General features: G+C 51.3%; 45 protein-coding genes and 1 tRNA gene (1 of these 46 running past the window's edge). 18 read left to right on the top strand and 28 right to left on the bottom strand.

Annotated elements, in window-relative coordinates; translation table 11 throughout:
* Positions 1-1,257, bottom strand: the 5' portion of a protein-coding gene (locus tag AB1656_06485) for an Ig-like domain-containing protein (protein MEW6235015.1). 1,356 nt of this gene lie to the left of the window's left edge; 1,257 of the gene's 2,613 nt are visible here — the first part of the coding sequence; the start codon lies at positions 1,255-1,257; the stop codon falls past the left edge of the window.
* Positions 1,258-1,689: 432 nt separating this feature from the next.
* Between AB1656_06485 and AB1656_06480 the strand changes: the two genes are divergently transcribed.
* Positions 1,690-2,175 (top strand): hypothetical protein, encoded by a 486-nt coding sequence (locus AB1656_06480; protein ID MEW6235014.1) that lies wholly within the window; start codon positions 1,690-1,692, stop codon positions 2,173-2,175.
* A gap of 26 nt (positions 2,176-2,201) precedes the next feature.
* Here the strand turns inward: AB1656_06480 and AB1656_06475 are convergent, their stop codons facing one another.
* The 4 genes from AB1656_06475 to AB1656_06460 form a co-directional block, all read right to left on the bottom strand.
* Positions 2,202-2,744 (bottom strand): tetratricopeptide repeat protein, encoded by a 543-nt coding sequence (locus tag AB1656_06475; protein ID MEW6235013.1) that lies wholly within the window; start codon positions 2,742-2,744, stop codon positions 2,202-2,204.
* Between the two features lie 162 nt (positions 2,745-2,906).
* Complete coding sequence (locus AB1656_06470; protein ID MEW6235012.1) at positions 2,907-3,890, bottom strand: D-glycerate dehydrogenase; 984 nt, start codon at positions 3,888-3,890, stop codon at positions 2,907-2,909.
* Between the two features lie 81 nt (positions 3,891-3,971).
* Entirely contained in the window at positions 3,972-4,982 is a 1,011-nt protein-coding gene (locus tag AB1656_06465) for a diguanylate cyclase (GenBank protein ID MEW6235011.1), read from the bottom strand.
* A gap of 155 nt (positions 4,983-5,137) precedes the next feature.
* Positions 5,138-8,311 carry a flippase activity-associated protein Agl23 gene (locus AB1656_06460; GenBank protein MEW6235010.1) on the bottom strand — a complete coding sequence of 1,058 codons (3,174 nt, stop codon included), beginning with the start codon at positions 8,309-8,311 and terminating at the stop codon, positions 5,138-5,140.
* 486 nt (positions 8,312-8,797) lie between these two features.
* Between AB1656_06460 and AB1656_06455 the strand changes: the two genes are divergently transcribed.
* Entirely contained in the window at positions 8,798-10,102 is a 1,305-nt protein-coding gene (locus tag AB1656_06455; GenBank protein MEW6235009.1) for a hypothetical protein, read from the top strand.
* Between the two features lie 120 nt (positions 10,103-10,222).
* On the opposite strand, the gene AB1656_06450 is transcribed toward AB1656_06455, so the two are convergent.
* The 7 genes from AB1656_06450 to AB1656_06420 all read right to left on the bottom strand — a co-directional run bounded on the left by AB1656_06450 (position 10,223) and on the right by AB1656_06420 (position 17,242).
* Positions 10,223-10,639: a hypothetical protein gene (locus tag AB1656_06450; protein MEW6235008.1), complete on the bottom strand. Its 417-nt coding sequence runs from the start codon at positions 10,637-10,639 to the stop codon at positions 10,223-10,225.
* Positions 10,640-10,851: 212 nt separating this feature from the next.
* Positions 10,852-11,235 carry a ribosome silencing factor gene (gene rsfS, locus AB1656_06445; protein MEW6235007.1) on the bottom strand — a complete coding sequence of 128 codons (384 nt, stop codon included), beginning with the start codon at positions 11,233-11,235 and terminating at the stop codon, positions 10,852-10,854.
* A gap of 150 nt (positions 11,236-11,385) precedes the next feature.
* The gene (locus AB1656_06440; GenBank protein MEW6235006.1) at positions 11,386-12,963 is read right to left on the bottom strand and encodes a hypothetical protein; all 1,578 of its coding nucleotides are present in this window, start codon (positions 12,961-12,963) and stop codon (positions 11,386-11,388) included.
* The gene (locus AB1656_06435; protein ID MEW6235005.1) at positions 12,960-13,745 is read right to left on the bottom strand and encodes an ABC transporter permease subunit; all 786 of its coding nucleotides are present in this window, start codon (positions 13,743-13,745) and stop codon (positions 12,960-12,962) included. The genes AB1656_06440 and AB1656_06435 overlap by 4 nt, the downstream gene beginning before the upstream one ends.
* Positions 13,738-14,664, bottom strand: coding sequence for an ABC transporter ATP-binding protein (locus AB1656_06430; GenBank protein ID MEW6235004.1), 927 nt, complete (start codon positions 14,662-14,664; stop codon positions 13,738-13,740). The genes AB1656_06435 and AB1656_06430 overlap by 8 nt, the downstream gene beginning before the upstream one ends.
* Positions 14,665-14,911: 247 nt before the next feature.
* On the bottom strand, positions 14,912-15,955 hold the full coding sequence (locus AB1656_06425; protein MEW6235003.1) for a hypothetical protein: 1,044 nt from the start codon (positions 15,953-15,955) through the stop codon (positions 14,912-14,914).
* Between the two features lie 270 nt (positions 15,956-16,225).
* Positions 16,226-17,242: a nucleoside hydrolase gene (locus AB1656_06420; protein ID MEW6235002.1), complete on the bottom strand. Its 1,017-nt coding sequence runs from the start codon at positions 17,240-17,242 to the stop codon at positions 16,226-16,228.
* Positions 17,243-17,376: 134 nt separating this feature from the next.
* Here AB1656_06420 and AB1656_06415 point away from each other — a divergent pair, with 134 nt between their 5' ends.
* The 9 genes from AB1656_06415 (at position 17,377) to AB1656_06375 (ending at position 29,032) form a co-directional block, all read left to right on the top strand.
* Entirely contained in the window at positions 17,377-17,853 is a 477-nt protein-coding gene (locus AB1656_06415) for an NAD(P)H-dependent oxidoreductase subunit E (protein MEW6235001.1), read from the top strand.
* 194 nt (positions 17,854-18,047) lie between these two features.
* Positions 18,048-19,346 (top strand): NADH-quinone oxidoreductase subunit NuoF, encoded by a 1,299-nt coding sequence (nuoF, locus tag AB1656_06410; GenBank protein ID MEW6235000.1) that lies wholly within the window; start codon positions 18,048-18,050, stop codon positions 19,344-19,346.
* Positions 19,343-21,856, top strand: coding sequence for an NADH-quinone oxidoreductase subunit NuoG (gene nuoG / locus AB1656_06405; GenBank protein ID MEW6234999.1), 2,514 nt, complete (start codon positions 19,343-19,345; stop codon positions 21,854-21,856). The genes nuoF and nuoG overlap by 4 nt, the downstream gene beginning before the upstream one ends.
* Complete coding sequence (gene nuoH, locus AB1656_06400) at positions 21,835-22,896, top strand: NADH-quinone oxidoreductase subunit NuoH (protein MEW6234998.1); 1,062 nt, start codon at positions 21,835-21,837, stop codon at positions 22,894-22,896. The genes nuoG and nuoH overlap by 22 nt, the downstream gene beginning before the upstream one ends.
* A gap of 28 nt (positions 22,897-22,924) precedes the next feature.
* The gene (locus AB1656_06395) at positions 22,925-23,455 is read left to right on the top strand and encodes an NADH-quinone oxidoreductase subunit J (GenBank protein ID MEW6234997.1); all 531 of its coding nucleotides are present in this window, start codon (positions 22,925-22,927) and stop codon (positions 23,453-23,455) included.
* Entirely contained in the window at positions 23,452-23,793 is a 342-nt protein-coding gene (nuoK, locus tag AB1656_06390; GenBank protein MEW6234996.1) for an NADH-quinone oxidoreductase subunit NuoK, read from the top strand. Before AB1656_06395 ends, nuoK begins: the two co-directional genes overlap by 4 nt.
* A gap of 18 nt (positions 23,794-23,811) precedes the next feature.
* The gene (locus AB1656_06385; GenBank protein MEW6234995.1) at positions 23,812-25,266 is read left to right on the top strand and encodes an NADH-quinone oxidoreductase subunit N; all 1,455 of its coding nucleotides are present in this window, start codon (positions 23,812-23,814) and stop codon (positions 25,264-25,266) included.
* 311 nt (positions 25,267-25,577) lie between these two features.
* On the top strand, positions 25,578-27,497 hold the full coding sequence (nuoL, locus tag AB1656_06380; GenBank protein ID MEW6234994.1) for an NADH-quinone oxidoreductase subunit L: 1,920 nt from the start codon (positions 25,578-25,580) through the stop codon (positions 27,495-27,497).
* A complete protein-coding gene (locus AB1656_06375) occupies positions 27,488-29,032 on the top strand; it encodes an NADH-quinone oxidoreductase subunit M (protein MEW6234993.1) in 1,545 nt (514 codons plus the stop codon). Before nuoL ends, AB1656_06375 begins: the two co-directional genes overlap by 10 nt.
* A 64-nt stretch (positions 29,033-29,096) precedes the next feature.
* Here AB1656_06375 and efp read toward each other — a convergent pair whose 3' ends face one another.
* A complete protein-coding gene (gene efp / locus AB1656_06370) occupies positions 29,097-29,660 on the bottom strand; it encodes an elongation factor P (protein ID MEW6234992.1) in 564 nt (187 codons plus the stop codon).
* A gap of 149 nt (positions 29,661-29,809) precedes the next feature.
* On the opposite strand from efp, the gene AB1656_06365 reads away from it, so the two are divergent.
* Together AB1656_06365 and AB1656_06360 are read left to right on the top strand one after the other, a co-directional pair.
* Entirely contained in the window at positions 29,810-30,886 is a 1,077-nt protein-coding gene (locus tag AB1656_06365; protein MEW6234991.1) for a Xaa-Pro peptidase family protein, read from the top strand.
* A gap of 261 nt (positions 30,887-31,147) precedes the next feature.
* Entirely contained in the window at positions 31,148-31,741 is a 594-nt protein-coding gene (locus tag AB1656_06360) for a prepilin-type N-terminal cleavage/methylation domain-containing protein (protein ID MEW6234990.1), read from the top strand.
* A gap of 95 nt (positions 31,742-31,836) precedes the next feature.
* Here the strand turns inward: AB1656_06360 and AB1656_06355 are convergent, their stop codons facing one another.
* Positions 31,837-33,462 (bottom strand): hypothetical protein, encoded by a 1,626-nt coding sequence (locus tag AB1656_06355; protein ID MEW6234989.1) that lies wholly within the window; start codon positions 33,460-33,462, stop codon positions 31,837-31,839.
* 306 nt (positions 33,463-33,768) lie between these two features.
* Here AB1656_06355 and AB1656_06350 point away from each other — a divergent pair, with 306 nt between their 5' ends.
* A complete protein-coding gene (locus AB1656_06350; GenBank protein ID MEW6234988.1) occupies positions 33,769-34,353 on the top strand; it encodes a prepilin-type N-terminal cleavage/methylation domain-containing protein in 585 nt (194 codons plus the stop codon).
* Between the two features lie 98 nt (positions 34,354-34,451).
* On the opposite strand, the gene AB1656_06345 is transcribed toward AB1656_06350, so the two are convergent.
* Entirely contained in the window at positions 34,452-35,327 is an 876-nt protein-coding gene (locus tag AB1656_06345) for a sugar phosphate isomerase/epimerase (GenBank protein MEW6234987.1), read from the bottom strand.
* Positions 35,328-35,517: 190 nt separating this feature from the next.
* A complete protein-coding gene (locus tag AB1656_06340) occupies positions 35,518-36,939 on the bottom strand; it encodes a sigma-54 dependent transcriptional regulator (GenBank protein MEW6234986.1) in 1,422 nt (473 codons plus the stop codon).
* A gap of 110 nt (positions 36,940-37,049) precedes the next feature.
* Between AB1656_06340 and AB1656_06335 the strand changes: the two genes are divergently transcribed.
* A complete protein-coding gene (locus AB1656_06335; GenBank protein MEW6234985.1) occupies positions 37,050-37,499 on the top strand; it encodes a polymer-forming cytoskeletal protein in 450 nt (149 codons plus the stop codon).
* Between the two features lie 296 nt (positions 37,500-37,795).
* Here the strand turns inward: AB1656_06335 and AB1656_06330 are convergent, their stop codons facing one another.
* The 12 genes from AB1656_06330 to AB1656_06275 all read right to left on the bottom strand — a co-directional run bounded on the left by AB1656_06330 (position 37,796) and on the right by AB1656_06275 (position 56,439).
* Entirely contained in the window at positions 37,796-40,987 is a 3,192-nt protein-coding gene (locus AB1656_06330) for a secretin and TonB N-terminal domain-containing protein (protein MEW6234984.1), read from the bottom strand.
* 464 nt (positions 40,988-41,451) lie between these two features.
* Positions 41,452-43,008 (bottom strand): hypothetical protein, encoded by a 1,557-nt coding sequence (locus AB1656_06325; protein ID MEW6234983.1) that lies wholly within the window; start codon positions 43,006-43,008, stop codon positions 41,452-41,454.
* Between the two features lie 78 nt (positions 43,009-43,086).
* Positions 43,087-45,231: a type IV pilus assembly protein PilM gene (gene pilM / locus AB1656_06320; protein ID MEW6234982.1), complete on the bottom strand. Its 2,145-nt coding sequence runs from the start codon at positions 45,229-45,231 to the stop codon at positions 43,087-43,089.
* Between the two features lie 93 nt (positions 45,232-45,324).
* Positions 45,325-47,226: a cohesin domain-containing protein gene (locus tag AB1656_06315; GenBank protein MEW6234981.1), complete on the bottom strand. Its 1,902-nt coding sequence runs from the start codon at positions 47,224-47,226 to the stop codon at positions 45,325-45,327.
* A gap of 245 nt (positions 47,227-47,471) precedes the next feature.
* Positions 47,472-48,488, bottom strand: coding sequence for a sigma-54 dependent transcriptional regulator (locus AB1656_06310; GenBank protein MEW6234980.1), 1,017 nt, complete (start codon positions 48,486-48,488; stop codon positions 47,472-47,474).
* Between the two features lie 331 nt (positions 48,489-48,819).
* Positions 48,820-49,407, bottom strand: coding sequence for a MarR family transcriptional regulator (locus AB1656_06305; protein ID MEW6234979.1), 588 nt, complete (start codon positions 49,405-49,407; stop codon positions 48,820-48,822).
* 91 nt (positions 49,408-49,498) lie between these two features.
* Positions 49,499-49,822 carry an iron-sulfur cluster assembly accessory protein gene (locus AB1656_06300; protein MEW6234978.1) on the bottom strand — a complete coding sequence of 108 codons (324 nt, stop codon included), beginning with the start codon at positions 49,820-49,822 and terminating at the stop codon, positions 49,499-49,501.
* A gap of 422 nt (positions 49,823-50,244) precedes the next feature.
* Complete coding sequence (gene tsaD / locus AB1656_06295) at positions 50,245-51,234, bottom strand: tRNA (adenosine(37)-N6)-threonylcarbamoyltransferase complex transferase subunit TsaD (protein MEW6234977.1); 990 nt, start codon at positions 51,232-51,234, stop codon at positions 50,245-50,247.
* A 188-nt stretch (positions 51,235-51,422) separates the two neighbouring features.
* On the bottom strand, positions 51,423-52,781 hold the full coding sequence (locus tag AB1656_06290; GenBank protein MEW6234976.1) for a S41 family peptidase: 1,359 nt from the start codon (positions 52,779-52,781) through the stop codon (positions 51,423-51,425).
* Between the two features lie 314 nt (positions 52,782-53,095).
* The gene (locus tag AB1656_06285; protein MEW6234975.1) at positions 53,096-54,394 is read right to left on the bottom strand and encodes a peptidoglycan DD-metalloendopeptidase family protein; all 1,299 of its coding nucleotides are present in this window, start codon (positions 54,392-54,394) and stop codon (positions 53,096-53,098) included.
* Positions 54,395-54,402: 8 nt separating this feature from the next.
* Positions 54,403-55,281, bottom strand: a complete 879-nt coding sequence (locus AB1656_06280) for a hypothetical protein (GenBank protein MEW6234974.1) — start codon at positions 55,279-55,281, stop codon at positions 54,403-54,405.
* A gap of 171 nt (positions 55,282-55,452) precedes the next feature.
* Positions 55,453-56,439 (bottom strand): glycosyltransferase family 9 protein, encoded by a 987-nt coding sequence (locus tag AB1656_06275; protein ID MEW6234973.1) that lies wholly within the window; start codon positions 56,437-56,439, stop codon positions 55,453-55,455.
* 244 nt (positions 56,440-56,683) lie between these two features.
* Here AB1656_06275 and AB1656_06270 point away from each other — a divergent pair, with 244 nt between their 5' ends.
* The 3 genes from AB1656_06270 to AB1656_06260 all read left to right on the top strand — a co-directional run.
* Positions 56,684-57,307 (top strand): hypothetical protein, encoded by a 624-nt coding sequence (locus tag AB1656_06270; GenBank protein MEW6234972.1) that lies wholly within the window; start codon positions 56,684-56,686, stop codon positions 57,305-57,307.
* A gap of 133 nt (positions 57,308-57,440) precedes the next feature.
* A tRNA-Thr gene (locus AB1656_06265) sits at positions 57,441-57,513 on the top strand.
* 31 nt (positions 57,514-57,544) lie between these two features.
* A partial coding sequence (locus AB1656_06260) for a GTP-binding protein (GenBank protein MEW6234971.1) occupies positions 57,545-57,671 on the top strand: 127 nt, incomplete at its 3' end.

Genomic DNA, 57,671 nt, shown 5'->3' with positions numbered 1-57,671 from the left:
CACCATCAAGCCGAATTTCGACCAATCGTTGGCGCCCGTATCGTTGTAGCCGAAAACCGTGGCTTCGAGACTGAAAGCGCCGGAGAGTTTCTTGTAGACGAAGTGGAACTCGTCGGCTGTATCCCAAATATCCGCGCCGCTGCCGGTAACGACATAGCGTTTATCCGCCGCCTGGTATTCGGCGGCGCCCGCCGCGCCCACGGCTCCGACATCCAGATGGTTGTCGAAAATCTCAATAGGGCTGGGAGCAGTCAGCGTGCTGGTTCCCACAATATTCACCGTCCCAATTTTTCCGCTGAAGACAGCTTCCTCCGTGGAACCCGCAGGCGCCGTCGCCACGTAGGTAACGTTTTTCGCCGCGCTGAGATTCCAAGTAATAACTCCGTCTGCGAAAGTTCCGCCATCGGAAATATTGGAGATACTCCATCCTGCTGGAGGCGTTTCTTCCACTTTAATCGCGCCCGAACCGCCGCCGATCGTAAGCGTCACCGTAATTGGATCGCCCGCGACGTATACGGGATCCGTTATCGAAACAGAACGGAATCCCACTGCCGGCGCGGTATTCTCCAGTTTCACATCGCTGAATTGCGCTTCCGCCAGCAACTCGTTGTCCAAATGGTTGGTGATAACCAAGCCATAAGCAACGGAGTCGGGGAACGTCATCAATTGCGCATGGCCGAATACCCAATTGGTTCCATCGTAGGAGTATTCGCTCAACACGGCGCCGATCGAAGCAATGTGGGAGACGCGCAGCCATACGCCATCGCCTTTATCGTTCACAGCCTGATTGTCGGGAGTGCGAACTTCCACATTGCCTGATCCCGCATCGGCGGTTGTACGCCATTGAGCGTCCGTGCGATCGCCTGCCATCCCCGCGCCAGCGCGCAGTTCAATCCAATAATGGCGCGATCCGGCCACAGCGCCTTGTTCGCGAAGCATGACGCCCGCTTTCGCCCAATCGCTATCTCCGCCTTGGTTAATCCATTTGACCTTGCCGCTCAACGACCAGCTGCCGGATTTTTCCGTATAAGCGAAGAAGCCTTCATCGTTGCTTTCCCAAATATCGTCGCCGTTTCCTTTCAGGTCGTAAACGCCGTTGGAAAACTCGACGCTGCCCGCCGCTTTGTAGGTTCCTCGCATTGGCGGACTGTTCGTGTCGCCCCAATCCGCCTTTTTGTCGAAAATCCCTTGCGAAAACGCAGAGAGACTGAGAAGACAAAAGGCGGTCATCCATACGCTCCGTTTCACAACTCTCATTTTAATACTTTTCCTCCTTAATACATTAGATTTAGGTATATCTCAGCCTAAAGGTAGAGATTGAACTTATTATTATTTATCATAAATTGAAAGTAACGTCAATACATTGATAATAAATAATTAATGATCTATAAATTAATATTGATTCGATAATATATTACATATAATTAATCGAATGAACGTATTACAATTCATTCATATTATCGATTGTACGGTTGATCCATCGATGGATAAGCAACAAAGATGAAATCAAAGAACTACCAGGAAAGTCAGCCTCGTTTGCGATGATTACAGTAAAGAACATCAGCAAAAAAACGACTTTTTGTTGACAAAATAGTGGGATTTGACTATAATTACTTACAAAGGTAAGGAATAATAGACAAATTAATAGGGTTGGTTCTATCGGAGTTTCATAGGATAGAGGTTGAAATCATGGAAGCGCTAAAAAAGAAAAAAATGACGAAATCGCAAGCTAATGCAGAATCGAAAGCCGTCAAAATCCTTGAACGCGCTAAGAGATTACTTAAAGATGACGACGGCAATGTAGAGGAAGCGCAGCGCTTGCGTTTTGAAGTTACGCATAACTTATTGCCCTCGCACAAGATGTATATCATGCGAAAAGATCCGAAAAGTCTGCTGCTCGATGTGGATAAAAGAATTCATCAGGCGCGCTTTCGCCTTTTCCGCAATGGTGGGGAGGAGAAAGCGCCGGAAATCACCTCGTCCGGCTATGAAAATGCGAAACAATATTATTCCGCGCGCTATGGAAAAATGACGCAAAGCCTGCGCCGCCGATCTTACTATACGATGGGATGGCTGCTATTTGTTTTTCTCTCGGCGGCTATCCTTCTCGCTGTTATGCAGAAATACGAAAGTTCAAATGAATTCATTAGCGCTTTCAACTGGATTCGCCGCTAACGAATATCGCAGCGCGGGGAGGAGAATCAGATCGTTAGAATGCCAAATGAGTAAAGAAGGAAAAATAATAGGGCGGCGATCATGGCGACAACGATGAGGATGATGAAAACCAGGAGCAAGGGAGAAGTTTTGTTCTTATCTTCCATCAACGCGGAGGCGGGAAACGCTTTTTCCCATTTGTCCTCCGTGATTTTGATGTTATGGAGAGTTATGCGATTTTCGTCGAATTCCGGCTCTGCAGTTGCTTCATTTTGCTCTTCCGCCTGTTCTTTGCGCGCTTTGGCGGCGGCGGCTCGAGTCAAACGCCGTTCGGGCGGTTTTTCGGGAGATTCATTCTTGATTCCCTCCCAAACCAATTTGGTTTTCGGATGGTTGGGATTGAAAACGAGCGCCAGTTCGTAATGATAACGAGCGTATCCGAATTGTTGCAGCGAGCTGTAGCATAATCCGAGATAAAAATGGATATCCGCATTCTCTTTATCGTTTTCCCATGCCAGGATAAGGCTATCTAAAGCCTCTTCGAATTTCCCCTGTTGCGCCAGTTTTTTGCCTTTTTCCAATAGATCCATCGCACGATTCCTGTTTTCGGCTAAGGCGGCGCTGCAAAACCGCCGATAAGAAAGCATGAGAGAAACGGCGTTCCGCCGCCGCATGGGTCATGTCTTTAAAACATGAAACGCTCCGTTCTTTGTTCTATAAGTAATATAATGAAAAAGTCTGTCGGCGTCCGGCTATTTTTTCCAGATTTCGCTATTGACCAGGTTCGGAGGCCTTTTTCCCGAAAAGAAAGCGATCAGATTCTCTACAGCCATCAATCCCATTCGCGTGCGGGTTCGGAAGGTGGCGCTGCCGATGTGGGGGCAGAGCACGGCGTTGGACAATCCTATCAATCCAGGATGGACTTTCGGCTCTTGTTCGTAAACGTCGAGAGCCGCCGCCCAAATCCATTTTTCTTCCAACGCCTTGACCAGCGCCCCTTCGTCGACGATCGGTCCGCGGGCGGTATTGACGAGAATGGCGTGAGGCTGCATCAGCCTCAATTCTCTCTCCCCGATGAGATGCGTCGTTTCCGGAGAGAGAGGAACATGCAGGCTGACGAAATCGCTTCTCCGTAACAATTCGTCCAGTTCCACGCGGCGGGCGCTGGGCGCGTAAGCCGCCTCGAACTCCGGTTCGGGTTTGCGCGAAACGTAAAGGATTTTCATTTGGAAAGCGGCGGCGCGGGCGGCGAAGGCTTTTCCAATGCGCCCCATGCCCACGACGCCCAAAACGGCGCCGGTTACGTCTTGACCCAAAAAGCGCATCGGCCCCCAGCCGTCGAATTTTCCTTGGCGAAGATCGGCGTCCGATTCCACGATTCGCCTCGCCGCCGCGAAGAGCAAGGCCCAGGCCAGATCTGTAGTGGCGTCCGTCAAAACGCCGGGCGTATTGGTGACGGCGATTCCGCGCCGCGTGGCTTCGCCGATGTCGATATTGTTATAGCCAACGGCGTAGTTGGCGAAAATGCGGATTTTATTCGCTTGCTCGAAGACGTCGCGGTCAATGGCATCCGTCAGAATGCAAAGCGCGCCGTCGCGGTTTTTAATCTTCTCCAGGAGAACCTCGCGGGGGATGGCTCGGTCTTCGGGATAGACCTCGAATTGAAAACCGGCCTCTTTCATCCTGTCCAACGCCGGTTGGGGGAGCATCCTCGTAACATAAACCTGCGGCCCCATGAAAACCTCCAAAACCATAGATGAATTATGGAAAAGTTAGTGTAGCATTTTTGGTCGATCTGTCAGGGGACAAGAAAAATTTCAGGAGGTCCGTTTATCGACGCGGTAAGTGCTTTTAGGATCTTTTTTGCTTTTGCTGATGGATTTGGAGTATTCCTTCATCTCGGCGGCCAGTTCCGTCATGATGAGGTAATTGTCGATCTCGCGCATTTCATTGGTCACGACGCCGATGGAGACGGTCATAATGGGGAATTTTTGCGGGCGGCCCAGCCGGTTGACGGATTCGATATATCCCCGTTCCATGTCGATTTCATCGTATTGAAAAGGAATCAGCGCGTCGAAGCATTGAGTGACGTACCCGCAGACATCATCAATGCGAAGGAAATCGATAATCATCACGAAATCGTCCCCGCCGATATGCCCCACAAAATCGCCTTTTTTTCCGTAGATGCTTACGCCTTCGTTGAGGATCGTGGCCAGAATGCGGATAACGTTGTCTCCCCGCGAATAACCGTATTTATCGTTAAACGCCTTAAAATGGTCCAAGTCCGCATAACACATGGCGAGGGGATTTTTATTTTGCATGCGCTTGGACGTTTGTTCTTCGACGTAGATAGCTCCAGGGAGACCCGTAAGGGGATTGGAAATCTGCAAACGGATATTGCGGCGAATGCTGGTATGGATTCGCGCCGCCAGCAAGGGGGGGTGGAAAGGTTTTACGACGTAATCCTCGGCGCCCGCTTCCAGCGCCGCGATCTCTTTTTCAAGATCGCGTTTGCCCACTACGACGATAATCGGCATCGTATAGGTGAGCGGATTTTCTTTCATGTTTTGGGCTACTTGTATGGCTAGATCGCCCAATCCATCGATATCCAGAAGCAATACGTCGGGAATATTGGCGAGAATGGAGTCATAGATGCCCTTCGCCCCATCTTGTTTTTCTACGACGTAGCCGATGCGGCGCAAGTAATCGATATAACATTCATCTCCGTCAACAACTCCAACCGCCAGTAAAGTACGCGGTTTTTCCAGCAACTGAGTTATTTGAGAAAATGAATTACTGGATGATAATCCCGCCAATTCATTGACCATATAAATCCTAAGGTTCCAACGGCATTTTCAATCAAAAATACATAACAAAAAAAATCCATTCGAATGTAATAGAATAATACGACAAACATCAACTCCTTTCAATGGACTCCATTCCGATAATCAATTATTTTCTCCACCCTATTATTATACTTATTTCATCCCGGAAAACGCGCTTTGACGATGCGGTGATTCATGCTGTCCGCAATATAGAGAAAACCCTTCGAATCGATAGCGATGCCTTTAGGGCCTCGCAACTGTCCCGAACCGCTTCCTTCGCCGCCGCCCTGCATGACGTTTTGTCCGGTAGGATCGAATCGATGAATCGTATTCGTTGTAGAATCGGTAACGTAAACGAAACCTCTCGCATCCACGGCGACATAGGGTTCGATCCATTCGACGTTCGGCGAATTCCAGCCGAAAATCTGCCATTGCCTTACGAATTGTCCCGCGGAATTAAAGGCCGCCACTCGCTTGCCCGCCACGTCGCAAACATAGATCAATCCTTGAGGACTGACGGCAACGCCGACGGGTTCGTTCAAATCGGATTTCACGATGACTCCGCCGAATCCTCCGGCTGGATTGAATTTGACGATCCGCTTATTGCCGGTATCCGCTACGTAAAGCGATCCATCCTGCGGGGAAACGGCCAGCCCGCGAGGGGAGTAAAAATTCTCGCCGGGGGGAAGAAGAATCGCTTTGGCGGATTGGCCTTCGGCATTGTAATGGTTGATGCGCCCGAAATCGTTCTGCCACGTATCCGTAGCATAGACGGAACCATCCGGTCCCACGCCCATACCGCCATTGGGACCGTCGAATTTGTTGATTTCAAAGGCGCCCGGCTGCGATCCCGGGCCGCCGAAATAGCCGATGAACTGCAATGTTTCCGCGTTGAAGACTTGGATTCGTCCGTTGCGGGAATCCAGAACGTAGAGTTTTGTCTCGTCCGGCGAAAGAGCGACGCCGCGCGGTTCGTTGAATTGGCCGTTTTCCGAGCCGCGGACGCCTCCAACCATTTGGACGACCTGCAAGGGGCGAGGCGGCAGTTTGTAGGCGTCGGGAACTTGAGGAGCGGCTTCCGGCGCGATTAAGGGCGTTTTGGCGTAGAAGAGAACGTCCGTCGATCCCGGCGTACTCCACACTTGCCGATAGATTATATACTTCCAAAACGCCTTCCAGGCCTCGCTCTGGGAATTGATGAAGCCCATCCGCCCATAATCGAAGGGAAATACTTGCTGAAGAGACAGACGTTCCTTAGTTTCGTAAGGCCACCATACGCGGTGCTTCAGTTTTCTTTTCGCATATTTCCCTTCCCCCCAAATTTTCATCCTCTGATCGTAATTTTCGTCGATGAGAATATAGGGGTAATCGTTGCTCTTATCTGGAATTCCTCCAGCCGGCATCACGCGGTAATGGCGCAAGTACCAATAATACGGCCACTGCGCATGGCCTTGCAAAGCGGCGAGAAATTTAACCGGATTGGGCGGCAGATACTCGGCGCCCAGCGTATGAGCGCCTCGGATCATCTCTTCGGCTACCAATTTGACAATATGATCGGATTGGGTATAGACGATGATTTCGCGGGGATCGTCGTTTTGATAAAGATTCAGTTTGATATCGATTCGCGCTTCGTAAATGACGAATAAACCCGCTAGGCAAGCAAATACGCTGCGCAAAACGCCAGGATTGAGCCTATCCCAAACATCGCCAATGAACGTCCCGGCAAGAAGGACTAGAGGCAAAGCTTGATGCGTCAACAACCATGGCACCTTCTCTTCCAACATGGCGTAAATCAGCAGAGAAAGTACGCTCCAATAAATCAAGAAAAATCGGAAACCATCCGCGCTCAATCCTGGTTTTTCTTCTTTTGGGATATGGTCCTGGGTTTCAAGACCTTTTTCCTCAACAAGTTCGGGAGGCGCAAAAGAGAAGATTTTGACGATATTTTTGAAGAGAAAAATGGCGATGGCGATGCATGCGGAAAATAAAAGAACGTAATAAGTGGCAAAATTCTTGGGGGAAGCGTCTCCTAAAACGACTATGCCGTACGTATAAACGACTCCGAAAAATGCGGCGAGAAAAGCGGAAAAATTGATCCATCCCAAACCGCCGAGCAAATAAAAGATGAAAGCCAATACGGCGAAGAAAACAGATGCGGCCTCATAGACTAACAAGCGGGGAATGTAATAATCCGGCGGACCGGCGATGCGCGGATTGAATTGTTGACCCATCCAGTACAAAAGATAATCCACCGTTCCCGCTTTCATGCCGGAGGGATTGGTTCCCATCGTCGTAAAGAGGAAAGAATAGACGAAGAGAATCAGCAGAACGCAGGAGAGAACCAAAAGATAACGCCGGGAGAGCCGCGAAATCAACGATCCCGTTTCCGGCGCCGTGCGGAATTTTCGATACAGCCAAGCGAACAGGACGAACAAGACGATGACGCCGACGATGGAGGCGACAGTCCAAAAGGGGACAACTTTCCAATGTCCGCCGACGTATTCGTTCCAGGTTGTGCGCAAAACGCCGATGCCGAAGGATTCCTCACCGCCCTGAATCCGCAGTTGATTGGAGCGCAGTTTGAATTGCTCTTTATGCGTTACATAAAAAACCAACGAGAAGGCGGCGAAAGAAAACAGCGCATAGAGAGAAAGGATGTGAACAAACGGCGCTCGATCCGTAAAAATGTCCGATAAGGCCGTTTTTTTCTCTTCCTTGGGAGTTTTCCATAAATAATAAATCCCATAAAAAACGATATATGAACCGAATGTAAATCCATACATAAGGGAATTTTCCTTGCAGCAATACATTAAAACAAGAAAGAAACTCATCCAAGCCAAATCCCCGGCGCGGCGCGAACGCAGGTATTCCAGCGCGAAAAGGACGATGCCCAAGGCCATCGTCCCCATGTAAATATCGTTGCGGGCGAAGCGGGAAAAATAGGTCAATACTGGCGAGGCGGCCGCCAAGATCAGGCACGCCGTCATGCCGGAGGTTCCAATCCACGGCCGCAAGCGCCAGATGAAATAAAGCATCAGGATGCCGAAACTGACGAACGGCAGCCGCGCCGTGAAATCGTTATCGCCGAACAAGAGAAAATAAAAGGCGCCGAAATGATAAAGAAACGGGCCGTGATACGTCGGATCGTACCAGCAGGGTGAAGCATTCCCTTCATATAAGTTATAACTGTGAAGAGCGTGAATCGATTCGTCGTGGTGAAACGCCATTCGATCCAAGGCGCAGACGCGGACAAAAACGCCAAAGGCGATAATGGCGGCAATCGTCAAACCGAATTTTGTCAGCGTAATCGTATTTTTTGCAGGTTGAGGCATTTAAATACTCCTGGAATAGGAAGGTACTTGCAATATTCCTTTATTCCTCCCCCAAGCTTGGGGGGAGAATTTTAAAGCTTACTTTATCAATATTGCAAGCGCCTCTAATATAACGCGATTCGAACGCCCCCAAAGAAAACGGCCCGCGCGGCCAGGGAAAGCGCAACAACTCGATCGATCGTACTTATATGAGATGGAATGCGCAATTCAAGATTGTTGTGTGGTTTTATACGTTTGTCTAGCCCGATTTCTTACGCATACAACATTCGTTATTACGATTACGGATTACCTAACAGCGCCGTTATCATTTATTTCATGAAGTAGGATGGGTCATGTTGTTCGACCCATCATTGTTCCATCTCGATTACCGATGGATCAAAAAATACAATCCATCCTTTTTCTGATCGCTGTTTTAGATTAACAAATCCTTTTTGCCGTTTTCTCCTCTATAGATAGAGTCTTCACTACTTCGCATTGGAGGAGACCATGCTGCATACGCTCCGCAAATGGTTTGGCAAAGAGCAAGCCCCTGGCGACAAGGAACGAAAAGCCGCTGTCTGGCTGCCCAAGACGGAAATTCCCACATCGCCGAAATCCCGCCCCTTCTCGATCGAATCCTTCTCGTTATGGGACGAAACGTCCGATTACCTGACGCCGCCCGGCCTTGATCCCCGAACGTTGTTTCCTTTATTTCGCGCTTTGAGGGATTACATCCCCGACGTATCGGCGGGCGTTTGGGCTTGGGCGCGGTTATGCTCGACTCCCCAATCTTACACGCTATCGGGAGGATCGGACAACGATCAGGAATGGGCGCGCCATTTGTTGACGGAGTTGGATCGGAGAATCTACGGGCTTAAAACCGAACGGACTTGGGGCGTGGAAGCCTTAACCAATCATTTTTTCCTATCCATCTTCACTTTCGGAAGTTTTTGCGGGGAAGTAGTGTTGGACCATCGAAGGACGCAAATCGAGCGCTTCATCGTCATCGATCCCGCCACGATCCGCTTTAAATTGAACCTTGAGGACCGTTCGCATCTTCCCTTTCAAATTCAAACGGACGGTTCGCTCGTTCCCCTGCAACCGGCATCCTTTTTCTATTACGGCTTGGACTCGGACGGCCTCAATCCTTATGGGCGTTCGCCGTTGACCGCCCTGCCTCTGGCCGTAAAGATACAACAACAAATGATCCGGGACATGGCGAAAACCCAGCATAACGCCGGCTACCCCACGATCCATTTCCGCATCGCCCCTTCTCCGCGAGACCGGGGCGAATCCCTCAGCGCCTACCACGAACGGCTCGAACGAGAAATGCGCGGCATCCGGGAAGAACTCCGCTCCAAACAGGCGGACAGCAACCTAATAACCCACGACAATATCGAAGTTCATTACGTCGGTCCCGACGGACGCAGCCAGCAATGGTCGGAAAGCATGCAAGCCATTAGCGAGCAAGTCATCTCCGCCTTGCACTTGGCGCCATTTATGTTGGGAAGAAATTGGGGTACGACGGAATCGTGGGGCGCGGCGCAATACCAACTGATCACCAATAACGCACGCTCGGTGCAATCCGGCGCCAAACGATTGGCGGAATGGCTGCGCAACCTGGAATTGATCCTTCATGGCTGCCCCGTTTCCGCTACTCATCATTTTGCGCCTCATCACAATTTAGACGCCACCAACCGGGCGCAGGCGTTCAAGACGACGGCGGAAACGCTGATTGCTTTGGCGGAAAAAGGAATCATTGAATTAGCCGATGCGAAAAACCGCGTCGATTCTCTGCTTCGCTTGCTGTAATCGACCCATTCCCAACCGGGGCGCATGAAAAAGCGGGAAGCGATTCGTCCATCATCGCTTCCCGCCATCCATCTTTTACAGGCTTTGGGCGCCGTTTGCTAAATCCAATCTGCACAAACGTTATTTCTTTTTAAAGTGCATACCCCGGCTGATATTCTTAATCGATTCTTCCGGTGAGGATTCTTTGTTTTCTCCCGGCGCCGCCGGTTTCGGTTTCGTTAGTTTTTTCAGTTGGCAAGTTCGGCAAATGGTCCCGCCTCCCTTGACTTCTCTGCCGCATTCGACGCACAGGCGCTTGCCTTGTTCCTGTTCGGGATCGATAATATTCACCCGATTTTCCTTGATCCATTTTTCCAACATCAGCGGTTCGAGTTCCAATTCCATCAATACTTCGACTTTGGAAGCATTCCGGTTCTGCCGCAGATAATCCTGCGTCTTGCGCAGTAGCTCGTCTTCCGCTTCCAGGCATTTTTTGCAGACATCGGAAGTGATTTTGTTGAATAACTGGCCGCAGCGGGAGCAATTCGAGAGGGGCAATTTCCTATCTCCTTTATCCACAATATCCGATGCTTTTCTTCTCGGATTCAAATCAGTACAATGAATGTATTTTAAGCGATAAGGAAAGCATTTGGCTAGAGCGATTCTTATAATTCACAAATATCGAAAGATTAAAACCATATCGGGATAGTATGAAAAAAAGGGAAACAACTCAATTCAAATCAATTTTAAAATTCCTTCTACTTACTATTTTATCTTTTCGAATCCATATTTAAATCCATCGGCCATAAAATCGATCGAGCGTCTCCCCAAAATTGCTCCAGGGAATAATATTCGCGCGCCTGTTTGGAGAAGATATGGACAATCAACGATCCAAAATCCATTAAAATCCACGATCGGCTTTCCCTTCCTTCCGAACGGCCGATTTTTTTTAAGCCCTCCTGAGCCATCTTATCCCGCACCCGGTCCGCCATCGCCAACATTTGAACATGGCTTTCCGCCGTGGCGATGACAAAGAAATCCGCAAAAGCGGAAACCTCGGACAATTCGAGGATAACGATATCTTTCCCCTTCACTTCCGCCAGCGTATCCGCAGCGGCGCGGGCTAATTCTTCCGTTCGTTTATCCGTTCCCAATAATTCTTCTTATCCATTCCTTTTAAATCGATCGAACGGCCAATTCTTATGACCGCCGGTCAAGAAATCCATCATCCTGGGCTAGGCGTACTATACTCTAAAAGACGGTTTTTCTCAATAACATTCAGCGATCCGCCAAGCAAGAATCGTTCAATATTTTGGATGGCGCGCCTCCACTTTACCCGTTAGAGGATCCATAAAAAACTCGCCGCCCAGTGGATCTTCAAATACTTCCGCGGCGCTGGAAAACCAGGATTCGCGAGATAGATCGGACAATTGTTGGGGGAAACTCCCATGTTCGTCTTTATATTTGTTCACCGCTTTTTGCAGCGTCTCCAGTTTGAGAAATTGCTCGTTCATCAATTCCGTCCGCGGAACGATCATCCAATCTTCGTTGCCATCGGCGTTTTTCGTTGCGATGAGCAAATGAGGCTGGGGATTTTGCAAATCGAAGGTCGTGAGTATTTCTCCAATGTTTTTCGTGCGAGCGGTTAGAACGGCCATGACGTCGGCGTCGAAGTTGGAATCCTCGGCGTTCTTTTTTTTCAGCACCTGTTGAAGGTATCCCATCTCGAACAGCTCGCGCATATGCGTAGACGGAAGAACGCCTTCTTTCTCTTTGTAGAGTTTTACGGCTTCTTCCAGCAATTCGATGCACTTGGCGGAATAAATTGCGGTCAATTTCTCCCAGGCGAGATCAGCGCTGACCATATCGCCTTTTTTCCGCGCCTCGTCCCAATAGCGGTAATACTGCTCGAAAGAGGCGCGGAACCGGCCGGCGTTGCGATCCATTTCGATCGCCATTCGTTCGACGTACGTGGGGACTTCTTTATTGGGCGGACCGTAAACCTCGATTTCGGAAACGGAAATCAGTCCGTCGGGAGCCGTTGTTTGAAACGGACCGTAGAGAAGGGATTGCGCCGTTATAGGGGGATCGAGATCGTAGAATCCGGGCGTCGTGATGGAAGGAATCGCTTGGGAAGCGGCGCTTTGGATATCCACCGCATAACTCAACTGGAATGAAAGTTCCTCGGCGGAGCGCGTCTGAAGGTTGACGCGGCCGATGGCTTTGGAACGGTCGAAGGCGAGAGAAACCGAAGCGGAAGAGGCCTCCATTTTCGCTTCGGAGTAAGGATCGCCGTCTACGATGGAATCGGCGAAGAATCCTTCCTTCAAGCCCTCCGCCTTCACTTGGGCTTCATGAGCGAGGTTGTCTCCATAAATCGTTTGCATAAAAAGTTGTTTGGCGACCGCGAAATCCTTCAGTTGATAAAAAGCGATGAATCCGGCGTCGAACCGCAGACGCCAAGCTAAAGGATTGGAAACGTTTTTATCCGCGCCGTCCAGCAGAAATTCCATGGCGAGGTTTTTATCTCTCATGGCTTCGTTGAAGACGAATCCTCCAAATTTGTAGGCTTCGATAAATTGGGAATCGAGGCCGACCATGTTGCGGAAGAGGTTGACCATGCCCGGCTTTTTCTCCGGTTTGTCCAGGGTGCTGAAGTTGCCTCCAAAATATTGAATGGCTCGGATCCACAGCAGATCGGAAAGAGCGCCGCGGAAGCCGAGGGAGAGCATCCGGGTGATCTTAGGCCGGTTGGAGAGCATCAGAATTTTTTCTTCCACGCGGAAATCGGCGCGTTTTCGCAGGATCAGGGCTTGAAGTCCTCCAAATGCCGCGCAGAGAACGATGACGAGAAAAAGGGAAATGGCTTTCTTGTTTCTCATTTGAAATCCCGTCCGGAAAAGGAAACTGTCGCGATCCATAAAAGAATGGCGGCGTAAACGACGCCGGCCAGGGGATAGATAAACGTTACGTATCCTAAAGAGCCGATATCTTCATGGTGAACCACCTGGTTCTGGACATTGTAAATCGCCAAGTTGGGAAGAACGAAATAAAGCCCCCGCAAAAGATAGGCTGCGCCTTTGGCGCCCTGCTCGATAAGGCGGATGCTCCATTCCCATAAATCTTCCGACATCCGGCCAATGATCCAACACATGAAGGTCAGCACGGCGGACAATACCGGCGTGGAAAAAGAAGAGAACAAAACCACCAGCGCCGTTACGATCATCATTTCGAAAAGCATAAGAAAAATCGCCATGATTAAAGATGGACTAGGGCTGGCATCCTTCCATACCCACAACAAAAGGCACAATAAAACGCCCATGATGACGATGTTCGCTACCACGGTGATGAATAAGCCGAGAAATTTGCCCAAAATGAATTGGGTGCGGGTTACGCCGGAGGCGATGATGGTATAAATCGTCCGCTTGTCCAATTCCTCGTAAACGACGTTGACGCCGACGAACATCGACAACATCAAACCGAAAATGTTGATAGCCATCAGGCCGATATGCTTAATGATCTGATCGTCCTGCCCCAAGGCGAGAGATGCTAATATTAACGAGACTCCCAGCAAAATCAGGGCGAAGAGCAAGATCAAATAAAAGACCTTGTTGCGAACGGCTTCTTTATAAGTGTTCAACGCGATGGCGAAGATTTTATTCACGATTGCCTACCTCCCGCACGAAGTAATCTTCCAAAGTCCCGTGCTCCGGCCCTATTTCCAAGATTCTGGCTCCTTGCGACAGGGCGATTTCCGCCGCTTTTTGCGCTTGTTCCTGATTCTCCGTCGTCAGGTGGACGATGCCGCCGAATTCGCCGCACTTCACGGCCAGCTGGGCGAAGCGTTCGACGATCTGCGGGGAAACGCCGTCCAATGAAATTTTATAGGAGGATTTTCCCGCCGCTAATATCTCCCGCACCGTTCCCAGTTTGACCAGCTCGCCGCGATTCAAGATGGCGATGCGGTCGCAGAGCATTTCTACGTCCGCCAAAATATGGGAGCAGAAAAAGATGGTTTTTTTCTGCTCTTTCAATTCCATAATCAGATCGCGCATTTCCATGCGCCCGATCGGATCGAGGCCGGACATCGGCTCGTCGAGCAGCAGAAGGGTCGGTTCGGTGATGAGTGCCTGGGCCAATCCCACGCGAGTAACCATGCCTTTGGAATAATCGGAGATTCTAACCTTGGACGCCTGTTTTAAGCCGACGACATCTAAAAGGCGCGCCGCTTTCTTGCGGGCGTCTTCATGAGACATTCCCGCCAGACGGGCGTAAAACAACAGGAATTCTATCCCATTAAGAAACCGGTAGAAATAAGGATTTTCCGGCATATAGCCGATTTTGTGTACTTCGGGCGCTTCCCCCAATTCCTTATCCAAAAGCCAGGCGGTTCCCGAAGTGGGAAATATGATACGCAGAAGGATTTTGATCGTCGTGGTTTTTCCGGCGCCGTTGGGGCCAAGAAAACCGAAGATTTCGCCTGCTTCTACCTCGAGATTCAGGTTAGAGAGCGCGCGCGTTCTCCTCCCCCAAAAACCGGTTGCGTATTCCTTAGACAGGTTCTGAATGCGAAGGATCGACATGGATTTCTTCTCTCGCTAATTGGCGTTGCATCAATGCCTGAACTTTTAAAATCTTAGATAGAGCGCCCCTGTTGTCAAGCGACTTTCTATCGAACTGACAACTTCTTACATTAGAAGAGATTGCGGCGATAATAAAGAGTTGCAGATAAAAAGAAACGCCCGGCTTTTGCCGGGCGTAGGCATCGTATAGTAAAAAAAACTGTTCCGCCGTTATCGCCCTTCCGGCGATCGACGGCGCAAATTCTTTTTAGTTCATGTGCATCAACGCTTCGGCGACGTCGCTGCCGCTGGCGGTTCCGAAGATCAGGTCGCCGAAGGGACGAGAAACGAATCCGCCCGTCGCGCCGACCCAGTTCGTGTATTGGGGAGTGGAATCCTTCGAATAACGGCAGAATTGGATTTTCCACACCAAACCGGGCTTGGGCATACCCGTAACCGCGCCGGTTCCAATGGGAAATACTGTATCCGCCGCATCGAGATTGAACGCCTTTATCAATCCATAAACTCCATTGTATACGTCCGTGGCGTCCAAACCGATATCGGATACGCCGCTCAATGGCTCGTTTGCCCAATTGCGCCAATAGCCGTCAAAATCCGTCCAGACGAATTTCCATTCCACTACAAAACCATTGGAGGTTTTGCCGTCGAGGATTTTGGAATCTTTCAGTTCCCAGCTGATTCCATTGGCCCAATACTGAGTTTTGCCATCGGCCGTCTTTACTGGAGGATTGAAGAGACGCTTGAATCCGCCCCAACGGCCAGCTTCCGTATACGTATAGCTGTTTCCGAACGCATCGACTTCGTTTTTGGCGGCTTTCGACGGTTCCATCTGAATGCTGTAACTATAATCGTCGGCGCCGGGGCTTGCATTGTCGTAGTTCGTCGGATCGATGTATACGGCTAAATAATCCGTATCTCCGCCGAAGGTGAAAGGCTGCCCGATGGGTTGATTGAATCCCACAGCGTTCGCGGGACCGCTGGCGAGGAATTCGGAGTTGACGGCGCCCGATTGAACGTTGGTATCGGTGCATTGAAAGAGGATATACAACGCATCGACGCTGTAACATACCTTCACGACGGTTGGTTCCGCCGCGTCGGCGGGCGTAGCGCTGCTGTGTTCGTTCCAGGCGCCTTCCACCGTCGCCGCCCCGTCCCATTCGCCGGCGGATACGACGCCGTCGATCGCGGGAGCCTTCGCAACAAAGGGCGCTGTTACCGTTTGGGCCATAATCAACCCCGGCAGAGCGCAAAACCCAATGAGCGCGAGAGAGACTGCCAAACTTCTTTTCATGTTTTCTTCTCCTCTTCCATTTTTAATATTTTGATGCGCCAATCGCATCTAAGAGGTTTTATTCTATATAAGTCATAGAGAAAAGTAAATGGAGAATATTTGACTTTAAATCATTCTTTCGAAAGAAATTCTTTGGATTATTGACTCTTGTTCTTCTCCCAGCCTTGAAAGTCTGGGCTATTGTCAAATGCCCCTTTAAAGGGGCAAACGGTAATAGCCCGCCGTTTTAACGGCGGGTTTAGGCTAATTTCCCGTGGCGCGCAACATGAATTACTGAAAAGCTTTTTCCGGTTTGCTGAACGGATAGGCGACGCCTTTTTTCAGGCGTTGGACCACCAAGTCTTCAAACTTGCCGAGATCTTTCCATTTAACGGCGGCGCGAACCTTTTTCGCTTTGGGATCCACGACGGTATATCCTTTATTCTCAACTTTCAGATTCAAGTCGTCCACGACGCATAGTTCTTCCGAGAAAGCCATATAAGCGGCGACCACGTCGAATAGAGTAGAACTGCGCACGCTGGGATCGATCTGATGCTTGCCTTGCTTAACCCATTCGCGGTAATTCATCATAAGGGTCTCGATCACCGGATTGGGATCGTGGAAGAGTTGCAGATATTTTTCTCCCCGTATGGCAACCAGCCCGGCGGTATCCAAGGGAGCGATAGCGATATCCCATCCTGCGCCGTACATCGCTTGGGAGGCGGGTACATTGTCGCGGACATTGTATTCGGCGTCGGGCGACAATACGCCGCCATATCCGATCTTGACGCTGCCGCTCATGGCGCAAACTCTGACTTTATCGATAATGGCCGGCTCGCGTTTGATGGCTTCCTGGATATTGGGACATGGACCGATGACGATCAGCGTAATCTTCTCCTTGGAACTCATAATCAGATCGATCATCGCCTGCACGCCATCTTGATGGATGGTGCTGTAATATTTCGTAAGTTCATATTCTTCCGCCCATTTCGCTTGAGGGCCGATGTTGTCGTCCTGTTTGCTTCCGATCCCAATGGGAATGTCGTCTCGGCTTACGCTTTCGAGAAACTTGGCGACGATTTTGGCTCTGGCGGCAGTGTTATGGCTGTCGGTTACCACCATTTTCAAGTCCAGTTCCGGCGAACATAAAATGAACGATAACGCCCAGGTATCGTCTATATCGTCTCCGATGTCGGTATCGAGAATAACGGGAATCGGGGCGGCGTGAACGGAACTCATAAATGCCATCGTTACAATCAGAAGAAGAAGCGTTCTACGATAAAGCAATAATGCGTTGTTCGAAATCATTGTATTTCTCCTTATCAGGGATTCTCCCTCCATTTTAAAGACGATAGAAATAGACAATGCGGCCCATCCAATTGAAACCCGTCCGCGAGTAGGTAAAATAATGGATTAATTTATAAATATCAACAGGAATGAATATGCCTAGCCTCCGCGAGACTTGTCCAGCCAAGGTCGAAGAGATACTCCGCCGCTTTCCCCAAAAGCCATCCGCCGCCATTCCATTGCTTTATCTGGCATGGGAAACCTACGGCTATATAAGCGAAGAAGCGATGATCGAGACGGCGGACATTTTGGGAACGACTCCCGCAACCATCCAGGGAATAGCCACTTTTTATACTATGTTCCCGATGAATAAGCGAGGAAAATATCATATCGAAATCTGCCAGAATATTTCCTGCCATCTGGTTGGCGCTCAGGATTTAACGAAGCGGATCGAAAACAAGCTGGGCATACGTTGCGGCGAATGCACCGGCGATGGCCGTTTTTCCTTGGCGAAGGCGGAATGCCTGGCGGGTTGTTCCTGGGGGCCGTGCCTGCATATCAACGGCAAGGAATACCTTCAACTAACGCCGGAAAAAGCGGCGGAAATCCTGGATTCGCTTTTGAGACTTTGAGACTTTGAGACTTGGGGGGTGGCAAGGGCGGGGTGGCAAGGGCAAGGTTTTTTCTGCCCTTGATCGATCGCTTCGGTTTGGGGGCCTAGTTAAACAAGAAGCGGCGCAAACTTTACCTTGTCCAGCGAATCGTGCAGGATAAAATCAAAAACGCTGGTTGGATTTTTCGCCATTTTTAAGAATAATAAATAACCATGGGAACAGAAACTCGCGTTTTGCTTGAGCATCTTGGAGCGCCGAACCTGCTGCGGGCGGCGGGTTACCGCGCCAAAGGCGGCTACTCGGCGTTGGAAAAGGCGTTGCAGTCGATGACGCCCGCCGCTGTAACGGATGAGGTCAAGAAATCGCAACTGAAAGGACGAGGAGGCGCGGGATTTCCTACGGGGATGAAATGGGACTTTCTCGATCGAGAATCGGGCAAGCCGATCTATCTTTGCTGCAACGCCGACGAAAGCGAACCAGGCGCCTGCAAAGACCGGATTATCATTCATGAAAATCCTCATTTGCTATTGGAAGGCATTCTTATCGCCTGTTACGCCATCGGATCGCGCAACGCCTTCATCTATATCCGGGGCGAGTTCCACCGGGGGGCGGAGATTCTGCTGTCCGCCATCGAAGACGCCCGGAATAACGGATGGATCGGCGAAAACATTCTTAATTCCGGCTTCTCCTGCTATATCCAGGTCTATCGCGGCGCGGGAGCGTACGTCTGCGGCGAAGAGACGGGGCTGTTGACCTCGCTGGAGGGCAAGCGCGGCTATCCCAAAAACAAGCCGCCGTTTCCCGCCATCGCCGGTTTGTACGGTTGTCCCACGATCATCAATAACGTCGAAACCCTGTCGGCGATTCCTGCCATCGTCAACCAGGGCGGCGAATGGTACGCCTCGATGGGAACGGAAAAAAGCGCAGGAACGCGGCTGTTGTGCCTCAGCGGCCATGTCAATAAACCGGGTGTTTATGAAGTTGTATTGGGAACCATGACGCTGCGGGAATTCATCGAGGATTTCGGCGGCGGCGTTCCCGGCGGGAGAAGCATAAAAGGCGTGATTCCCGGCGGCTCTTCCATGCCCGTACTGCGGGAAGAGCAATTGGACGTGCGCCTGTCGTTCGAGGATATACAGGCCATCGGCTCCTCGCTCGGCGCCGGCGCGATTATCGTGATGGACGAAACAGTGGATATGGTGGAGATATGCCTGCTGCTGGCCAAATTTTACGAACACGAGTCCTGCGGCCAATGCACTCCCTGCCGCGAGGGAACGCGATGGTTCGCGCAAATTCTCGAAGGCATTCTTCAAGGAGAAGGCCGGGAAGAAGACCTGGAATTGATGCTCGACATCTGCCGCTCGGAATATACCTCCATATGCCCCTTATGGTCAGCGGCCGTATGGCCGGTTCGCGCTTTTATTAAGCAGTTTCGGGAAGAATTCATCCAGAAAATCAAAGAAGCGAAGCCCAGCGCGAAGAACGTTAGGGAGTTGGCGAAAGCGCAATGAGTTCAGCGGCGAACGGAAAAATCCACCTTACGATCGACGGTCGCAAAGTCTCCGCCGAACCCGGCGTCATGCTCATCGAAGCAGCGCGGCAAGCGGGGATCGATATTCCCTATTATTGCTACGATCCCGATTTGACCATTGTCGCCAGCTGCCGCTTATGCCTGGTAGAGATCGAAAAAGTTCCCAAACTCGTCCCTTCCTGCTCCACGCCCGTAGACGAAGGGCAAGTCGTCTATACACAAAGCGAAAAAGTTCTCGATGCGCGCAAGATGCAGATGGAGTTTCTGCTGGTGCAGCATCCATTGGACTGTCCCGTCTGCGATCAGGGCGGCGAGTGTAAACTGCAAGACTACAGCCGCAAGTATGGGACGGACGACAGCCGCTTCCGCTTCCCCAAACGCACGTTTCCCAAGCCGGATTTGGGGCCGTTCATCGACATCGAGCGCAACCGCTGCATTCTATGCAGCCGCTGCGTACGCTTTATGGACGAGATCGCCGGGAACGCCGAACTGGCCATCGTCGAACGAGGCAATCGCGCTTATATCTCCACGTTCCTTGATAAACCGTTGGTAAACGAATTTGCGGGCAACACCATCGACTTGTGCCCTGTCGGCGCCTTGACCAGCAAAGTTACGCGCTTTCGCGGGCGGGTGTGGGAATTTGCAAGCACGCCCTCTATCGCTTCGCTGAGTTCGTGCGGAAGCAATCTCTATTTGCAGCGGCGGGAACGCACCCATGAGATCATGCGCATCCTGCCGAGAGAGAACGGCGAGGTCAATCATCGCTGGATATCGGATATCGAGCGTTTCGGTTTCGACCGCTTCAATAGCCCGCATCGGCAGCGTTCACCGAAAGTTAAAAACGAAAAAGACGAATGGGAAGAAATTTCGTGGGGCAAGGCGGTCAGCCGAATCGTCGCTACTCTTAAAGAAACCATTCAATCTCATGGAAACGGCGCCGTTGCGGGGATTATCGCGCCCCGGCAAAGCAACGAAACGCTCTTCCTATTTCAACAATTTCTGCGCGAATTGGCGGGAACGAACCATATCGATCATCGCACGGAACATGAATTATCGGAAAATGACGACGGCTTCCTTACATCGTTCGCTTTGGGAGCGGCCAATCAGCCATTTCAGGAAATCCAAGAAGCAGAAACTATCCTTCTCGTTGGTTCCGATCTGCCCAACGAGAATCCCATCCTGCATCTGCGGGCGCGTACGCAAACCAAGCGCGGAGCAACGCTCTATTCCGCGCATAGCCGGACAACGCGGTTGGATAAGGATTGCGCCCGGACGTTGTTATACCGTCCAGGATCGGACTCTTACTTCCTTTGGGGCTTGCTTACCGCCGTCAGACAAGCGAAAGAGATCGATTCCACGGCGGATTTCGCCGTCATTACTCAAGAGACCGGCATAGCGGAAAACGATTATCGCACTTTAGCGAAGGTTTTATGCGAATCGAAAAGAGCTGCGATTTTGCTGGGAGAAACCGCCTTCGCCCTCGCCGGGGGAAGCGAAACCGTCCGCATCGCCGCTGAGTTGGCAAAATTATTGCAAACGGAAAATCAAAACATTCTGCCGATGAGCCTGCTTTTACCGCATTTCAACTCGCGGGGAGCGGCGGATATGGGTTGCTATCCCCATCGTGGTCCCGGCTATGCGCCCATTCCCTCGCCGGGGAAAAATACGACGCAGATTCTCGAAGCCTGCGCCGAGGGCTCCATTAAAGCGCTGCTGTTGTTCAATACGGACATCCTTAACGAGTACCCCAACCGGCGCTTGGTCCAAAAAGCCTTGGACGCCGTTCCGTTTCTCTTAGCCGCCGACGCTTTCCATTATCAAACCGCCGATTGCGCCGATATTTTTCTTCCCCTGTCGGTTTATACGGAGGAGGATGGAACCTATACCAATCTAGCGGGAAGGGTGCAGCGGGCGCAATTAGCCCTGCCCCAATTGGAAGGAACGTTATCGGGGATGCAAGTTCTATTGGCTCTGGGCGAAAAGTGGGGATCGGGTTGGAAACAGGTCCGCGCTCCAAAAATTTTCGAGATGGCGGCCAAGGCGGCTTCTCCTTATCAAGGGTTGACATGGGATGGATTGGGAGAACAAGGGAAAATCGCTAAACCAACGGTTCCCGCGATGTTCAAGGATTCGTCGGCTGTCCAACTCGGCGTTCCTTCCGCCAAAGCCCATCCGCCGCAAGAATATCCCCTGCGCTGGATGCGAGGCCGTTTTCTCTTCGATACGGACGGCGATAAACGCTTCGCGCCGCCATTGGTAAAACGCGCCGAGCCATGCGCCGCCAACCTTCATCCCGCCGACGCGCAGAGATTGGGAATCGCTGAAGGGGACAAGATTAAAATCATCGGCGAGATCGGCGAGATCGAACTGCCGGCGCGAATCTCGACGGCGGCGCTTCCCGGCGCCATATCCGTTTTGGGGCGCTACGACGGTTTGGCGCTGAATGGAATCGCTTCGGAAAAATCGCCGTGGGTCAAGGTGCGAATATGACGCTAGGGGAAATCGTTCTCTATTCGATCGTCAAGATCGCGGTGATTGTTCCCATTCTGTTGGGCGCCGTCGCCTATCTGGTATGGGCGGAACGAAAACTGCTCGGCCATTTCCAACAGCGGCTAGGTCCTTATCGCGTAGGTCCGTTCGGCCTGTTGCAGCCGATCGCGGATGGATTGAAATTATTTTTGAAAGAAGACGTCATCCCCGAAAACGCCGACCGGGCGTTATTCGTCGCCGCGCCGCTTCTTTCTATGGCGGCGGCGTTCATGGCCATAGCCGTTATTCCTTTTGGACCGAGTTTTCATTTGTTCGGATTTGATTTGGGGAAGATCCAAATCGCCGACGTTAACGCAGGACTGCTCTATATCTTCGGCATCGCTGGACTGGGCGTCTACGGCGTCTTTCTGGCGGGGTGGAGTTCGGGCAATAAATTCTCGCTGCTCGGCGCCTTGCGCTCGTCCGCCCAGATTTTCAGTTACGAACTAACGCTCGGACTTTCCGTCGTAACCGTGTTGATGGGCGCGGGAACGCTGCAACTGAGCGGCATTGTCGAGAGCCAGGCAGGTGGATTTTGGAATTGGTGGATTTTTAGCGTCCATTGGCTGTTCTTTCCCGGCATTTTGGGATTTTTACTCTACCTGATTTCCGCTTTCGCCGAAACCAACCGCATCCCCTTCGATCTGCCAGAAGCGGAAACGGAACTAGTCGCCGGATATCATATTGAATACAGCAGCATGAAATTCGCCATGTTCTTCATGGCGGAATATCTCAACATGATCGTCGTCTCCTCCATCGCCGTTACGCTCTTTCTGGGCGGATGGCATCCGCCTCTGCCCCTCGCGGCGCTTAAGGCGATTCCAGGCGTCGTTTGGTTTGGCCTCAAGGCGGCTGGCATATTGTTTTTATTCGTCTGGATTCGGGCGACGCTGCCGCGTTTCCGCTACGACCAACTGATGAATTTCGGTTGGAAGGCATTGCTGCCGCTAGCGATGGCGAACGTACTATTCGCGGCGATTGGCTTATTGATTGTTGGATAGATGGGCGCAAAAAGGAAACGATAGATTTATGGTCTCGGCTCTTTTCTTTTGGATCTTCGCGTTGGCGGCCTGCCTGTTCGGCGCGGGCGTGATCGTGGCGCGCAATCCCATGCATAGCGCCTTAAGCCTGGCCGCCGTCTTCGTCTGCGCCGCCGGGATTTTTCTGCAGCTTCACGCGGAGTTTCTCGCCTGGATTCTCATCATCGTTTACACCGGCGCCGTCATGACGCTGATGATCTTCGTCATCTCTCTTTTGAACCTTCAGAGCGACAAGCCGATCTCTCTTTCCGCCTCCCGGCGTTGGGGAATCGCATTAATCGTTCTCTTCGTTTTCGCATTCCTGATCTATCTATTCCGGGCCGATGCAGCAGGATTTTTTATCGGTGCGAAGCCGCCGGTTCCCGACGAATGGGGTTCCGCCCAGGAAATCGCGTCGCATCTCTTTACGCGCTATCTATTGCCTTTCGAACTGGCTTCCATTCTCTTGACCGCCGCCGTCGCGGGGGCTATCGCTCTCGCTATGAAACCGGACTTGAACGAAGAGGAGAAGGCGGAATGATTAGTTTGCATCATTTTCTCCTATTGAGCGTTTTTATTTTCTCGTTGGGCGTTTTGGGCGTTCTCTTGCGGCGGAATATTTTGATTATATTGATGTCGATCGAATTAATGCTGCTGGCGGCCAATATCGCCATCGTCGCCTTTCTCCGTTACCCGCCGCAAATCCACGGCGCCGCTGCAGAGCCGGATTTCATCGCCGCCGGAAATGGAATGGTCTTCGTTTTTCTGGTTATGACTGTCTCCGCCGCCGAGGTGGGAGCGGGATTGGCCGTACTCCTCAATCTTCATCGCCAAAGAGGAACCGTCAACGCCGAATCGCTTAACTTGATGAAAGGATAATCGCAGACGACCGCTGGTATGGAACCGATTCGCATCCCCCTTCTGCATATCTCCGCCTTCGCGCCGCAAATCGCCGTGATCCTGACGGCGGCGGTTGTCCTGCTCGTCGATCTTTTCAAAAAGGACGTGGAGCGGATCAACATCACTTTGCTGGCGCTATTGGGTCTCGCCGCCGCCTATCTCGCCGCGCTGCGTCTCGATCCAACGATCCAACCCGCTTTTACGGGGATGGTTATCCGCGACGGCGTCAGTTTGTATTTGGATAAACTTTTTCTTATCGGAACGGCTCTTATTGTTTTGATGAGCCATCCGTTATCGCAGCGTCTTACCCGATCCTATGCGGAATATATTTTTCTCTTACTGACCGCTAGTTTGGGGATGATGTGCATCTCCGTCAGCGCCGATTTGATGCTGCTTTTCCTGGGCATCGAGATTGTTTCCCTGTGTTTGTATTTATTGACCGGCTTCGACAAAAAAAGCCTGCTTTCGGGCGAGGCTTCGATGAAATATCTGCTGCTGGGATCGTTTGCCAGCGGTTTTCTCATTTACGGAATTGCGTTCGTTTTCGGCGTTTGCCGCACGACGAATATGCTCGCCATTGGCGCCGCCGCGCCAGGCGCTCAGGGGACGCCGCTGCTGGTTCTCGGCTTCGCGCTAATGCTGGCGGGGTTGGGATTCAAAATCTCGCTTGTTCCCTTTCACGCTTGGGCGCCGGATGTTTACCAAGGCGCGCCGACGCCGATTACCGCCTGGATCGCCACGGGGTCGAAAGTGGCCGGATTCGCTGCGCTGGTCCGCGTCTTCTCGCTGCCTGAAATGTCGTTCGCGCCGCTGGGCGGCTTGTGGACCAACGCCGTCTGGATTCTATCGCTGTTGACCATGATCGTCGGCAACGCGGGCGCGTTGGCGCAGGCGGACATCAAACGGATGCTGGCTTATTCCTCCATCGCCCATGGCGGTTATCTCAGCATGGCGTTCGTCGCGCATAATGAAGTGGGCTTGCAGGCGCTGCTTTTCTATCTGGCGGCGTATCTATTCATGACCGCCGGAGCCTTCGCCTGCGTCAACGCCGCCACAAAGAAAGGCGAGGAATGCAAAACGATATCCAGCTTCACCAGCCTGGCGCGCCAACAACCTTGGCTGGCGGGGATATTTACGCTCTTTCTATTGTCGCTGGCGGGAATGCCGCCGACGGCGGGCTTCTTTGGAAAAGTATGGCTCTTCGGCGCCGCCATTCAAAGCGGCTATTACGCGCTGGCAGTCATCGGCGTACTGACGACGATGCTTTCCTTTTATTACTACCTGCGCATAGCCGTCGTTATGTGGATGAAAGAAGACGGCGAAGAAGAATTCGATCCCGCGCCTTTGTCCCATGCGCTAGCGATTTCCATTGCGGCCTTCGCTGTTTTATTGTTAGGATTTTTCCCTAATCTGATTGTTAAAGTGATAAATTCTGGATTAGCAGGCTTATGAATTACTATCTCATATTATGCAACCTGTATAGTCGCGCCATCGGAAAAATCGTTCAAGATAGACGTTGAGGTTTACAAAATGATGTCTCTTTCGACGCGTAAAAAAGTCGAATGCCGCGAAATTTCATCTCCCAGCCTTGAAAGGCTGGGCTATTGCCAAATGCCCCTTTAAAGGGGCAAACGATAATAGCCCGCCGTTTCAACGGCGGGTTGAGGAAGGGATTCCTTTTTTGTGTTTTTCTTTTCATTTCGCGTTTTCGTGATTCAATCGAGGAGGGAAATAGATTCCTCTATTTTCCCATTGCGCATAACATGAAATACTACCTATGGCTCGTTCCCATATCTCCCGCTTTGGCGGTCATAATAAACGGACTGGCGGGAGAGCGCCGTTTGCGAGACAAGGCCGGTCATATCGCCGCCGCTGCGATGGGACTTTCCCTGGTTTTATCTTTGAATTGCCTATGGCAAATGCTTTTTCACGGCGGTGAATTCCGCGCAATGGAAATAGACTATTTCACCTGGCTGGCGGCGGGAAAACTCTTGATTCCTTTCGGCTTTTACATCGATCCCCTGACGGCGGTTATGATGATGGTGGTTTCGTTGGTAGGAACCATCATCTTCGTTTACGCCATCGGCTATATGCAGGGCGATCCCGGCTATACTCGCTTTTTTACTTATATGCCGCTCTTCACCTTTTTCATGTTTTTATTGATTATGGGCGATTCGCTGCCGCTGCTCTTCGTGGGCTGGGAAGGCGTTGGCTTATGCTCTTATCTTCTCATTGGATATTACTATGACCGGGATTACGCGGCGGATGCGGGGCGAAAAGCGTTCATCGTCAATCGCATCGGCGATTTCGGTTTTCTCATAGGGATGCTGTTGCTCTTTTGGAATGTGGGATCGTTGCAATTTTCCCAACTCTTTCTCGCCGCCGAAAATGGCCAATTCGCGATGGGCGGCGTTTCCATCACCCTAATCACGCTTTTATTATTCATTGGCGCTACGGGAAAATCGGCGCAGATTCCTCTCTTCGTCTGGCTTCCCGACGCCATGGCGGGGCCGACGCCGGTCAGCGCCCTGATCCACGCCGCCACGATGGTCACCGCGGGCATTTATATGGTGGCGCGGCTGCATCCGCTTTTTAACTTGGCTCCGGCGACGCTGTTGGTTATCGGCGCCGTAGGCGGATTGACGGCGATCATGGCGGCCAGCATCGCCCTCGTCCAGCGGGACGCCAAAAAGATACTCGCTTATTCCACCATCAGCCAATTGGGCTATATGTTCCTGGCTTGCGGCGCCGGAGCCTACGCCGCTGCCATCTTCCACCTGATGACGCACGCTTTTTTCAAGGCCTGCCTCTTTCTAGGCGCGGGATCTGTGCTGCATGCTTTTCACCGCACTACGGACGTAGACGTTTTCGAGGCGGGAGGATTGCGCCGCGTCATGCCCTACACGCGCTGGACGTTTCTCATCGCCACCCTGGCCATATCGGGCGTACCTCCATTGGCGGGATTCTTCTCCAAAGATGAAATTCTATGGCAAGCCTTCGCTTCCGGCAGGATGTTTTTATGGGTGCTAGGTTTGGCGGCGGCGTTCTGCACGGCTTTTTATATGTTTCGGCTTTACAGCTTATTGTTCTCCGGCGAGTTCCGGGGAACGGAGGAACAGCGGGCGCATCTCCATGAATCCCCCATCCTGATGTGGGCGCCGCTGGCGGCGTTGGCGTTCTTCGCCGTCTGCACGGGCTGGCTGAATATGCCGCTCTTCGGCTATAACGGATTTCACGATTTTCTCGCCATCGAACATCCTCCGGCGGCGAAAGAATCGTTCGGACCCTTTTCCGCTCATGCGATGGAAACGGCGTTGGCGATAGTTTCTATCCTCACCGCATTGGCGGGGATTTTTTTCGCTCGAATGATCTACGTCTGGGCGCCTTCGATGCCGGATAATTTACGGCAGGCGTTTCAGTCGGCTTTTGACATCTTATGGAACAAATACAACGTGGACGAAGCCTACGATTCCGCTTTCATCCAGAATTACTATCGCGTTTGCCGAGGAATCCAATGGTTTGACGACAACATCATTATCGCGGGCTTGAACCGCCTGGCCCGATTCGCCGTCCAAGGCGCCGACGGTTTGCGCCGAATTCAGACCGGCGTTCTGCCGCATTACGCGCTGGCGGCGGCGCTGGGCATGGTCTTTCTCGCCATTTGGCTATTGATATGCTACTGACGCTGATTACGTTCATACCCCTGATCGGAGCGGTGCTAGTGCTCCTCACTCCGCGAATGCTGGAGGGAGTCCACAAGCGTTTGGCGCTGTTCTTCTCGCTGGCGTCGCTGGGACTTTGCCTGCCGCTGGCCGCCTATTATCCCTATGGCCGATCCGGCTTCCATTATACGGCCCTGGTTCCTTGGATTCCCACGCTAGGCGTGGATTATCGCGTAGGGCTTGATGGATTGAGCTTAATGCTTGTCGTCTTAACCGCCCTGCTGTCGGCGCTCTCGATTTATTCTTCTTTCGAAAGCATCAAAAAGCGGGAAAAAGAATTTTACTTTTTCATGCTTCTGCTCGAATGCGGAGCGCTCGGAACCTTCGTCGCTCTCGATCTCTTTCTCTTCTTCTTTTTCTGGGAATTGATGCTGACGCCGATGGTTTTCATCATCGGGATATGGGGCGGCCAAGAGCGCATTTATTCCAGCGTCAAGTTCTTCTTGTATACGGCTTTCGGTTCCGCGTTGATGCTGCTGGTGATTTTTTATCTTTACTTCGAGGCGGGAAGACAACTAGGCGGCAGTCCTTCGTTCAATTACGAAAACTTCGCGGCGCTGCAACTCGATTCCAGCGTGCAAATAGGGTTGTTCATCGCCTTCGCCCTCGCTTTCTTCATTAAGATGCCGCTCTTTCCCTTCCATACCTGGCTGCCCTTCGCGCATACGGAAGCGCCGACGGCGGGATCGGTTCTGCTCGCAGGAATCTTATTGAAAACCGGCGTCTATGGCTTTTTGCGCTTCGCCGTCTCCATCTTCCCCCAAGCCTGCGTGATCTTGACGCCATATATACTAGGGCTGGCCATCGCTGGAGTCATCTACGGAGCATTAATCGCGATGATCCAGCGCGACGTCAAGCGGCTGGTGGCTTATTCTTCCGTCAGCCACATGGGAATGCTGATGGCGGGCGTTTTGGCGTGGAACGTCCAGGGCGTGGAAGGCGGCATCCTTCAGGCGATAAATCACGGCCTTTCCACCGGCGCGCTGTTTTTGATCGTAGGCATGATCTACGAACGCAGGCATACGCGGGAGATATCCGAATTCGGCGGCTTGGCGAAAACCATGCCCATCTTCGCCGTATTTTTTATGATCTTCACTCTCTCTTCCATCGGGCTTCCGGGATTGAACGGCTTCGTAGGCGAGTTTCTGATTTTAGTAGGATTGATGGGGCGTTCGATCGTTTGGACGCTGCTGGCGGCGACGGGCGTGGTTCTCGGCGCGGCGTATATGTTGAAATTGTATCAGCGCATGATGTTCGGCCCCATTACCGTCGAGGCCAATAAGGAATTGCAAGATTTAAATCAGCGGGAGTTTCGCATTCTTCTCCCGCTGGCGATATTCTGCTTTTTGATCGGCTTATATCCTTATCCTTTCCAAAAAGCGATCGAGCCAACAGCCAAGCAAATCGTCGAATACGTCCAACCCTATTTGCCCGCATCCCAATGGAACGCCTCTTCCAATGGCTCCAGCGAGGCGCAGGCCGATGAAAAACCTTAGAGGCGCCCATCTACCTGAATTGCTCAAACCACTCGTAACTTGTCACTCGTCACTGCTTCTAGGATCATCCACGTCCCAAATACGTCCCCGCTTCCGTATCGATCTTGATCTTATCCCCCGCATTGACGAATAAAGGGACTTGAATGACGGCGCCGTTTTCCAGCGTAGCCGGTTTAGTGGCTCCTGTCACCGTATCCCCTTTATAGCCGGGATTCGTTTCCGCTACTTCGAAGATCAAATGCGTGGGCATATCCACGTCCACCGGCTCGCCGTTGTGGAAGCGCAGCGTCAGTTCCATATTTTCCTTCAGCCATTTATCCTTGCCCAGGAACGATTCGGGCGGGAGAGAGAACTGTTCGAAGGAATTGATATCCATGAAGTGCAATTCGTCGTCCCGATAAAGAAATTGCGCCTGGCGCGGCTCCAAGACGGCGCGCTCGATGCCTTCGCCCGATTTGACGGTCTTGTCGAGAACGCGTCCGCTTTTGAGATGCTTGAATTTCAAGCGGCAAACCGCCTGCCCCTTGCCGGGAGCGTGATGCTCGTACTTGGTGCAAACGTAAACCTCGCCGTCGAATTCCAAATAGTTTCCGACGCGTACTTCCGTGGCCTTGATGATCTGGCCCATAGACCGACTCCTATCGCCGAACAATGATTTATGGATATGGCTGCGCGAAATCCTGGCGAAGTCTAAAAGCAAGATTGGGGAAAGGCAACCCCCTTAACGGAAGGGAAAAGTAAAGTAAAAATAGCGAAAACGAATAGCGAAAGAAAATCATGAACCATAAAAAACGAACCCAAACCGTCCTGCAACTTTTGGAAAATGAGAACGCCGATTGGTTCTTCGTCCACCATCTCCCCAATGTGCGCTATCTCTCCGGCTTTACCGGCAGTTCGGCGGCGCTGCTCATTAGCCTTGAGAAACAATACATCCTTACTGATGGACGCTACCAGGAACAGGTGATCCGCGAGGCGCCGGACTATACGCCGATCATCCAAGGAAAACGCAAACTTTGGGAAGCCGCCAAGGACGAACTGGGCGAACTTTCTTCCTCGACCGTCTGGTTCGAATCCGAGCATTGCAGCTTCGCTCGCTTTGAAGAGATGCAAAAAAACCTTCCCGCCAAGGAATATATCGGCAAGAAAGAGATTGTGGAAAACCTGCGGTCGGTGAAGGACGAAGAGGAGATCGAGATCGTCCGCAAGGCGCTGAGCATAGCCGAAATCGCTTTGTACAAGGCTCTTGATTCCATCAAAGAAAATATGACCGAACGCGAACTGGCTCATATTCTGGAAGACGAGATGTGGCGCTTGGGCGCGGCCAAGGAATCCTTCGAATCCCTCGTCCTTTTCGGCGAGCGCTCCTCGCTATGCCACGGCAAACCCTCGGAAAGGAAACTGCGCCGGGGCGACGCCGTGCTCATGGACTTTGGATGCGTCGTCGACGGCTATTGCTCGGACATCACGCGAATCGTCTTCTTCGGCCAACCGTCCGATCGATACAAAGATGTTTATCAATGCGTCCTGCAAGCCAACCAAGCGGCGGAAGCGAAGATCAAAGCGGGAATCCACGGCAAGGACGCCGACGAATTCGCGCGCGAAGTGGTGCGCGCCGCCGGATGGGAAGCGCAATTCGTCCACGGCCTGGGCCACGGCGTCGGCCTGGAGGTGCACGAAGCGCCCCGCCTCTCCTACCTGGCGGAGGGAGAACTGCAAGCGGGAAACGTCGCCACCATCGAACCTGGCATCTATATAGAAAACTTCGGCGGCGTCCGCATCGAAGATATGGCCGTCATCAGGGAAAACGGCTGCGAAATCCTCAATCGAACGCCGAAGGAGATGATGATTTTATGATCCTAAAAACATTGGCAGCGCTCGGTTTGCTCAACCCGCTCTAAGCAGCCCAATGCGGGCCTAATATATTGGCGATGGATTTTCCAGAGATGCGCCTTGAACCTTCCCCCGCTTTTTGCAAGAATGAAATTGCGTCCGAGCCGGTTCATTCTTTAGGGAGATGCGCATTAATCAGCGAAATCGGCGTTTACCATTATTGCCTGCCATGCGGTTTTGCCGCAAAGAAACGTATTTGCATTTATGATGGATTGGGAGGAGAAAATGTTCAACCGAAATAGGAAAGCAAACGGATTTACCCTGATCGAGTTGTTGATCGTCGTCGCCATCATCGGCGTTCTTGCGGCCATCGCCGTGCCCAATTTTTTAAACGCCCAGACCCGCGCTAAGATCGCCAATTGCCAGGCGGACATGAAGGCGCTGGCTACGTCGCTGGAGATGTACCGGCTCGATCACAACCGCTATCCCGCTTGGAAAGACACGAGCGGAACGAACATCAATCCCGTCAACCGGCGCCTGATTCCCCTCACCACCCCCATCGCCTATATGTCTTCCGTACCGCAAGACCCGTTCATTTACGGCGCGCCGGGAGCGCGTTTGGACAACACGCAGCACGTCGCCTACGTCACTTACGATTACATCGACGCTTGGGCGGAAATTCACTACAGCAAAGCCACCATGCTCCATGCCGCCTACCGCTGTTCCGAGTGGAGAATCAACGGCTACGGTCCCGATAACTTTAATAATACGGGTACGATGTCCTACGCGGCTACCAATGGCTTAAGAAGCATCGGCGACATCATCGCCACCGGTCCTCGCGCCGGGTATCCCTGCGATCCCACGCTGGTTGATAGATAAATCGAGGAGATAGGCGGGCTGCGCTTCGCTTTGAGCACACCCTACACAGCTGCGATCCTTATCTTATTGGCAAATAATATAAAAAGACGGCGTTTTTACGGGAACTGCAAAACCATCAACGACCGTCCCGGCAAACGGATATTCGCCGAACCCGGCTTTGCTTCTAATACAACTTTGCTTTCGGGGATAGTCAAGTCGATTTGTGGAACGGCTTTCGAATCCAGCGTTAATTTCGCCTCGATCTCGGCGTCGTTGAAATTTTCAATAACGACGAGTCCGCCCTCGTACAAATAAAGCGCCGTCCGTGATGGCGCTTCAAATTCCACGCCATACGGTTTCAGCAGGGTGTTGCGGATGGATTGAATTCGTTCCGGCGGCAGATCCATTAGTTTCCAAAGATCGTCCGGCGTTTCCAGCGTTTGCAAATTTTGAGCGCCTTCGAAAAGCGCGGCGGGCAGTTTTTCCCGCAAATGGCTGGTAACAAGCAGCGGCTTTTCTTCCTTTATCCATTTTTTCAATTGATCCGCTGCCGTGGAATCCTTCAGAATTTGGAAAGGAAGAAACGCCGCCTTAGCATCCTCCGGCAGCGTTGGAGATGGAACCAACGGCAAGCCGAGCATCCCGACGAAATCATAAACAAACCGGTCGCCGTCGGCGTCGCTGTTGGGCGGCTTTACGGTGGCGGGGCCGTAAATCGCTTTCCCGTGGATTTTTTCCACCAGTTGGAAAAGCTGAGGCAGTTCTTTTCTCAAAGCGAGGATATTATCCGCGCCGTTGCCCCTCAAAAGCGAGCCATAGCAGAAAAGAAGCGCTTCCTTGGCTCCGGCCAACAGCGTCTGGCGCGCCTGCTCCAAATACGTCGCTGGCGATGTTCCGTAGGGATCGAACCAGCCCCCGCCGCTTTTCCCGCCGCCGATGGCGCCAAGCCAACGCATGATAAAATACGCCTCGTATTGCGTCTTGCGGCCCCATTGCTGGCTGTCCGGATCGCGGGTTTCCGTACCCACCCAGATTTTATCAAACATCTCCGTCTCGCCGACGACATCGTAGCCGCGTTCGTGAAACTCCTCGTACCATTGCGGATATTTAATGATGATCTTGACGTTGGGATTGATTTTGCGGGCGGGATCGAGGATGCAGCGGCGGGAAATATCCGCCAATAACTCGCAGCGAAATTCGCTCCAGGAACGTTCGCCGCGCGCTTTAACGCAGTCTTCGCACTCGCATTTCGTGGCATAGAAATCGTCGATCATGATTTCATCGAACAAGCCCGCCGTATATTCGAAAACGCTCTTGAGTTTGTCCAGCGTCGCCTGATCGGTGAAACAGGGAAACATCCAACCGTTGACGCTCTTGCGGCCCAAGCCGGTTGTAGTAACGCAGCCGCTGACGAGGAAGCCCGCGTCTGTCATCTTTTGCTTGGCCTGGAGCATGGTTGGCCGTTCGGCGGTATAGCCGTCGCGGAAAGTCTCCAGGTAAACGCGGGTAACGGCCGTATCTTTACACCACCGAATCGCCTTTTCGATTCCCTCAGGCGAGGAAAGACTGTCTCGCATATCTTGAGCGGTGAATAACGTGGAAAACCGGATGAGAGCCGAATCTTTTTGCGCCGTCTCCCATAAATTTCCCGGCTTAGCGTCTTCTCCCGGCGCGCTCAGGGCGGATATAAAAACGATTGTCGCGACGGCAAGAATTCGATTCCATTTTACGGTTTTCATCATGCTATCCCTTTCATAAGTTTCTCATATTAAGATTCTCGAGCGGCTAACTCAGAAAAACATTCTAACTTACTTTTATAGGGATCGTGAAGCGATTACGGTCTCCTATAAGAAGCGATTACATTTCGCCGTCCGAGGGAAGAAATATTTCTTTCCAAAGCGAAATCATGAATTGAAACCCTTTTGTATTTGCTCTATCTTAAATTGGCAATTGCGTCATAGAATTACGCCAAAGTCATTTCATGGAAAAAAAACTGGAAATGCGATTCGTAAGACGATAACCTTCTATGCGAAGAAAGGCGCGGCGCGATGAAGAGAAAATCGGACTCCTTTACCTTGATCGAACTGTTAATCGTAGTAGCCATTATCGGCGTGCTGGCGGCCATCGCCGTACCCAATTTCCTCAACGCCCAACTCCGCGCCAAGATCACTCGCGCTTACAGCGATATGGAAGCCATCGCTAAATGTCTCGATATGTACAATTTAGATCGCAACAGTTTTCCCACGAGCAATTACGTCGAACGCTATCCCACGCGCCCCTTCCGCCGCTTGACGACGCCCATCGCTTACTTGAGCAGTTTCCCTCAAGACCCATTTCGGCAAGGCTCCAGCGTCCAAACTCATAATCTATATACAACGTCCGGCCCCGATTATACCTATTACATGTGCGACGATACGGACGCCTATGACGGTCCCAATACGATCAACAAGCCGACGCGGCGCGCCGATTATAAAACCTCGTTCGATTGGTTTATGATAAGCCCGGGTCCTTCGCCTGGCGACAAATGGATATTCTACGACATCAGCAACGGCCTTTCTTCCCAAGGCTACGTCTATCATTCCAACAGCAAGGAAGAAAAGAACGCCCGCTCCGGCGGCTATCAATTCCATTAACCGAAAGAAGAAAAGCGGCGTTTTCGCTTTTCGCCGCAAAAACCAAAGCCCAGAAGGCTGCTTCTGGGCTTTGGGTGTTTCTTTAAATTCAACTACGCTCAACTGAATCCCCACGACTTCAGGTTCTTGCAACTGATGGCGGCGCTTTCCAGAGAATCGCGCTGGCAGACGTCCTGCTCGACGAGGCCGTAAACGACATTCGATTTCAGGCAAGCGCCGAGAATGGCGGGCCAGTTCATATTGCCTTCGCCTACCTCGGCGAAAATTTGTTGATCCTTGAATTTCACCATATCCTTCAAATGAACCGTGGGAACGCGGCCGCTGACTTTGCAGATCCAATCGACTGGATCTCCGCCGCCATGCTGCACCCAGTACGTATCGATTTCGAAATGGAAATATTTGGGTATGCTGTACATGCGTAATATTTCCAACCCGGTAATGCCGTCGAATTTCTCGAATTCGAAACTGTGGTTGTGATAAGAAAGCGTCATCCCCGCTTCCAGGAGCTTCGCGCCCACTTCGCTGGCGGCTTTGGCGAATTCTTTATAGCCGTTGGCGTCGCGGGGAAACTCGTTAGGCATGCTGCTGACGACGAGATGATTGCAATTCAGTTGCTTGTATTTGTCGATTTCCTTTTGGGGATCTTTGTACATCGTCGGCCAGGAAGCGTGAGCAGCGACGGCGCACAGCTCGTTCTTTTGCAAAATGGCGGCCAGTTTCGATGTTTCAATTTCCGCGCCGCCCGCCAGTTCGACGACGTCATATCCCATTTCCTTCACTTTAGCCAAGGTCGGTTCGTACTCGTCGGCGGTCTTCAAGTGATCGCGAATGGTATAGAGAATCAATCCGATTTTCATGCCGCTCTTTCCTCCCATCATGGCGCAGCATTCGCTGGCGCTCGCCGCCGATCCTATCCCCGCATTGAAAGCCAACGCCGCCGTCAATCCCGTTCCTAGAAAATGCCTGCGTTCCATCTTCTTCTCCTTTTTTTCGTCGATTAAAAACATCGGCTAATTCTACCATTTTTATTTTCCGCAAAAGAAGCCCCAAGGCGGTGGAGAAGACGACAAATTCACAGAGCATAACCTATGGTTCGTAAAAATCGAAGATGGAAAAAGAGAGAAGCGCCAGCGGGAAATCCCCGTCCCCCTTAAGGATAGGCCGCTACAATCCTAAGCGTTGGCGCAGTGTATTGCGGGAAATACCCAATAGTTTCGCCGCCTGCACCTGATTGTTGTTGGTATGCTTCATCGCCCGCTTGGCCATTTCCACTTCCAGCCATTGATACATTTTCAAAGGCCGCATCGCCTGTTGGACGAGAACCTGTTCCCATAACCGATCAAGCGCATCTTCCAGACTATTCTCCGCCCTGGTTTCGGATGGTTCGATTGGAATCGGGGCGGGTTTATCCCAACCGGGAGCGCCGGGCGACAGTTGTTCGACGGTGATGACGTTTCCTCGCGAGAGAAGCAAAGCCCGCTGGATGGAGTTTTCCAGTTCGCGCACGTTTCCCGGCCAATCGTAGGACGATAGAAAATCCGCCGCTTCTTTGGAGAGCGGCAGAGAATCGTATCCCGCGCGCCGGGCGAAATAGCGGACAAGCAATGGAATATCGCTGCGCCGTTCGCGCAAGGTGGGCAGATGAATATTTACTACCTGCAAACGGTAATACAAATCCTCACGGAACTTGCCATCCCGCACCATGACGGACAAATCCCGGTTGGTGGCCGCGATGATGCGCACGTCGATGTGAATGATTTCCTTTCCCCCTATCCGTTGAACGGTTTTGTCCTGCAATACCCGCAACAGTTTCCCTTGCGTGAGCATGCTTAACTCGCCGATCTCGTCCAAGAAGATAGTCCCGCCGCGAGCTTGTTCGAACTTGCCGATCCGGCGTTCGTGCGCTCCGGAAAAAGAGCCTTTCTCGTGTCCGAACAACTCGCTTTCCAGCAATGCGTCGGGAATCGCGGCGCAGTTGATGGGCAAAAAGAGGTTGTTCTTTCGCGGGCTGTGACTGTAGATCGCCCGCGCTACCAGTTCCTTGCCGGCGCCGCTTTCCCCCGTAATTAATACTAACGCTTCACTGTCGGCTACTTTTCCGATTAACTTATACACTTCCTGCATGGCGGGAGAGTTGCCGATCAGCATATCGTTGCTGCCCGAAAACGTCTCGTAAGCGCCCCACACGACCGACTTTTGCATCATACGCCGCGTGGATAGCGCTTCCTGAATCACCTCCATCATTTTGGGTGGATCGAAGGGCTTCATGATGTAATCGTAAGCGCCCAGACGCGTCGCTTCGATGGCCGAGGCCGTTGTGGAATAAGCGGTCATGATGATGACGGGAATGCGGCGGTTGAGCTTCGTGATTTCGTTCAAGGCGGCAAGGCCATCCATTCCCTCCATTTTGATATCCATAATAATCAAATCGGGAGACTCCGTTTTAAGAATCTCCAGCGCCTCTTCCCCGGACGCCGCCGTAAGAATAGAACTGTTCAGCGGCGCCAGAAAGCGTTTGAAGGAATAATGAACGTCTTCTTCGTCGTCCACGATAAGAATAATCGAATCGCCAACCAATCGTTCCATGCCATTATCCGATTTTTACGAATTTGAATTAATTGTCATCGATTCCTTGACTTCCGGGCCTATCATCATTCATAATACGTTAAAATTAAATATGCAAGAGAAATACCAAAGTGACCGACTATTCTTTTACAGAAGACGATCTCGAAATTCCATCCGAGGAAGAGGATGTAAGCGAGGAAGCCGTTAACGCCCCCGCCTCCGTCGTAACGAAAGACGTGGAGATGGAAGGCGTCCTGCGTCTCAAACAAGGCATTGATATCGCCGGCAAATTTAAAGGCGCCATTCAATCCAATAATACCGTCAACATCAAAGAAGACGGTTGCATTGAGGGCAAAATCGACTCTTTCAATATTGTCGTCGAAGGAGAGGCCAACGTTGAAATGACCGCCCGCAAGCGGCTTGAAATTCGAAAGGACGGCAAATTCTTCGGCAACTTGGAAATTCAACCCGAAGTGATCATCCTCTCCGAATTCGCTACATTTGGAAAAAGTAAAGAAATCGCCAATTCCTTTAAAACGGAATATGTCCGCAACCGGAAAGCGACCCCCGCGAAGGCCTAAGTCCCAATCCAATCCCCTGTCTTTTTTTCAACAGCGCATCTAATCCTCTGTCCCATAATGAACAGCCAGTTTGTTTTTGAACACCTGCAATCTATAGATTGCAATTAGAAAAAGAGGGGCGCCGCATGGAAAGCCCCTTTCGAACAAACATTTTTTTGCATTGATAAAAAAGGGTCCCGAATTCTTCATTCGAGACCCTTTTCGAGTTGCGTGCTAGTGGAAGGATTGCTATCTCCGTCGATGAGAGGGGCTGCTCACGAGTGATTGCCCCTATGGATTTGTCATTATCGAAAGTATTAATACTCTGGTTCGATAATGCGGGCTGTGATAAAGATCAGAGTAGAGATCTTTTCCTTTTCAATGTCCCTATCGGTGAAGAGATTGCCCAAGAAAGGTATTTTGGACAACAAGGGGACTTTATTAATCGTTTCCGTTTCTCTGTCGTTGATGAGACCAGCCAGCACCAGAGTGTTGCCGTTTTTCAGGCGGACGCTCGTCTGGACGAATTTTTGCGCTAAAAGCAAGGGGCCGATATTTGGAACCGTAGAACCTTCCGGGGCAACGCCGGTGATCGTAACCGGGAGACGCTCGCCCGCTTCGGTGATGTTGGTTTGAACTTCAAAGTAGATGTGATCGTCGTTGAGAATGAAAGGAATCATGCCCAGCGAGACGCCCACGGATGTTCGGGTAAACTGAGCGGACATCCGGTTGTTCGTGGGATCGTCATCGCCCTGGTCTTCAAACGAAACGTCCTCAGTATAAGGAATTTGATCGCCGACGAAGAAGAGAGGAGGAACGAGCTGGTTGGGAATGGCCAGCATCTTGGGAGCGGCCATGACGTTCATACTTGTCGTGGATTCCAAAAGATCCAAGACGAATTCCAAGCGGGATTCGCCGATCGTCGTCATATTGAATTGGAAGCCGGGTTCCGTGCTTTCGCCGTCAATTAAGCTTATGCTGTGATCCATTTGACCAGCATTCAATTGGATCTCATCCATAAAAGGATTCGTGAGAATGTAATCGAAATTGATGGTTCGCAGATCGTTCAAGGAGACGGAAACGACGCGGTTCTCCATTTCGACCATGCGTTGCGGTTTGTCGTAGGTGGTGATGACGCGGGAAATCAAATCCAGCACTTCCTGGTCGAGCGTAAAGACGATGATGCTGTTGGTGTTTTCGTCCGGGAAGTAGCGCAATTGGAAGAACTGAAGCATATCCGTTCCGCCGCTGCCGCCGCCGCTGAGATTGAAGCGGTTGCGCGTGGTTTCTTCGTATAGGCTGTTGACGTTCTGACCGGCGTCGGCATCTTCGCTCGATCCGATCGACTGGAAGTTGTTCTGAGAAAGATACAGGGCGCGGGTCGATTGCTGCGAATCATAGAAGAGATAACCGAGGGCATCGGAGATGGTATAGACGTCCACGTGCATGATCTTGAAGGACTTAATCATGATTTCCTGATTGGCTTCGCCGCGGACGGTGCTGAGATAATCCTCGACGCGGCGGACGTTTTGCCGCGTATCGACGATATCCAGGGTGCCTTGATCGGGATTGGATTGGACCATTCTTCCTTCGAGAGCGGCTTTTTCCTGACCTTCTTTGCCGTAAAGCATTTGGGTAACGATTTTCGCCACCGTGGTTACGAAATCGTTGCGCCGAGCCAGGGCTTCGGGCGAGGTTTCGACGTCGTCCACGTCCGTAACATGGAAACGGCGTGCGATGAGGTCGCCTTCTTCGATTCGTTCGCTGATTTTCTGATTGGCGAGAATATCTTCCACTTTGGTTATATTTTCAGGGTAATCGATGACGATGAGCGTGTTGGAATTCGGCTCCAAAAAGAGCTGGCGCCGCATATCGGAGGAATCGTAAGCCCCTTGATCTTGAAAGAGGGCGATTTTAAGAATTTCGTAAATCTGTTTGGCGATATCGCGATCCAACGCATACGTGCGGGTGACGACTGGCTTCTTTCCGGCGACGATGGTGGGCATCTCCTTGAGAAACGCTTCCACTTTGCGGATATTCTCTTCCGTATCCGTCACAAGAAGAGAGCGGGAGTTCTCGTTCAAATACAACTGTTTGCCGGGAACGTTAAATTCTTCATTGGGGCCGTAGAGAATCGATTTCAGGTTTTTGCTGGAGTCTTCCAACGAAGAAGGATCGTTGAGAATGAGTTCGATGGTTTTGTATTGCGCTTCGGTAAGGGGGAAGAGTTTCGTCAGAAAGCCTTTCTTGACGAAAATCGTATTGCCTTCGCGATGCCAGACGATGCCGTATTGCTTGGCCAGCAGATTGAAGATGTTGCGAAGGGTGGTGTTTTTCAGTTCGAGACTGACGTTCCCTTCCACGTTTTCATCCAAAACCACGTTCAATTTGCTTAAATTAATCAGGGTGCTGATGACGTTTTTAATATCGACCCGTTCGCCTTGAGTGGAGTATTGATAAATCTCCTCGTCCAGCATTTTTTCGTATTTCAAATCTTCCGCCGACATTTTTTCCGCTTGGGCTTTGGCGGCGACGGCTTGGTCGTATTCCACCTGGGTTCCGGCAAGATAGGTCAAGCTGGATTGATGTTCGGGGAAAACCTGCACCGCTTCTTTCCATTTGCCGACGGCGTCGATGACTTGGCCTTGCTTATACAGTTCGACGCCATGTTTATAGAGATTGTCCGCCGTCTCTATCAGGCCGGCGTTTTTTTCCATATCAGATTTTTTCTTCACTTGCGATTGGGTTTGATTGGCGGCGTCCCGCTCCTTGTAAATCCGATTCAAGATCGGATCAATGCGCTTGTCCTCGGGAGCGATTTGCTTGGCGCGTTGGATTTCCACTTCGGCTTGATCGTACTGTTTATTTTCCAGATAGATGACGGCTTTTTGAATTTGGGAATCCAAGGAGGAGAGTTTATAATCCAATTTCGTCTTTAAATTCTTCTCGGCCTTCTCTTTTTCTTTATCGATGACCTTCAACATGGCTTGAATGACTTTTTTGTCTTTATCGGAAGGTTTCTGTTTCAAGGCCTTGTTCAAGGCGTCCTTCGCTCCGGCGAAATCGCCGTCGCGCATCATGGCGTTTGCAAGGCCGATCGATTCCTCCACCGCCAATATATTCGCCTCGGAGGCGTTAGCGGCGATAAGATTCGCGTCGGCTTCGATGGAAGCGCCCGATTCGTTCATAGCGAGAAGTTCTTTTTTGGCTTCCTCGTTGAGGGGATCGAGAACTAGCGCTTTCTGGAGCAGCATTCGTCCTTTTTTCGCATCGCCGCTTCGGACTTCCTTTTTGGCGAGGGAAAGAAGGTAATTGACTTGCGCATCCACGGATTGTTTTTCCTGTTGTTGGGCTTGCACAACGGTGGAAACGACGACATTTCGCCATGAGGCGGCCGCCAAAGGAATTTGGAGACATCCTAAAAACAAACTCGCCGCTACAAAACATTGAAACCAATAACGCATGCCGCGAACAGAATGAGGATTAGTCCATCGCAAGGTTGAATACATCTATGCTTCTCCTTAATTCTTCTACTGATTGTGTCGTAGTATGAATCGCATCATGGAGAGGGTGGAAAGAACCTCTACTCAAAACGCTTGATTTTCCGCACATTCCCAACCCGATCGCCGCATCCGGAGAGGCGAATTTCACTGCTCCCAGCGCATATTTTTTCTTACGCCGCGAGTCATGCTCCAGCCCTCTCGCCATCCATCGCACGCAAAAAACAATGAGTTTTTTCTTTCACGCAAAAAGAAAACCATCGTTGACTCGTTTCATCTTAATTCAGAGGAAACGAAATTCAAAGTAGGACGAATAATACGAACGCCGCCGCAAGGACGAAGTCTTTGCGTTCGTTATTTTATCGAATCTTATCCCAAAAAAATAACATTAAAGTCAAGATACCGCTGCTCGCCGCTTCAAATGGGAAAACGCCGAAGAGGCTCAGCGCAAGAGGAATAAGGGAATTGCATCCCTATTTTTTTGGACTTATTTCCACCTTGGCGTCCGTATAACCAGATTTTGAGAGTATAACAAAGCCATTGCTAGTGTCAACTTGCTTAAGAACGATTTTCGATCGCGGGTCGGTCTGGCCTTGACTGAGGTACAATAATTTCTTGCTGGCGGTGCCTCGGCTGGTCTTATCCATTACTTCGATTTTATATTTTCCTCCCGAGGTTCCAGCGGGCGGCTGAATGCTGAGCACTTCGAAATCGTCGGTTACTGGAGGCGGCAATCTCAGCGCTTTCAATTTGTTTTCGAGTTCGCTCGCTTGATTCTTTTGGGCGGCGTTCAACGCGATATTGCGAAGAGCAAGCACTTCCCCCAGCAGTTGACGCTTGTTTTGGAGGTCGAATTTCTCGAATTCGCCTTTGTCGAGAAGCGCTTGTTGATCGGCGAGGAATTTCGTTGCGATTTCCATGACGAGATCGGCGCGCCGGGCGGCGTAATCCGTCAATTTTTTGGCAAGATCCTTATCGTTAGGATCGAAGTTGCGCGCCATTTGCAGGGCGTAGACCGCTTGACTCGTTTTTTGCATGTCTTTTTGGACGGCTCCTTCGGTGAATTGCTGATCCGCCTGCGCTACGAGCGCCTGGAAATTGTCTTTGACTTTAGCTTGGATCTGTTCCACCAGGGAGTTCAATTGATTGACCTGATCGCGGCTGACCAACTTGGCGTTGGGATCGATGGCTTTTACATCGCTTTGGACTTTAATCAAAGCGACGACTTTTTTCAGCATTTCGATGAAGTTGGAGCCGGAGAGGGCCGTGCGGGCTTCTCCCAGTTCGCGATTGAATTCTCCGATCAAAACCTGTCCCTTGATCTGCATCAACCGGTCGAAAGCTAGTAGTTGCAGGTTCTTAATTTGCTCGATATTCTCTTTACCGATGGCGGCGCCCTCGGGATCGGAATCGATGCATCGCCGGAGGGTATCGTCGGCCCGCGTTAAGACCGTCTGGGCTTCGACGATCGCGCCCGCCTGCGCCTGACGATTGCCTTCATCGACGTCGGCTTTCGCGCTGGCGAGAACGCGGTCGAAATTCCGCTTCAGGTTTTCCCGCTGCGCCCGGCGTTTGTATTCGGAGGGAAGGATGGAATAAGAGATGCGGGTTTCGGTGACGTCCAAGGCAATGACTTTGTCGAATTGTTGAATCGCCGCATCGAATTGGCCCGCCTGGAAGAGATCGACGCCGCGTTGATAGGCGGCTTCGACTTCCTGGCGCTTCTTCATCTGATCTTCCGGCGAGCCGAATGGATTGCGCTTCAAATTGTAATCCTCGGCGGCTCGCTTTTTCAGCAGATTATCGACCACTTCGTTCGATGTAACGGCTGTATTTTCTGCTCCTCCCGGCCCTTTAGGAGGCTCTTTTCGGAGAATTTCATCCAATATGTCGTTGACGGATAGCGCGCTTTTTTGATAAAGAAACCAACCGCCCGCCAATATCACAATCACCAACAGACCGATGAAGAGAGAATCTTTTTTCTTGGAGACGTATTCCAGCAACGCTTCTTTATCGATCGAAAGGCCCAAGATACTATCACCATCCTTTGAAGGGTTTTGTTATTCGCTACGAATTCCCGCCAATCCAACGCTTGAGGAAGATGCTTCTCATCCGCCGTCCAAAACGGATTCCACTCCGCCCGCCGCGGGGGCTTCCGCCGGAGCCGCCGCCGCCCCACCGCCGACTCCGCCCATCATGCCGCCCATCATGCCGTACATGCCGTACATGCCGGCGGAGGCGCCGGCATCCTCCAGGTCGGGCGTGGGCGTGGGCGAAGGCGTGGGACTTGGCGAAGGCGTAATCAAAGTGAATTCTTTCTCGAAATCTTCCTGGCTCAAACGCCCATCCTTAAATTTGGCGATCGATTCGCGGGATACCTGGATGCGGCGCACTTCTTCGTTTCCGCGATTGTGAAAGCGAATTTCGATCATCTTGACCGTTTCGTCTTTGGAAGCGACCAAAGAAGCGAAAACCTTACTGAGCAGGTTGATTTCCTCCTTGACGCTTTCTTCCGCAAAGACGCCGAGAAGAGCGGTGCTGGGGGAAGTATTGTCGTCGGGCTTCTCGCGTTCGAATTTCACGAGAAGGATCGTCGTTTCCTGAGTTCGGGAGCGCAGGTCGTTCACAAAGGAGATTTCTTCTTCCGACGGCTTGTTGAACCGGATCAGATCGATCGTGAATTGAATCTGGGTTTGCGCGGGATTGAGGGGATCGGAGATAATATCCGCTTCTTTATAGACCACGGCGTTGTTGTCGAAAAACGGGGACATATAGAGGTTTTTAATATACGCCGCAATTTTCTCGTCGTTGAGCGCTCGTCCTTTGATCGTCATTTTGCTGCTGGTCAATTCGATGCTTTCCAGCCAGACGTATTCCGGAATCAAGCGTTGCACTTCGAGGAATATCCGGGTTAAATTGCCCCGCTTTACGGCGACTTGATTGATTTTTTCAAAACGTTCGTTGTAATTATCCTGTTCGTCTCTGACTTTCCTCAGATTGGAAGAGGCGGTGATGCCAGGATTGACGATCATGCTGGCTTGGGCCAGGGCTTGCCGGCGCGTGTTGAGCATGGTATTGAGGAAATAAATCGCCCCGGCCAGCATAACCACCAAAAGCAGCGCCATCAACGAAAGCATGGGCGCCCGGCGCTCCAGTTCAAGCCGCTGTTTGATATGGGAAGGGGAGAAACTGAGATTGCTGAAGGATTTCCCGCCCGCCCGCAGGGCCATGCCGATGAGGCACGGTTCGTTTTTCAGGAACGATCGATATTCATCGGGAATGGTTACTCCTTCCACTGAGCTGGCATCGAAGAAAGAGACGGGAACGCCAAGGCGATCTTCCAGGAACTCCACCGTTCCTTCCATCTTCGCCGTGCCGCCGCAGACCAATATGCGGGTGACGGGATGGGATTCGGCTTGGGAGACGTAAAAATCGAACGATTTACGAATTTCGGTAACGATGCGTTCAAATCCTTGTTCCAGGGTGGAAGAGACTTTTTCCGGAGTGATGCCCCTCCCGTCGTCCTGATAATCCGCGGCGGGCTTGGTTTTAAATTGTTCAGCTTCATCGAGGGAGATATCGAACTTTTTGGCGAGAAGCGCCGTCAAGCTGGCGCCCGCCGTGGGAGCGCTGCGCATAAACTGCATGGAACCGTTTTGTTCGATCACGATATCCATGCTGGATGCGCCGATGCAGACAATCGCCGTTACTTCTTCCGGATTGCGAAGTTGGGAGGAGGCATAGGCGTTGTAGATGCATAGCGGAGCGGCGTCGAGAATATCCGACCGGATGCCGCATTTTTTCAAGATTTTGGAATAACCGTCGGAAAACTCGCGGCGTACGGCTACCAGATTGACATCCATTTCGAGAATGTCCTCTGGCGTCTTGGACGCCTGGTAATCCATATTGATCTGTTCCAGGGGAAAGGGAATATGCTGCCGGGCTTCGTAGCGGATAATGCGATCGAGTTGACGCCCGCGCACAACGGGCACTTTCAACCGGCGAGTGAAGGCGGCGCGGCCGGGAAGGGATACAATGGCGCGTTTTTCTTTAATATCCAATTGCTGCAACAAAATCGGCAGCGTTTCCCCCACTCGAAGATAGAACTCGTCCTGATCCGCGTTGGGAGAAACGGGCAAAGCCAACCGGCCAGCCTTAACGACGCCGACTCCCCCTTTGCCGCTGGTTTTCAGTTGAAGAATTTTGATCTGCTGCTGACCAATATCGATAACCAGTTGTGGACTTTTCGCCATGGAATACTCGCCTTTTTCCGTTTGATATTCGAACCCAATCCGGCCAGGCGCGATTCTACCAACACTCGCCTCGAGAAGGAAGGGTTTCGGTTTTTATCCCCGATCGCCGGAGGGGCGCACTTTTTTGATATACGCCGCCGTTGCTTGCACGGAGACCGAACATGTCGTAACGCCGTCGAAAGGATCCTTAGGGTCGCCCAAGCGATCCTTGTAACGGTAAAAGATTCCCGTAGTTGGATCTTCGCCGGATTCGTTCAAGAACACTCTCAAAGTGGTTTTCTTCGTGGGCCGAAGCGTCTTGAAATGAATCGTCGCCAATACGCCGTCCCCGCGTATAGGAACTTTATAACCCATCTTACGATAATCGACGATGCCTTTATCCGCGTCGACCGTATTCATTTTGGGAAAATCGAAGGGAAAATCTTTTTTGTATTCTTTATCGTCAATATTAACGCCGGAAGCGAAATCGTCGGAATCGATGACTTCGAGACAACGGGGATTGTAGGCGATCAAAAGGCTGACGGAGTCGATTTGCGCCTTATCTTTGTTATCCAGATAAATATCCACATCAATCGGTTCGCCGACATCGACGTTTTCCTGACGAGAGATTAAGCGAAGACGGGTATTATATATGTCTTCGGAGGTTTCCGAATCCCGTTCGTCCGCCCGTTTGACGATGGGTTTGCTTTTGGCTTTTTCATAGGACGAAACGATCTGGAAATCCAGATTGATGGTTCCATCGTAGGGGTTGCTTGTGGCGCCAAGACGATCCTCTTTTGCGGAGGAGAGCGCCGTCAATAAGTCGCCTTCCCCTTCCTTACCCGGTTCTTCGTAAAGAAATTCCAGGCTGGAACTGGAGGATTCGGCTAACGTCAGGAAAGTGATTCGCGCCACCACTCCCGATTCGTTGATGTTATCGCCGGTTACCGCAGCGGAAAAAGTGATAATCCCATTCAAGTCATCCACCGTATTATCCACGACTTTAAAAACTTCCGCCTTTTTTTGAATAATGAATGGAGTTTGCGTTTTTACGGGAGGCGCCGCATCGGCGGCATTCTTTTCTTCCAGCGTTGCCTTATCGGTTTTGGCGGAAGCGGCGGGGGCGGCATTCGTATTCACCGTCTCCGCATTGGGGGCCGCCGCTTTTGCTTCCACCTTGTCGCTATCATCTAAGGAATAAGAAACCGAGGCGGCGGGAATCCATTGATCCAAGCTGTCTTTTCCAGCAACGGGTTTAAGCTCTTTGGGATTATATTTTAAAGAAAAAGAAATTTTGTTATACGTGTTTTTTTTGGGATTGGCCAATACGACATCCACGGGAATGGGTTCGTCGACCAATACGATAGTATCGCGGGTGGAGAGATAGAGAACGGCGGATTGGCGCGTTTTTATCTCTGCTTGCTTAGCGGGTTTACTAGCGGGAGCGCCGACTCTTCCCGGAGCGCCGGGGGCAGTGTTGGCGGCATTCCCTCCGGCGGTTCCCTGTACTGAAATACCCCCAGCCGCATCGCCTCCAGGAGCGCCCGCTCCGCCTTTCAAGCCGGAGCGGCGCGTAGAAGCCGGGTTTTGGGGTTGAGTTTGTCCTGGAGTTACATTCTGCTGTCCTTGAGCGCTTTGGGGAAGATTGCCGTAGGATTGATAACCGCTGTTGCGGGAGCGGCTGGTACTTCGCCCGCTGCGGGAGCTGGAGCCTTGATAATTCCCTTGATTATATCCCTGGTTGCCATATTGATTGTATTGGCTGGTGCGTCCGGATCGGCCGGACAATCCGCTCCGGCCAGTCATGCCGCCAGACATGCCGCCGAAGCGGGAGCCGCCGTAGGAAGAGCCGCCATACGGCGAACCGCCATACTGCGAACCGCCGTACTGGTTGTAATTATTATAGTTTTGATTATATCCGCCATATTGGGCCTGCGTCTCTGGAACCTCAAATAAAACCAGCGCCGTTCCTAGAGCGGCGGCGAACAACAGAAACCGTTTGTTTTTCGAATTCATTGAAATTCTCCTCGCTATCGTATTCTATCCTACTCCACGATAACGAGTCTGGGAAGCAAGAGGTCATCCCGCCGCCAAGATTCGCCAAGGACGATCAGTCATTGGCCGTTGTTTGCCGGTCATCGTCTTCCCTATTATCGAAAGGTATCGTGGGCGCTTATCGATGTCAAGTTTCAAACTGGAAGAATAGTCGAGTTTGGCTGCGAATCCCCCTGTGGGGGGGAAGAATTATTCTTTTCGATTTTTTATTTCGTCCGGGTAATTTTTTCCTGAACTTTGATATTGTGCAGTTGATATTTCTCGATTTTCCGGTCGAGCGTCGGGCGGGATATTTTAAGGATATTCGCCGCCTGGCTTTTGTTGAATCGCGTAAATTCCAGAATGCGAAGAATATGGCGTTTTTCCGCTTCGTCCAGGGATAATATTTCCAGCAATTCGTCGGCTTTGGTTTCCGCTTTTTCCTCGGCGGAACGGGCCGACTCGGAGAGGTGAATGTCGAGGGGAATATGTTCGAGCCAAATGGTTTCCTGGGAATCGTTCATCAACACTGCGCATTTGACGACGTGATGCAATTCTCGGACGTTTCCCGGCCAATCGTGCCGCATGAGAAATTGCAGGGCGGCGTCGGAAATTCCCATAATGGTTTTGTGGTACTGCTTATTGTAGAATTTGATAAAATAATCTACTAAGAGAGGGATATCTTCTTTCCGTTCCCGCAGCGGCGGAATGTCGAGATGAACTTCCTTGATGATATAGTATAAATCCTGGCGGAAAGAACCTTCTTTCACCTGGCGATGAAGATTTTGATCCGCCGCCGCGATCAAACGCACATCCAAGGGAACCGGTTCTCCGCCGCCGATTCTTTCCGCGACCCGCTCTTCCAGGACGCGAAGCAGTTTCGCTTGCGAAGTCAGGCTCATATCGCCGATTTCATCGAGAAAAAGGGTTCCGCCTTGGGCTTGTTCGAATTTCCCTTTTCGGGAATAAACCGCCCCGGTGAACGCTCCCTTTTCATGTCCGAACAGCTCGGTTTCCAATAAAGCGTCCGGCAAAGCGGCGCAATTGACCGAAACGAAGCGGTTCGCCGCGCGGTCGCTGTCGTAATGGATGGCTTGCGCTAAGGTTTCCTTGCCGGTTCCGTTTTCTCCCGTAATCAACGCCAGCATGTCCGAATTGGCGATGCGCTGAGCCGTTCGTACAATCTGCTCCATTTTTGGACTTTTATAGACGATTTGGCTGAAACTGACTTTTTTTCTTGTCATTAGAATCGATCATCCCCTAAAAGATTTCTTTGTTCGGCCAAACTCTCAACATCAATGCGATTACCCAACCACTTCAGGAAAAACCATAATTCCACTTGTATCCGTGTCAAGAAATATTACAAGGAAATTTACTCAAAAAAAAGAGCGGGAGAATAAAAATCTGCAAATATTTTTTACATAAATTTACGGAAGGGTGAAAAAAAACGAAGAATGAGTTGGAGAATAGGCGGATTTTTCATTTTGGAAGACAATATTGATAAATCGAATCAGCGAGTAAGGAACTGCGGATCGCGTCGTTTTACTATTCAATCCATTGAAAGATCGGCATCAATCAACCGCATTCGGAGCCGTCCAGAGACTTGATTTTGTGGGCAACAACGCAATCGACGCCGGTTTCGCAGCAATTGATGCCGCCTTCATATCCGCACGCCGAGCATAGTTTTGCGGCCACTTGCTCGTCGTCGATGAAATCCTTGAGGAATTCTTCCAAAACTCTTTCCAGACCTTTGACGGTTTCGGGCCGCAGTTTCCAAAGGATGCGGTTCATCCTGTTTTCCGTTTCGGTTAGGAGGCCATCAGCTAGTTTTTTTCCTTCTTTCGTCAACCGGACAAAGACGGCTCGTTGATCGTCGCCTTGGTGATAGCGTTCGACCCAGCCGTTCTTTTCCAAGCGATTGACGGCTTTGGTGGCGCCGGAGATAGTATGGCCCAAACCCATAGATATTTCCCCAATGGAGACATGGTCGTTCAAGGCCAGAAAACGCAGCGCATCCGCCTGGGCGTCTGTGATCTTCACGCCGAGCTTATGGGATAAGGCTTCGCCGCTGGCGGCATGGCTCACCGCCGCCGCAAAAAGAATGAAGCGGCGCGATAGATTATGTTTTCGAACAACCGGCGAGGGATCGTTTCTATCGGCCATCGAATTCCTCACCTCTCATCCGTCTTGCGTTCCGCGAGTTCGCTCTACAGAGGGGAAATCCAATCGCATCGGATTTCAAAAGGAGTATTTCTTACGCTCCGCAAGAAGAACCGCAGCCGCATCCTTGTTCATTGGGATTTTTAAAGACGAAACCAGCGCCGTTCGCGCCATCGGTATAATCCAAGGTGGTTCCGCTGAGAAAGAGAAAACTTTTCGTATCCACCACGATCTTCACGCCGAAACTGTCGAAAGTCATATCGTTGTCTTTGGCTTCGAGATCGAAGTTGAGCGAATAGCCCAAACCCGAACATCCGCCGCCGCGAACGCCGAATCGCAAGCCCGTTTCCTGGGGAAGATTCTGCGCCTCGATCAGGCTTTTAATTTCCGACGCCGCTTTTTCCGTTAAATGAATCATGTTTCGCCTACCTCAATTTGCTTTGGATACCATTAAGAATAATAGAAATAGTTGACAATGTCAAGTATCTATGAATGATGAGTGAGGAATGAGGAATGAGGAAAAAATTAAATCAATAGAGCCTCTTGCAAAACTCTATTATTCCTCCCCCAAGCCTGGGGGAGGTCAGGAGGGGGGTTGTTTTAAGTCTAATAAATCAACCCCCCTCTAACTCCCCCCAAACTTGGGGGGAGAATTAAAAGCGGATTTTATTAATTTTGCAAGAGCCTCAATAGAATCTTTTCCCGCAAATCCGAAAATAAATGGTGTGGCAAAGGCAAGATTTATTCGTCTTATTGCGATCCCTCCGATTCGCGGGCAAAGATCAACTCCAAAAGCAAGTTAATTGAGTTTAATAATCTAGCCGAATGGACAATAGAAATTTACGGCGCGGCGTTTAGTGCGAGACCAGAAGTTTTACCTTCGCGGAGAGTATGATAGGCCAATCCCGCCACCATTGCGCCGTTATCCATGGAAAAACGCTTGTCGGGAAGATAGATGATGCAGCCCTGCTTCTGCGCCCGGCGGGTGAGTTCGCTGCGCAAGGGTTGATTGGCGGATACGCCGCCTACGAGCGAAATATGCTTCAAGCCCAATTCTTCTGCGGCGCGCAGGGTTTTTGTTACCAAAACATTGACGACCGCCTCCTGAAAAGAAGCGGCGATGCGGGTAGTTTCCTTTTCGTCCGGCGGGCGATTGCGAATGTAATTCACGACGGAAGTTTTCAAGCCGCTGAAGGAGAACTCATACCCTTGATGGAGCATAGGCCGGGGGAAATCGATGCGTTCGCCTTGGAAGCCGTCCGCCCGTTTTTGAATCGCTGGTCCGCCGGGATACCCTAAGCCGAGCGCTTTGGCCGCCTTGTCGAAAGCCTCTCCGGCGGCGTCGTCCTTGGTTCCGCCCAATAACGTCAATTGCGACCAGCCGTCGATGCGATAGAGCGCCGTATGCCCGCCGGAGACGAGAAGAGAAAGATGGGGAAAGGGAGGCTGGCGCTCCTGCGGCTGATCCAAAACCGTCGTATAAACATGGGCTTCATGATGATGGATGCCGATCAGCGGTTTTTTCAGAGCGTAGGCGAGCGCCTTGGCGAACGAGACGCCGACAAGCAGGCAGCCCGCGAGGCCGGGGCCGTAGGTAACAGCGACGGCATCAATATCTTGCAGAGAAATGGCGCATTCATGCAAAACGCGGGAGACGAGAGGATAGAGGTTTTCTATATGGGCGCGGGACGCAATTTCCGGAACCACGCCGCCGTAAGGGCGATGGATTTCGATCTGGGAAGAGACGAGATTGCTTTCTACTCTTACGCCATCGGATGTTATCGCAACGCCCGTATCGTCGCAGGATGTTTCAATTCCGAGGATTCGCAATGGTTAAACGCATTCTTTTCGTTTGTATGTCTGAATCTGGATGGGTGGCAAAGGCAAGACATAGTCTGCCTTTGATTGATCTTTCAAGGGCAAAAACAACCTTGCCCTTACCACCCCTTTTTCCACCCCGCCACCCCCCTTGGCCACCCCGCCGATGGCATGAAAGTATTGGCTGCGTAACATTATTATTAATTCTGCGCGGCGCCGAGGGAAAGAAGCACCTCCGCTCCTTTCAAGCACTGATAGGCAGTGTAGAGTTCTATATCGTAGATCGACTCTTCTCCATTGGTTTCTTTTGGAGGCTGGAAAGCTTCTTCGACGCTCACTTTATGCGGCGCTTCTTCTTTCGGCTTTTGACCAACCAATTCGGGCGTAAGATAGCCGATTTTCCCCGCTTTGCGGACAGCATCCCTTTGATTGTCGGTGATTTGGACGAAAACATCGGGCGTGAGACCTTGGTCGTCTTCAATAGAACGTCCCGAAGGAGTGTAATACTTGGCAGTAGTAAGTTTAAGGGAAGCGCCTTGCTTCAGGTCGTAAAGCGTTTGGACGGAGCCTTTCCCCAATGTTTTATGGCCGATAGGCCCAACGATGACGCCGCGTTTTTGATCTTGAATGCAGCCTGCTACGATCTCGGAAGCGCTGGCGGAATACTCATTGACCAATATCGCCAGGAGGAAATCGCCCAGTGGCTTCTTCTCGGCGTAGTATTTCGTTTCCACGCCCCGGTTGTCTTTATGGGACATGATCACTTTACCCGGCTCGATGAATAGATCGCTGGTCTTGACGGCGACATTGAGCAAACCGCCGCCGTTATAACGCAAGTCGAAAATCAGTCCTTTCATCCCCTGAAGCCGAAGTTCCTGGATGGCGCTTTCCACTTCTTCGGCGGCGTCGCGAGTGAAATCGCGCAGCCGAATGTAGCCAATGGAACCGTCCAACATGCGTTTTTCTTCTTTTTCCACGGCGTTGGTATTAATAATTTCGCGCGTTATGGTTTTTTCGATCAACTTGGACTCGCCCCGGCGGGCTATGACGATATGGACCGTTGTTCCCGGTTCGCCTTTCAATTTTTTCGTAACCTGATCGATGTTGATGTTGCGGGTGTTTTCGCCTTCGATCTCCACAATCCGGTCTCCGCTCATAACGCCGGCTTTATCCGCCGGGGTTCCCGGCAAGGGGGCGATGACGGTCAACCATCCATCGACGATGTCGAATTGAATGCCCAATCCGCCAAAGGAGCCTTGCGTCTGATCGTTGAATTCCTTGGCTTCGTCTTTTTCCATATAGACGCTGTAGCGGTCGAGTTTGGAGACCATGCCGTGGATAGCGCCGTTGATAAGGTCTTGGGTTTTGGTCTTCTCCGGATTGACGTAGTCTTTTTGAATCATGCCCATAATGTCGATAATGATTTCCAACTGCTTCAACTCTTCATCGATATCGTCCAGGGCCAGCACGCTTCGCTGAACGCCGATGCCGAGAGAAAGGAAGATCAAGAGGAGTAGCGCAAATAAAAGAACGAAAGGCTTGTTTCCCGGAGCGGACATGAAGGAACTCCTTTTGGATGATCGCCGGACGGGCGCATCGATATTCGAAATCAATATTTATAACTCATATTACGTAGTTCCTTTCCCTCGCCCTATGGAAGAGGGTCAGGGTGAGGGAAGCTAAGTTTATTCTTATCAGCCCTCACCTAACCTCTCCCCATCTTGGAGAGGGATTGGGAAAACAGCAAATTCACAGGAAAATGGCCTTCTTGCGCAACATGAGTTTATAAGATGAAGGCGCAGTTCAGCCCCTTTGGGGGACCTTTATATGATGACCGTGAAAACGAGCGGAATCAATGCTCGTTTCGAAATCCTTATCTACTTAACCATTGAAGGGGATTCAAAGCTGTCTTGCCTTGGCGGATTTCAAAATGATAGTCCGTTTGGTTTTCCATTCCCATCGCTTTTCCGATGACCTGTCCGGCGCTGACGGATTGATTGACCGAGACAGTTTCGGCAACGCGCCCGTAAACCGTCAGATAATTTCCTTCATGAGCGAGGATGACCGTTTGACCGAAGCCGGGAATGTCTCCCGCGTAAAGAACCTCGCCTTCCGCCACGGCTTTGATGGGAGTTCCCGCCTGGACGCGGACATCGATGCCGGGGCTTTTCATCGTGATATTGGATTGGGGATAGGCGTATTCCCCGAAAGGACGAATCACCGCGCCCTTGGCGGGCCAAGGAAGATTCCCTTGTTGCTGAGAGAATGGCCGTCCACTGGAGACGGCGGGGGAAGATTCAGGAGGCGGCGCGTTTTCTTTGGGAGCCGATATTTTCTTTTCGGCGGGATTTTGGGGATTCACCTTCGCCGGTTGTTGCGCCAAAAGCCGCTGCTGTTCTTCCCGTTTTTTCCGCTCAGCAAGGAGATGCGCTTGTTCCTCCCGCTTTTTTTTCTCTTCCAACATCCTCTTGCGATTGATTTCGGCGATGCGGTCTTCCCACGCCGTCAGTTGACGTTGTAGTTCCTCGATGGAGAGCAAGCGTTCCTGGTAGTCGGAATTCGTTTTTTCCGCTTCCTCTACTTTCTCGCCGATCCTTTGTTCCTTGGTCTCTTTCGCAGAGAGATCGACGGGCATATAACGGTTAAGAATGCGTTCCTGCAATTCTCTTTTGTCTTGAATGACGGTTAACAGTTCTTGCAAGCGCGGCTGTTCGGTTTGAACATTTCGGAAAAGAGCGCGGGCGATATCTTCCCCCGCCTCCTGAATCGCATTTCTTTGGAGGCGGCGGGAAAACGGCTCCGCCGTTAATAGGAAAGAATGCGAGGACGCGGCGCGGACGCATTTCCGGTAGAAGGATTCCCAAGTTTGACTGCGTTCCGTAATTTGCTGGACCTCGGAATCGGCGGCGTCGATGACTTTTTGCGCTTCCTTTAAATTGTATTGATAATCCCTCAAGATTCGGTCATATCGTTTCAGGCTTTGTTTTTCCGAATCGATCGTCTGTTCCAGCGTCCGTTTTTTCTGTTCGAGGCTTCGGATTTTCAGCCGCTCTTCTTCGAGCCGTTTGCGGAGCGCCTGGGCGTCATCGTGGGTTTTGGGCGTTTGCGCCAGCGCCGGGACGATAGGAAGGAATCCTAGAAAAACTGCAAAAACAAATGGGATGCAGCGCATAGGCGGCCTCATGGCGCAACAGGCGGAATCGGCGGCGCCGCCATATCCATATCATCCGCCTTCAACCACCAGCCGATCAAGACGATGGCGCCCGTCAATCCACCTGTTGCTATGGCGCCCTGAAGGAGTAAGGACGTGAAATCCGGAACCCCTTGCGCCTGAACTTTCAGGGGAAAGAACAAATACGACAAAGAAAAAACGACGGCATAACCCGCCGTAGACGTTAAAACATGCAATATCACGGAGCGAAGCCATATTCCTTCGGGATTCACTTGCGATCCGGCGCCGCCTGCTCCGAACCGGATGGCGTATTGACGGCGCAAAGGCAGAGGGAATCCCGCCAACAACCCGGCAATAACGGCGACGATATAAATAAAGAAGAAACCGTTGAAGAAACTTCGCAGCCGCTCCAACCGCTTCGTCTTTTCGGAGAGGGAAAAAATCCCTTCCGAATCCCATTGCACTTCCTGCACGCCGCTTACTTTTCCGATCTGGCCGGCGATCTCTTCGATCCGGCCAGGTTCATTCAAAACCAGCTCGGAAGTAGCGTAAAGGATCGGAGTAAGACTGGCTTTCCACATGGATTCCCATTGTTCTTTATCCTCCGGTTCGCCGTCCCATTCCGGGATCGGAGCTTCTTCGAATTGAGCGCTCGCTATTCCATCGATCGCCTGAATCCGATCGCCGATCTCTTTATAATGATCCGGTTCCAAGTCTGCTTCCAGGCGAGCGGCGAAGAGCAAGGGCGAATCCGCCAATTCCATGGATTCGTATTCCGAAGAAATCCAAAGATGGCATAGAGAACGGAGCGCTTCGCTGAAAGGAATGACGACGACTAACGCAACGTAAAGCGTCATGAAGGGTTTAACAAAAGATAATTTTCGCATATCGCTAAAAAAATCGAACCGCCATTTTCGTAATTTATCATAGTATAGAAGCCGATGGATTTTCAGTAAATCGTAAAGGGATTTATTTCTCTTAAAACTACCGGACGGCGTCCGACGTAACGCCAGTCCAGAGATTCATTACCGGCGCCGGCAAGATTCCTCTCAGCGCGATCATATGCAATCTTCTATTTTTTTCAACACGGCGGAAGGGTTCGCCTCCAAACGGACAACGCGGGCGTCGCCCCACGGATGCGAGCGTTCCGGGGACGTAGGACCGAAAAGAGCGAGCGTCGCAACGCCGAGCGCTCCAGCGATTTGGACTGGTCCCGTATCGCCGCCGATCGTCAAGCGCGAAAAACGGATCAGTTCGACCATTTCGGGGATTGATGTTCGCGGTCCTAAAAATACGGAACCGGCGCAGGAAGAGGGGATCAAAGCTAGCGTCCTTTTTTCTAAGCTCGGACCGCAAAGAAAAACCACTTTGCCGCCCACCTGGACGATCGCCTCCGCCAGCTGCGTAAAATAACGCGGCGGCCATTCTTTGGCGGGATGTCCGCAAAAGGGCGTTATCAGAAAGTAATTTCCTTCCGCAATATCCCGCTCCCGAAGCCAATGGCGGACGCGGCGTTCACTTAGGGGATCAGGGGGCAATAGAAATTCCGGTTCACAGGACTCTACGCCCAATACGCTTAAGAGATGGAGATTGCGGCGAACGATATGACTCATTTCCGGCAAGGGTGAAACCAGAACGTTATTGAGCCAGGAGCTCAGTTCCTTCGCTTCTTCCCGGCCATGGCCGATGCGGATGGGGGCGCGGGAGAGAAACGCCAAGCTGGCGCTTTTCATATTAGATTGCACATCCACGACGGCATGGAAGCGGCGCAGGCGCAAATGGCGGGCGAGGCGCGCCGCTTCCTTGATTTTAGGGATAACCGGCGTCCGCCGCCAATGCTGGCGAGGGAAAATGATGAGTTCATCAAGGCCAGGCAGGTTTTCGATCAAAGGAGCGAAGTTATCCTGAACGGCCCAAGCAAGATGCGCTTGGGGAAATCGTTTGCGCAAAGCCATAAAAACGGGAATCGCCGCGAGGCAATCGCCTAAGGCGGATAAACGGATTAGGAGAATCCGGCCGATTCGATCGGGATCGATTTTCATCATTTTCAATAATCGGATTCTCCTCGACAAATTGCAATTCGGATATACGGCGTTCCTTTTCGACGCTGTGAGTTGAATTGCGCCAATCCTATAAGCCGCCACCGCATTTAATTCCTCTTCCTATAGCCCGTCAACAGCCGAAGAGACTCAAAGGGGGCGAGTCCTCTTGTTTTTATCGGCAATTTTAGCGTTAATAAGAGGCGGGATAAAAATCGTCTACTCTTATTTTTCTGGAAGAGCCGAGTTCATGAAACTTCTAGTGGATAAAATACCGGTCGAAGTTGTGGAAACGGACAGCGCCCAATTGAGCGAGGTCATCGAAAGAATTTCCAAAGAACTGCAAACGCGCAATCGCGTCATTAGCGAGATTTACGTAAATGGCCGAATGATGGGAGGATGGGACGATCCCTCCATCGAGAAGCGCACCGTCGCCGATTGCGAAGACCTTCGGCTTATTTCCGAAGAGCCGCGCAAACTGGCGCATAAAGTATTGTACGATATCGCCGGATATATGAACCATATCCAGGAAGCCCTGGTGGAAACCTCCTCGAAAATCCAGTCTCGCAACGAACAAGAGGGAATGCGCCTATTGGAGAACGTTACTACTACTTGGGCGGAACTGTACAAAGGTCTGCAAAACGCCGTAACCGTCACGGGTTTGGATTTCCATGAGATTATGGTGGATAACCGCTCATTTCTGGAGATCAACGAAGAAATGCATAAATATCTCGACGAAATATCCGACCTAGTGCAAGAGCAGCGCTTTTTGGAACTCTCAGATATTCTCGAATACGAAATCGCGCCCCGCATCCCTCTCATCCGCGAAGGAATCTATAAACTAATCAAGGAATTGGAAAAGAAGCCGCATTAACGCCCAAAAGAGATATTCCCGAACGGCGGAAAAGTATATGAGGAAAGGAAAGAAACCCTTTTAATTTCCTTTATTATTCCTTGACAGTCCTGCAGGGCGTACCTATTATTACATGCTAATTCTTCCTCTTTACGCCCACGTAGCTCAGACGGTAGAGCGCATCCTTGGTAAGGATGAGGTCACCGGTTCAATCCCGGTCGTGGGCTTGGATTCTTTATCCGACAGAAAGGGATCGATATGGCGAAGCAGAAATTCGAACGGACGAAGCCGCACGTGAACGTGGGAACGATCGGGCACGTGGACCACGGGAAGACGACGCTGACGGCGGCGATAACGATGGTGCAATCGCGCAAGGGTCTAAGCG

The organism is Candidatus Omnitrophota bacterium (assembly GCA_040755155.1).
Classification (GTDB): Bacteria; Hinthialibacterota; Hinthialibacteria; order Hinthialibacterales; family Hinthialibacteraceae; genus JBFMBP01.
Note: the sequence above shows the minus strand (reverse complement) of the source record. Positions and strands in the feature narration are given on the sequence as shown.

What these genes read in the sequence shown, in the direction of transcription:
- AB1656_06280 (MEW6234974.1), bottom strand. Translation starts at nt 55,281, where the DNA reads ATGCGAAAATTATCTTTTGTTAAACCCTTCATGACGCTTTACGTTGCG.
- AB1656_06340 (MEW6234986.1), bottom strand. Translation starts at nt 36,939, where the DNA reads ATGGAACGATTGGTTGGCGATTCGATTATTCTTATCGTGGACGACGAA.
- AB1656_06430 (MEW6235004.1), bottom strand. Translation starts at nt 14,664, where the DNA reads ATGTCGATCCTTCGCATTCAGAACCTGTCTAAGGAATACGCAACCGGT.
- nuoF (MEW6235000.1), top strand. Translation starts at nt 18,048, where the DNA reads ATGGGAACAGAAACTCGCGTTTTGCTTGAGCATCTTGGAGCGCCGAAC.
- AB1656_06455 (MEW6235009.1), top strand. Translation starts at nt 8,798, where the DNA reads ATGCTGCATACGCTCCGCAAATGGTTTGGCAAAGAGCAAGCCCCTGGC.
- AB1656_06420 (MEW6235002.1), bottom strand. Translation starts at nt 17,242, where the DNA reads ATGATTTCGAACAACGCATTATTGCTTTATCGTAGAACGCTTCTTCTT.
- AB1656_06300 (MEW6234978.1), bottom strand. Translation starts at nt 49,822, where the DNA reads ATGATTCATTTAACGGAAAAAGCGGCGTCGGAAATTAAAAGCCTGATC.
- AB1656_06310 (MEW6234980.1), bottom strand. Translation starts at nt 48,488, where the DNA reads ATGACAAGAAAAAAAGTCAGTTTCAGCCAAATCGTCTATAAAAGTCCA.
- AB1656_06285 (MEW6234975.1), bottom strand. Translation starts at nt 54,394, where the DNA reads ATGCGCTGCATCCCATTTGTTTTTGCAGTTTTTCTAGGATTCCTTCCT.
- AB1656_06350 (MEW6234988.1), top strand. Translation starts at nt 33,769, where the DNA reads ATGAAGAGAAAATCGGACTCCTTTACCTTGATCGAACTGTTAATCGTA.
- AB1656_06290 (MEW6234976.1), bottom strand. Translation starts at nt 52,781, where the DNA reads ATGTCCGCTCCGGGAAACAAGCCTTTCGTTCTTTTATTTGCGCTACTC.
- AB1656_06275 (MEW6234973.1), bottom strand. Translation starts at nt 56,439, where the DNA reads ATGATGAAAATCGATCCCGATCGAATCGGCCGGATTCTCCTAATCCGT.
- AB1656_06360 (MEW6234990.1), top strand. Translation starts at nt 31,148, where the DNA reads ATGTTCAACCGAAATAGGAAAGCAAACGGATTTACCCTGATCGAGTTG.
- AB1656_06315 (MEW6234981.1), bottom strand. Translation starts at nt 47,226, where the DNA reads ATGAATTCGAAAAACAAACGGTTTCTGTTGTTCGCCGCCGCTCTAGGA.
- nuoK (MEW6234996.1), top strand. Translation starts at nt 23,452, where the DNA reads ATGATTAGTTTGCATCATTTTCTCCTATTGAGCGTTTTTATTTTCTCG.
- AB1656_06395 (MEW6234997.1), top strand. Translation starts at nt 22,925, where the DNA reads ATGGTCTCGGCTCTTTTCTTTTGGATCTTCGCGTTGGCGGCCTGCCTG.
- AB1656_06425 (MEW6235003.1), bottom strand. Translation starts at nt 15,955, where the DNA reads ATGAAAAGAAGTTTGGCAGTCTCTCTCGCGCTCATTGGGTTTTGCGCT.
- AB1656_06345 (MEW6234987.1), bottom strand. Translation starts at nt 35,327, where the DNA reads ATGGAACGCAGGCATTTTCTAGGAACGGGATTGACGGCGGCGTTGGCT.
- AB1656_06415 (MEW6235001.1), top strand. Translation starts at nt 17,377, where the DNA reads ATGCCTAGCCTCCGCGAGACTTGTCCAGCCAAGGTCGAAGAGATACTC.
- AB1656_06305 (MEW6234979.1), bottom strand. Translation starts at nt 49,407, where the DNA reads ATGGCCGATAGAAACGATCCCTCGCCGGTTGTTCGAAAACATAATCTA.
- AB1656_06270 (MEW6234972.1), top strand. Translation starts at nt 56,684, where the DNA reads ATGAAACTTCTAGTGGATAAAATACCGGTCGAAGTTGTGGAAACGGAC.
- nuoL (MEW6234994.1), top strand. Translation starts at nt 25,578, where the DNA reads ATGAAATACTACCTATGGCTCGTTCCCATATCTCCCGCTTTGGCGGTC.
- AB1656_06475 (MEW6235013.1), bottom strand. Translation starts at nt 2,744, where the DNA reads ATGGATCTATTGGAAAAAGGCAAAAAACTGGCGCAACAGGGGAAATTC.
- nuoG (MEW6234999.1), top strand. Translation starts at nt 19,343, where the DNA reads ATGAGTTCAGCGGCGAACGGAAAAATCCACCTTACGATCGACGGTCGC.
- AB1656_06375 (MEW6234993.1), top strand. Translation starts at nt 27,488, where the DNA reads ATGCTACTGACGCTGATTACGTTCATACCCCTGATCGGAGCGGTGCTA.
- AB1656_06330 (MEW6234984.1), bottom strand. Translation starts at nt 40,987, where the DNA reads ATGTATTCAACCTTGCGATGGACTAATCCTCATTCTGTTCGCGGCATG.
- pilM (MEW6234982.1), bottom strand. Translation starts at nt 45,231, where the DNA reads ATGGCGAAAAGTCCACAACTGGTTATCGATATTGGTCAGCAGCAGATC.
- AB1656_06365 (MEW6234991.1), top strand. Translation starts at nt 29,810, where the DNA reads ATGAACCATAAAAAACGAACCCAAACCGTCCTGCAACTTTTGGAAAAT.
- AB1656_06470 (MEW6235012.1), bottom strand. Translation starts at nt 3,890, where the DNA reads ATGGGGCCGCAGGTTTATGTTACGAGGATGCTCCCCCAACCGGCGTTG.
- efp (MEW6234992.1), bottom strand. Translation starts at nt 29,660, where the DNA reads ATGGGCCAGATCATCAAGGCCACGGAAGTACGCGTCGGAAACTATTTG.
- AB1656_06460 (MEW6235010.1), bottom strand. Translation starts at nt 8,311, where the DNA reads ATGCCTCAACCTGCAAAAAATACGATTACGCTGACAAAATTCGGTTTG.
- AB1656_06465 (MEW6235011.1), bottom strand. Translation starts at nt 4,982, where the DNA reads ATGGTCAATGAATTGGCGGGATTATCATCCAGTAATTCATTTTCTCAA.
- AB1656_06440 (MEW6235006.1), bottom strand. Translation starts at nt 12,963, where the DNA reads ATGAGAAACAAGAAAGCCATTTCCCTTTTTCTCGTCATCGTTCTCTGC.
- AB1656_06480 (MEW6235014.1), top strand. Translation starts at nt 1,690, where the DNA reads ATGGAAGCGCTAAAAAAGAAAAAAATGACGAAATCGCAAGCTAATGCA.
- AB1656_06355 (MEW6234989.1), bottom strand. Translation starts at nt 33,462, where the DNA reads ATGATGAAAACCGTAAAATGGAATCGAATTCTTGCCGTCGCGACAATC.
- AB1656_06385 (MEW6234995.1), top strand. Translation starts at nt 23,812, where the DNA reads ATGGAACCGATTCGCATCCCCCTTCTGCATATCTCCGCCTTCGCGCCG.